Source organism: Streptomyces sp. NPDC051987 (assembly GCF_040680735.1).
GTDB lineage: Bacteria > Actinomycetota > Actinomycetes > Streptomycetales > Streptomycetaceae > Streptomyces.
Genome location: NZ_JBFAXI010000017.1, coordinates 1 through 57,671, shown reverse-complemented (window position 1 = coordinate 57,671; position 57,671 = coordinate 1). Strand labels below are relative to the sequence as shown.

Genomic DNA, 57,671 nt, shown 5'->3' with positions numbered 1-57,671 from the left:
CGCGGTTTCGGTTCGTCCACCGCGGACGTCGTGGCGACCATCGGCGCCGTCTACGAGGCGGCCGGGAGACGCCCCAGCCCCGCGCAGTACGCCGCCCTGGCCGTCGCGGCCGAGACCGCGTCCGACGCGCTCATGTACCCGCACCGGACCGTCCTGTTCGCGCACCGCGAGGGCGAGGTCATCGAGGACATGGGCGGGCCGCTGATGCCGCTGGCCGTGCTGGGCTTCGGCACCAGCGCGGACAGCCTGGGCACCGACACCCTCACCCTGCCGCCCGCCCGCTACTCGGTGTGGGAGATCGAGGCGTTCCGCCCCCTGCTGGGCACGGTCCGGCGCGCCATCCGCACCGGCGACGTCGCCCTGCTCGGCAGGGTGGCCACCGCCAGCGCCAAGATCAACCAGCGCCACCTTCCGGTCCCCCGGTTCACCGACCTGCTGCGGGTCAGCGAGGCGGTGGGCGCGGCCGGGCTCCAGGTCGCGCACAGCGGTGACGTGGCCGGGCTCCTCTTCGACCCCGCCCTGCCCGACCTCGCCGCCCGCACCGACGGCGCCCGCAAGCGCCTGGCCGCCCTGGGCATCGACGACACCTGGCACTTCACGACGACATGATGAGAACGGAGATCATGCGATCATCCACTCTGCCCGCGGCCAGTGCCTCGGTCGTCGAGGCGACCGTCCTGCCGCGGCTCATACGGATCGGCCCCAACCTCTGCGTGGCCGCGTTCACCCTGATGAAACTGCTCCCGGCCCGCTTCATGATCGACCGGGCCGAGCAGCGCGGCGAACTCGCCCCCGGCACCACGGTCCTGGAGACGTCCTCGGGCACCTTCGCGCTGGGGCTCGCGATGGTGTGCCGGCTGCGCGGCTACCCCCTGATCATCGTCGGCGACCCCGCCATCGAACCCGCGCTGCGCCGCAGGCTCGGCGAACTGGGCGCCCAGGTCGAGATCTGCGCCGAGCCCAGCCCCAACGGCGGCTTCCAGCAGGCCCGCCTCGACCGGCTGGAGGAACTGCGGGCCCTGTACCCCGACCACTACGTCCCCGGCCAGTACCACAACCCCGACAACCCCAACGCCTACGCCGCCGTGGCCGAGCAGATCGCGGAGACCGTCGGCCCCGTGGACTGCCTGGTCGGACCGGTCGGTTCCGGCGGGTCGACCGGAGGCACCGCGGCCTTCCTGCGGCTGCTCCAGCCGCAGATGCGCCTGATCGGCGTGGACACCTCGCCCAGCGCCATCTTCGGCCAGGCCGACGGACCGCGGGTGGTGCGCGGCCTCGGCAACAGTCTGGTGCCGCCCAACGTCAGTCACGAAGCCTACGACGAGGTGCACTGGGCGGGCCCCGCGGAGGTCTTCCGGGCCACCCGTGAACTGCACGCCCTGCACGCCCTCTACATGGGCCCCACCAGCGGCGCGTCCTTCCTGGTCGCCCGCTGGTACGCCGAACGCAACCCCGACGCGCAGGTGGTCGCGTTCCTGCCGGACGAGGGGCACCGGTACCAGGAGACGGTCTACCAGGACGCGTGGCTGGCCGAGCGGGGTCTGCTCGACGCGCCGGCCGCCTCCGCTCCCCGCACCGTCACCGACCCGCACGACGCCGTCGGAGGGTGGGCGCGCATGCACTGGCGCCGCCGCTCCCTCGACGACGCCCTGCGCGACGGAGCCGGCCGCTCGGGCCCCGCACCCGTGGAGGACCTGTGACCGATCCCTTCCTGGTCCTGGTGGAGTCCAACACCTCCGGCACCGGCCCCCTGTTCGCCCGGCGCGCCCGGGATCTCGGGGTCCGGCCGGTGCTGCTCGCCGAGGACCCGGCCCGCTACGGCTACGCCCGAGCCGAGGAGGTCGCCGTGGTCGAGGCCGACACGTCGAGCGCCGGCTCGGTCCTCGACGCGATCGCCTCGCTCGACGCGGGTCCCCCGGCCGGGGTGACCACCAGTTCCGACTACTTCGTCCCCGTCGCCGCCGAGGCCGCGCGCGCTCTCGGCCTGCCGGGACCCGACCCGCAGGCGGCGATCCGCTGCCGGCACAAGGGCCGTCAGCGGGCCGCGCTCGCCGCGCGGGGCGTGCCGGTGGCCGCCCAGACCCTGGTGACCGACGCCGACGCCGCCCTGTCCGCCGTACGGGACATCGGACTGCCGGCGGTCCTCAAGCCCGCCGACGGTTCCGGCAGCACCGGGGTGCGGCTGTGCGGCAGCCTCGCGGAGACCGCCGAGCACGCCGCCCTCCTGCTGACCCGCACCCACAACGAGCGCGGCATCCCGACCGTGCCCGGTCTCCTCGTCGAGGAGTACGTGGACGGGCCGGAGTTCTCGGTCGAGGTGTTCGGGCGCACCCCCGTCACCGTCGTGGGCAAGCACCTCGGCGCCGCCCCCTACTTCGTCGAGACCGGGCACGACGTCCCCGCTCCGGTGCCGGACGCCACGGCACGGTCGCTGGCCGACACGGCCGTGGCCGCGGTCGAGGCGCTCGGCCTCGGGCACGGCGCGGCCCACGTCGAACTGCGCCTGACCGCCCGGGGCCCCGTGGTCATCGAGGTCAACCCGCGGCTCGCGGGCGGCATGATCCCCGAGCTGGTGCGGACCGCCCTCGGGATCGACCTGGTCGCCGCCCAGGTCGGGGCGGCCCTCGGCCACCGCCCCGACCTGGCGGCCCGCTCCGCGCACCACTCCAGTCTCCGCTTCCTCGTGGTCGACGAACCCTCCGTGCTCGGCGAGCCGCCCGCTGCCGTCGACGGCCCGCCGCCGCACGTCACCGCCATGGTCCTCACCGGGCCCAGGGAGGTGCCGCTCGCACCCCGGCACGACCACCGCGACCGGGTCGGCCACGCCGTCGCCACCGCCCCCGACGCCTCGACCGCCGCACAGGCCGCCGACGCGGCCCTGACCCTGCTGCGCGCCTCCCTGCGCGCCCGAACCGCCCCGGAGGACAGCGCATGACCGTCTCCGTCACCGGACGTCTGTCCTCCGCCGTGACACCGGCGGCGGCGGACATCCTCTTCGACCGGCACCTCCGGGTCCCTCCGGACCCGGTGGCCGCCGAGCTGAGGCCCACCAGCGAGGTGGACCGCGCCCACGTGGTCATGCTCACCGAGCGGGGGGTCATCGAGCGCGCGACCGCCGCCCGGCTGCTCTCCGGCATCGAGGAACTCCGCGCCGCCGACTTCGCCCCCCTGCGCCGTCTGCCCGCGCCCCGGGGCCGCTACCTCGCCTACGAGGGCTACCTCGTGGACACCCTGGGGGAGGAGACCGGCGGCGTCCTGCACAGCGGCCGGTCCCGCAACGACCTCAACGCCACCGTCGTCAGGCTCCAGTTGCGGCGCCCCTACGACCGGCTCCTGACCGAGACCGACGCGCTGGGCCGGGTCCTGGTGGACCGGGGCCGCCGCTGGAGCACCACCGTCATGCCCGCGTACACCCACCACCAGCCCGCCGTCCCCATCACCTACGGCCACTACCTCGCCGGGGTCGCTGCCGCTCTGGTCCGGGACATGGACCACGTGGAGCACGCCGGACGCGAGCTGGCCGAGAACCCTCTCGGCGCGGGCGCCACCGGGGGGACCACCCTGCCCGTCGACCCGGCACGCACCACCGAACTGCTGGGATTCACCGCGCCGCTGAGCAACTCCCTGCACGCGGTGGCCTCGCGGGACGTGGTGCTGCGGCTGCTCGCCGCCTGCACCGTCCTCGGGGTGCTCCTGACCCGGACCGCGCACGACCTGCAGTCCTGGACCAGCGCCGAGAACCCGCTGCTCCTGCTGCCCGACGACCTGGTCGGCAGCAGCTCGATGATGCCGCAGAAACGCAACCCGTTCCTGCTGGAGAACGTCCAGGGCAAGGCGGCCGCCGCGCTCGGCGCGCTCACCGCGGCGACCGCGGCGATGTCGACGGCCCGCTACACCAACGCCATCGCCGTCGGCACCGAGGCGGTCGGCCACGTGTGGCCGGCTCTGGAGGCCACCACCGACGCCGTGGTGCTGCTGCGGCTCATGTTCGAGGGCGCGGAGCCCGACCCCGGCCTCATGCTGCGGCGCGCCACGGACGGGCACACGGCGGCCACCGCGCTGGCCGAGCGCCTGGTCGTCGCGGGGGTGCCGTTCCGCACGGCGCACCACACGGTGGGCGAGATCAGCACCCTGGCCCTCGCGACCGGCCGCACCTTCGAGGACACCGCCGCCGCACACCTCGGCGACCGGCCCCGGGCCCTGCTCGACGCCCTGGACCCGGCGTCGATCGCCGCCGCGGCGGGCGCCGGAGGCGGCCCCGCCCCGGCGTCCGTGAACGCGGCCCTCGACGACTGCGAGGCCGAGCTCGACCGGCTCGCCGCCGCCGCGGAGGCCCGCCGCACCCACTGGTCGACCGCCGAACACCGCCTCGGCGACGCCGTGTCCGCCCTGATCCGCCGACCGTGAGGGAGCCCGACCCATGAGCCACATCGTCGAACTGCGCAGTGACACCTTCACCCTGCCCACCCCTGAGATGCTCGACGCCGCCAGGTCGGCCCGCCTCGGCGACGACGTCTACGGCGAGGACCCGACCGTGCGGGAACTGGAGGAGCTGTCGGCGAAGCTGCTCGGCAAGGCGGCCGGGGTGCTGATGCCCAGCGGCACGATGGCGAACCTCGCCGCGCTGCTCACCCACAGCCCGCGCGGCGGCAAGGCCGTCGTCGGCGCCGAGTCCGACATCTACGTCTACGAGGCGGGCGGCGCCTCGGTGTTCGGCGGCCTGGTCTACGAACCCGTCCCCGCCGCCGCGGACGGCACCCTGCCGCTGTCCGCGGTGGCGGACGCCCTCGACGTCGACCGGGAGGACCCGCAGTTCGCGCTGCCCGCGGTGCTCTGCCTGGAGACGCCGAACAACCGTCTCGGCGGGATCCCCCTCGACACCGGCTACCTCGCGGCGGCCGGCGCCCTGGCCCGCGCGCACGGCGTCGCCCTGCACCTGGACGGGGCCCGCGTGTTCAACGCGGCCCTCGCCCTCGGTGTGTCGGCCGCCGACATCGCCGCCCCGGCGGACACCGTCCAGTTCTGCCTGTCCAAGGGGCTGTCCGCCCCGGTCGGGTCGATGCTCGTCGGGGACGAGGAGTCCATCGCCGACGCCCGCCGGTACCGCAAGATGCTCGGCGGGGGGATGCGTCAGGCCGGCATGATCGCGGCGTGCGGGATCGTCGCCCTGACCGGGATGATCGACCGGCTCGCCGACGACCACGCCCACGCACGCCTGCTCGCCGACGGCCTCGCCCAGATCCCCGGACTGCGCCTGGACGCCGAACCCCCGCGCACCAACATGGTGTTCTTCACCGTGGACACCGACCGCACCGCCCACACCACCGAATCCCTCATCGAGGGGGCGCACGCCCACGGCGTGCACCTCGCGGAACTGGGGCGGGGCCGCATCCGCGCGGTCACCCACTCCGGCATCACCGCCGCCGACGTCGACCGGGCCGTGACGGTGCTCGCGGACGTCATGGCCACCGCGCCCGGGGCCCGGTGGTGAGCGACCAGGCCACCGCGCCCGCGCCCCCCTCCGCCGCGCTCCGCGACCACCACGCGTTCCGGTTGTTCTGGGCGGCGGAGACGGTCAGCCAGTTCGGCACGTACGTCGGCAACGCGCTGCTGCCGCTGCTGGCCGCCACCACTCTGGCGGCGACCCCGCTGGAGATGGGCCTGCTCAGCGCCGCGGAGACGACCGGCTACCTGCTGATCGGGCTCCCGGCGGGGGTGTGGGTGGCGCGGGCCCGGCAGCGGCTGCTGATGCGGCGCGCCAACACCGGCCGGGCGCTGCTGCTCTGCACCATCCCGGTGGCCTGGTGGGCCGGCCTGCTCACGGTCGGCCAGTTGATCGCCGTGGCTCTGCTGTGCGGTGTCCTCGCCGTCCTGTTCGACGTCGCCTACCAGTCCCACCTCCCCGCCCTGATCGGCCGCGACCGTCTCCTCCAGGGCAACGCCCGTCTCCAGTCCAGCCAGTCCCTCGCCCAGATCACCGGGCCCGGCGTGGGCGGCACGTTCGCCCAGCTCGCCGGGCCCGCCCTGCCGGTGCTGGCCACGGCCCTCGGCTATCTGACGTCGACCCTGCTGCTGCGCCGGGTCCGTGAGCCGGACCCGGCCCACCCCGCCGACGGCACCGGCCGGCGGCTGCTCGCCGAGGTACGCGCCGGACTGCGGTTCCTGGTCCGCAGCCGCACGCTGCTGGCCATCACCGCCTGCACGGCGACCGCGAACTTCTTCGCCGGGGTGCTCAGCGCCGTGCAGGTCCTCTTCCTGACCGGGGCGCTCGGCCTCTCCGGGTCCGCCGTCGGGGCCGTCCTGAGCGTGCTGGGCCTGGGCGGGGTGCTCGGGGCGCTCTCGGCGTACCGCGTCGTGCGCCGCGTCGGCCAGGCCCGCGCGGTGTGGCTGGTACCGCTGGTCACCTTCCCGGCCCTGCTGCTGGTGCCGCTCGCGGGGCGCGGGGTGCTGCTCGTCCCGGCCCTGGCCGGGTTCCTCGTCACCGGGTACGGCGTCGTCGTGTACAACGTCGCCCAGGTCAGCTACCGGCAGGTGGTGTGTCCGGAGGCGATGCTGGCCCGGGTGAACGCCTCGGTGCGCTTCGTCGGTTTCGGCGCGATGACCGTGGGCGCCCTGGCCGGAGGGGTGCTCGGCGGGTCGGCGGCCGGGATCAGGGGCACCCTGTGGATCGCGGCCTGCGGCACCTGCCTGGCCGCGGTGTGGGTGGTGTGCTCACCGCTGCGCGGAATGCGCGACTTCGCCGGCCCGGGGGTGGATGGGGCCGGTGGTGCCGCCGAGCGGGGCGCCTGACCGGCCGCGGGTGCGGGCGAGGATCTCGGCGACGATGGACACCGCCGTCTCCTGCGGGGTCGCGGCACCGAGGTCGAGCCCGATCGGCGCGTTCAGCCGGGCGAGGGCGTCGGGCCCGACCCCTTCGGCACGCAGGAGTTCGAGGCGGCGGGCGTGGGTGCGGCGCGACCCCATGGCCCCGACGTAGCCGAGCGGGCGCCGGAGCGCTTCGCGCAGCAGCGGGACGTCGAACCGGGGGTCATGGGTGAGCACGCACACCACGGTGCGTTCGTCGGTGGCGGTGGCGGCGAGGAACCGGTGCGGCCAGTCGGTGACGACGCGGTGCGCGTGCGGGAACCGCTCAGCGGTGGCGAAGACCGGGCGGGCGTCGCACAACGTGACGTGGTAGCCGAGGAAGCGGCCCGCCTGGGTGAGGGCGCCGGCGAACTCCACCGCTCCGAAGACGAGCATCCGCGGGGCGGGTCTGCGGGTGTGCACCAGCGCCTCGGCAGCGGAGCAGTCGGCGTCCCCGGCGGTGCGCACGAGCCCGGTGACACCGGTGCGGTGGACGCCGGCGGCGAGCGCGGCCAGACGCGGCGGCACCGGCCCGGCGGGAGCGGGGGTCCCGTCGTCGGACAGCGGCAGGACGCGGCCCGCCAGCGTCGGGTCGGCGCTCCGGGTGATCTGCAGCAGGCCCACGGTCCGCCCCTCGGCCGCCGCGCTGAGCGTGGCCGCCAGTGGGTGCCGGTCGGCCGGGTGGACGCGCTGGACGTGGACGCGGATGCCGCCGCCGCACATCAGGCCGGCCGCCCAGGCGTCGGTGTCGGAGGAGTCGAACTGCGCCTCCTCGGGAGTCGCGTCCTCCTCCAGTTGCCGTCGGCACAGTTCGTGGACGGCCGCGTCCACGCACCCCCCGGAGACGCTCCCCGCCGCCCGCCCGTCGGCGTCGACGGCCATGGAGGTGCCCACCGGCAGCGGTGTGCTGCCGGTGGCATCGATCACCGTGGCCACGGCGAAGGGGCGGTCGGCGCGGCACCAGGCGGCGAGGGCGGGGGCGATGTTCAGCACGGGGGGCTCTCTTCTCGTACGCGGTGCTCGTGGGCGGGCGGGCCGGAAAAGCGGGCCGCGGTCACGGCCGGGGCCCCGCGCCCGGCCGGTACCGGCGGTGGACGCGGGGCCCCGGTGGTCACCCGGCGGGCCGCGGGCGCAGCAGACTCAACCGGGGTACGGCGGCAGGGTCCTGGCAGTCGAGGCGGGCCGTGCCGCCGACCGGGAGGGTGAGCATCGGGTCGGCGTGGCCCAGCGGGAGGCCGGCGGCCACGGGCAGCCCGTCCGGCAGGACCCGCAGCAGGGTCTCGTCGTGCCCGGCGAATCCGGAGGACGTCGGCCGCGGACCGCTGATCCGGCTCAGCACCACGCCGGCCGCCCGGTCGAGGACACCGGCCAGGCGGAACTGCTCAAGGCGCGCCCAGAACTCGTCCGGGGCCATGCCGTCGGCCTCCAGGAACAGGATCGAGCCGGGAGCGGGTTCGGGCCACAGGGGGGTGCCGAGGAGCAGACCGAGCACCAGGAGGGAGCCTCCCCACAGGGGTCCTTCGGCCGTACCGGCGCGCAGGGTGCGGGGCGGCTGGGCGCCGCTGTTGCCGTGGCGGCGGCGGTCGTCCTCGCGGTCCCAGAAGAGGTTCTCGTCCGACCAGTCGCCCGCCGTCGGCACCGTCCGCTCGGTCCACGGGTGCCACGCGCCGAGCACCTGGTCGAACTCGGTCTCGGTGGCTTCCCAGGGGCCGTCCGCCTCGCCCCATTCGGAGACGACCATGGGGCCGTGGAAGGCGATCAGTCCGGACCGGCGGGGCACCAGGTTCACCAGGGAGGTCAGGTCGCTGTAGCCGACGAGCGGCTTGCCCGCGCGGCCGATGCGGTCGAAGTCCAGGTGCGGGAGGACGGGGGTGAGCGTCCACCCTCCGACGGCCGCGATCACGCCGTCGGTCTCCTCCAGGAGCGTGTGCAGTTCCTGGGCGAGCGCGGCGGGCGGCAGGGTGCCCGGCCCCTGTGCGGACCGGCAGGAGTCGCCGACGACGACGGCGTGTCCGCGCCGGCGCAGGGCGGCGAGGCCCCGGGCGAAGCGGCGCGGGAAGAGGACCGGGGCCGGGGAACTCGGTGCCCACACGCCCAGCGTGGCGTTGGCCGGCAGCGCGGCGGGCCAGCGCGCCGGCGCGGCGGCGCCGGACGCGGCCGGGGTCGTGTCCGGTCCGGTGGTCGTGATCGGTCCGGTGGTCGTGTTCGGTCCGGTGGTCGTGGTCATGCGCTCGCTCCGATCTCCTCGTCGCGGCGGTCGGGACCGGTGGTCCACTCCTCGTGGCCGCGCAGGGCCAGGTGGTCGAGGAGGCCGTCGACGGTCAGGGTTCGTTCCGGTTCACCCGTGCCGCGCGCGCCGCGCAGGCGGACGGTCCCGCTGCCGGCGGCGTCGCGGCCCACGACCACCCGCCAGGGCACGCCCACCGCGTCGGCGAAGCGCATCCGGCTGCCCATGGACGCGCCGTGCCGGTCGTCGAGGACGACGCTGACCTCGGCGTCGAGGAGGGTCCGGTAGATCCGCTCGGCCGCTTCCGTCGTACCGGGGTCACGGCCCTGGACGGTCACCGTGACGTCGAAGGGCCGCACCGCGGCGGGCAGGGCGATGCCCTCGGCTACGCGGTGCTGTTCCAGCAGGGCCAGTACGCAGCGCTGGACGCCGATGCCGTAGGTGCCCATCACCGGGGCCCGCAGCTGGTTGTCCTCGTCGCGGAAGCGGACGTCGAAGGCAGGGGTGTGCGGGTAGCCGTAGCCCATGGCGACTCCGCCCTGCGGGATGTCGTCCTCGGCGGTCCTGGGGCGCGTGGCGTCGCGGTGGTAGGGGATGGTGCGGCTGCGGGGACGGTCGCCGCGGGCGTAGGGGAAGATGAACTCGAAGCCGCCGGTGGCCTCGTCGCGGACCAGTTCGGCGCGCAGCCGCAGCCGGTCCAGGACCGCGCGGACGGTGCGCTGGGCGTGCGCCGCGCTGGCGAGGTACGCGGTGTGATCGGTGTCCAGGCTGGCGAACAGACAGCACTGGAACTGGCGGGAGTTGTAGATGCCCTGCGGCCGGTCGCGGAACCGGAAGATCTCCCGGAACTCGAACAGCCGCATGGGGAGCTGCCGGTGAGAGGCGAGGCCCGCCGAGCCGATCCAGCTCAGCAGGGGTTCCTCGCTGGTGGCGGCGAGGGTGTACTGCTCGAACGGGGCGCTGAAGCCGATCAGTTCGCCGCCGAACCGTTCCAGCCATCCGGCCGGCGCGAGGGTCTCGACGCGGTGGACGGCGGGTCCGCGGAACTCGGCGTACCCGGCGCGTTCCATCTCTCTGCGGACGACCTGCCGGATGTGGGTGACCAGGCGCTGGCCGATCGGGGCGAACCAGGGGAATCCGGCGTCGGTGAAGCGGGCCAGTCCGAGGTGGTGCGCGAGGTCGGCCTCGGTGTCGTCGGGATCGGGAAGAGGAGCGCCCAGCAGTTCGCTGTGCGGGATCCTGCTCAGTCTCATCGGTACTCCGGTACGGGCGTAGGGATCCGGTGGGCCGCCAGCAGGTCCAGGACGCGCCAGGGCGGCAGATGGCGCTCGGTGAGGCGGACGCCGAGGTGCGCGAGCGCGTCCTCCACGGCGCCCACCACGGCCGAGGGGGCCAGGACCGCGCCGCCCTCGCCGAGGCCGCGGAAGGGCACGTCGCCGGTCCGCCGGGACTCCAGGTGGACGACGTCGATCGCCGGAGCGGTGCGGGTGGTGGGCAGCAGGTACTCGGTGAGGTCGCGGGAGAGCTGTGCGCCGTCGGGTCCGTACCCCGAGCGTTCCTGGAGCACGGTGCCGATGCCCTGCACGGCGCCGCCGCGCAGTTGTCCGTCCGCGATCGCCGGGTTGATGATGCGTCCGCTGTCCGCGACGACGAGGTAGCGGTCGACGGTGACCGTGCCCAGTTCGGGGTCCACCTCGACCCAGCAGCAGTGGGTGGCCTCCGCCCAGCCGGTCTCCTCGCTGTCGAAGATCTCGCTCACGTCGAGCCCCGCCCGTGCCCCTTCCGCGGCGAGGCACGCGGCGGCCAGGTCGGCGACCGTGCCCACGGTGCGGCCCTCGCATCGGTCGACGACCTTCCCGGCGACGATGTCCAGGTCCAGGGGGTTGCGTCCGGTGCGGCGCCCGACGGCCGTCAGAAGGTTGGCCCGCAGGGTGCGGCAGGCGCGCAGCACTCCCCCGCCCGCGAGGGCCGCCGCCCGGCTCGCGCCGGTCCCGGCCAGGCTGTAGGGCACGAGGGCGGTGTCCCCGTGCACGACGTCGACCGCGTCCAGCGGCAGGCCCAGGGTGGTCGCCGCGATCTGCCCGAGCGTGGTGACATGGCCCTGGCCGTGCGGGATCTGTCCGGTCCTGACCTGCGCACGGCCGTCGGGGCCGAAGAGGACCCGGACGGGTTCGGGACCCATGTGGGCGCCCATCGCCTCGTGCAGACTCCACGGGCCGGGCGCGGGTTCCAGCAGCGTCGCGATGCCGAGTCCGAGCAGCCGTCCCCGCGCGCGGGCCGCCGCCTGCCGGGTGCGGAACTCCGCGACGGCGGCTTCCTGCCGGGCCTGTCGCAGGGTCGAGCCGAGTGCGGGGACGTCGGTGAGCCGGGCGCCGGTGATCATGCGCGGTTCGGGGCCGTCCACCGGCGCGAGGTGCCGCAGCCGGTAGTCGGCGGGTTCCTCGCCCACCGCGCGGGCGATCAGGTCCATGGTGCGCTCGGCGGCGAACGTCGCCATCTCCCAGGGGCCGCGGTAGGCGACGTACGGGGTGCGGTTGGTCAGGGTGAGGCGGCCGGTGAACTCGTAGGCGGGCACGCGGTAGGCGTTCGGGATCAGGCAGCCGACGATGGCGACGAAGACGGCGCTGGCGACCGGGGGCACGGGGTAGGCGCCCTGGTCGACGAGGAGATCGGCGCGCAGGGCGAGCAGCTCGCCGTCGGCCCCCAGGGCCGCCTCGACGTCGATCTCCTCGCCCCGGGCCTGTCCGGCGGCGATCAGGTGTTCGCGGCGGTCCTCGATCCAGCGGACCGGGCGGCCCAGGTGGCGGCTCGCCCAGCACACGGCGATGTCCTCGCGGAACACCCCGCCCTTGATGCCGAAGGAACCCCCCATGTTCGCGGGGACGCGGACCCTGACCAGGTCGAGGTCCAGGCCGAGGACGTCGGACAGGTACTGCCGGTGGGAGGTCGGCGACTGGGACGCCACGTCGTAGGTGAGCCGGCCGCTGCCGGGATCGTAGGAGGCGAGGCCGCCGCGGGGTTCGAGGGGCGAGTTCTGCACCCGCTCCTGGCGCAGCCGGTGGCGCACCACGCGGGCGGCCCGCGCGAAGGCACCGGTCACGTCGCCGTGGACGCGGTGCTCGGTGTAGAGGACGTTGCCGTCCAGGTCGGGGAAGAGGGGCGGGTGCGCGCCGTCGGCGCCGGCTCGCGCGTCCAGGACGGGCGGCAGGTCGTCGTAGCCGACGACCACGAGCGAGGCGGCGTGCTCCGCCTCCGCCTGGCCGGTGGCGACGACCAGGGCGACGGGGTCGCCCTCGAAGCGGACGCGGTCCTCGGCGAGCGGAGTGAAGCCGGGGGCGGTGTAGCCCTCCAGGGGGCAGGCGATGGTGATCGGGTTGAGGCTGCCGCGCAGGTCGGCGGCGGTGAGGACGGCGACCGTACCGGGCGCGGTGCGGGCCGCCTCGGTGTCGATGCCGGTGATGCGGGCGTGCGGGCGGGTGCTGCGGACGAAGCGCGCGTGCAGGGTGCCCAGACGGTCGAGGTCGGCGATGAAGCGGGCGCGGCCGTCGAGGACGGCGCGGTCCTCGGCGCGCAGGGCGCTGGTGCCGATGGCGGGGTCGGTGGTCGCGGCCGCAACGGACGGCGTGGGCGCGCCGCCCGCCTCAGCGGGTGTCCAGGTGCGGGCCGCGGTCAAAGTGGCGCGGACGATGCTCTCGTAGCCGGTGCACCGGCACAGGTTGCCCGCGAGCCGGTGCCGGACCTGTTCCTCGGAGGGGTCGGGCTCCTCGGTGAGCAGGGCGTGGATCTCCATGAGGAAGCCGGCGGCGCAGAATCCGCACTGGAAGGCGTGTTCGGCCCAGAGCACCTCGCGCAGGTGCCGCATCAGCGGGTCACCGGGGTCCTCGGCGGTGCGGACGGGCAGCCCCTCTGCCTGCGCGGCGAGGACCGTGCAGGCGCGGGCCGTACGGCCGTCGAGGAGCACCGTGCAGGAGCCGCAGACGCCGTCCTCGCAGCCGAGCCGGACGGACGTGCGTCCGAGGCAGTCGCGCAGGTGGTCGGCGAGGGTCCCGCACCGGTGCGGCTCGCCCGCGGGTGGTTCGGGGGCGGTGCCGGGTGTGCAGGTCATGGTGTCTCCCGCGTCGGTACGGGTGGTGCGTCGGGGCCGGAGCCGCTCGGTGCGGGCGGCGCGCCCGCGCCGGGGCGGCGCGCCCGGGTGATCGCCTCGGTCAGCACGCGGTCCGCGAGAACGCTTGCGGCGTGCCGGCAGTACGCGGCGGGTGGCCCCTGCCGCTGCGGCTGTCCCGGACCGGTGGGCACGGTCTCGCCGGCGGCGGCACCGGCGTCCCGGAGCCGGTGGGTGACGTCCACCGCGGTGGGCGGGGAGACCCGGGTGCCGACGGTGACTTCGGCCCGCAGCACGGTGCCGTCCGGTGCGGTGTCGACGACCGCGGCGACCGAGGCGACCGGCCGGCCGCCGACCGGATGGGCGACCTGGCCGAACGCGTGGCCGCTGCCCGGCCCGCGCAGGGGCAGCTCGACGGCGGTGAGGATCTCGCCGTGCCGCAGCCCCGGGCCGGCGAGGAGGGACCGCAGACCGGCCGTGCGCGCGCCGCCGGGACCGCTGACGAGGAGGCGCGCGTCAAGGGCGTACGCGGCGACGACGAGCTGGGCGGGGTGGGCCGCGTGGGCGAGGGTGCCCCCGAAGGTGCCGCGGTGCCGGACGGACGCGTGGCCCGTGCGGGCCGCCGCCTCGGCGACCAGGGGGGCGGCGGCACCGATGCGGGCGTGGGTGGCGAGGGTGTGCTGGCGGGTCATGGCGCCGATCCGCAGGAAGCCGTCGTGCTCGCCGACCCCGGTCAGCTCCCCCAGGTCGCGGAGGTCCACCAGCAGGCGGGGCGTGCGGTCCCTGGACGCCAGCAGCGGGACGAGGCTCTGGCCGCCGGCCAGCGGCAGGGCTTGGCCCGGCGGGGCGTCGGCCAGGCGGGACACCGCCTCGCCGAGGCGCCGGGGCGCCACGTGGGCGATCGGGGGGAGCTTCACGGACGACGACGCCTTCTCTCGGGACGGGGCCCGCACCGGAACCCGGGGGATCCGGTGCGGGCCGAGGGGTCAGGGCCGCGGGAGGACCGGGCTGGAGTCGAACAGCTCCGGCTCGCCGAGCTCGTCCGCCTCGCAGCGCACCAGGAGCTCCGTGTAGCCCATCTGCGCGAGGTTGTCGCGGAAGAGCCGCATGTAGACGGCGTACTGCTCGGCCAGGACCTCCCGGGCCTCGGCGCTCAGCTCGTCGAGATGCGGCCGGGCGAGGATGTCCCGGACGAAGGAGTCGACGACCTCGTCGGAGATCCAGTCGAAGGTGTACTGCGCGCGGGAGAACGGGATGCGGCCGTCACCGAGGAAGAAGTCCAGCCAGTAGGACTCGTCCAGGGGCTCCACCGTGACCTGGATGGCGGCGGTGACGTCGGCGAGCAGCTGCTCGGAGGGCTGCTTGACGTAGTACATCGGGATGGCGGCGATGAACCCGCCCGGCTTGACCACCCGGGAGTACTCGGCGAGCGCCTTGGCGCGGTCCGGGATGAGGGAGGTGACGTTGCCGCAGAAGACCAGGTCGAAGGTGTCGTCGGGGTAGCCGGTCGCGGTGGCGTCGTTGACCTCGAAGGTGATCAGGTGGTCCACGCCGAGGCTCTCGGCGCGGCGCCTGGCCTCGGCGATGCTGCGCTCGTTGATGTCGATGGCGGTGACCCGGCAGCCCACCAGACGGGCCAGCTCGATGGCCGTGATGCCGGTGCTGGTGCCGATCTCCAGGACGTGGCTGTCCTTGTCGAGGTGGGCTCCGACGGCCAGGTGGGAGATGGTCTTCACGCCGCCGGGCGGGCGGTTGGTCTCGCGCACGACGGAGATCAGCTCGTTGTAGTTCATCGCGCGGATCTGCTGGGCGGTCAGGTCGCCGAGGTTCATGAGGTGCTCCTTGTGAGAGAGGTGGGAGATGTCCGGGCCGAGAGGCGGTGCCGGAGGGGTCAGGGGGTGGCGGGCAGGCCGTTGGCGCGCTCCAGGAGCTGCAGGTCGCGTACGTCGGAATGGCGCAGGACCCACATGAAGAAGCGCTCCACGCCCATGCCGAAGCCGCTGGTGTGCAGGGGCTTCTCCTGCTTCATCCGCAGGTACCAGTCGTAGTCGTCGGGCGAGACGCCGTGTGCGTCGAGCGCGGCGAGGGCGTGGGCGGCGTCGGTGTGCCGTTCGCCGCAGCCGATGACCTCGCCGGGGCCGATGAGCAGGTCGGCGTTGAGGGCCTTGGCGCCGGTGGCGTCGGTGGCCTGGTAGAAGGGGACGGAGAGGTGGTCGAAGTGGGTGAGCCACACCGCGGGACCGTGCAGTTCCATGAGGCGGCGCTCCCCCGCCCTGGTGATGGTGCGCCACTGGTCGTGGAACTCGAAGTACTCCGGGTCGCCGTCGAGGGCGGTCACGGCCTCGTCGAAGGTGATCCGGGCGGTCGGCTTGGCGAGGAAGTCGGTGAGGTGCTCGACGCCGCCGGCGATCCGGGCGACGGGGCCCTCCAGCTCTCGCAGGACCGCCTCCGTGAGGTGGCGCAGGTAGGCGTCGGCCACCGCGATCACGTCGTCGAGGCCGCCGGGGATCTCGGCCTCGCTGTGGAAGAACTGGCTGAGGTGGGTGGCGTCGGTCTCCTCGCCCCGGAAGCTCGGCATGAGGTAGTAGCAGCCCTGGTCGGCCAGGCGGCAGCCGTACTCCAGGAGGAACTGCATGGAGTCGGCGAGGTAGGTGGGGACGCCGAAGAGGTCCACCTGGACCGGCAGCGAGTCGCTGCCCAGTCCCATCGGCGAGGAGATGGAGGAGGTGGTGACGGGGAGGTGGAGCGCCTTGACCTGCCGGGCCCGCCAGAACGCGGCGGTCTCGTAGTTCACCAGGTCCTGGAGGTCGACCAGTGAGGTGTACAGCGGGTCGTCCAGGATCCGCAGGAAGCGCGGCAGGGCCTCGGTGAGCGACCCCTGCGCCGGGCGTGATTCGACTTTCGACATACCGTGGACCTCCAGTTTTTCGCGCACGCCCGTCAGGGACGGGATCGGGGATGGGGACGGCCGGCCACCCGGCGGTTGGTCCTCGCTCCGGCGGCCGTTCGACTGATCGCAGCCTGGCACCTGGCGATTCCCGTTCCGTTGCCGTTCGTTCCGCGGCCACCGCCGGGTGTGCGGGACGCAGGGAAAGCGATGGGTACGGCGTGGGGCGCGGCGCTTTTGCACCAGGCCACCGGGAGCGCCCCACGAGCGCTCCTGATCCCGGCTCAGCCCAGGGCGGCGAGCCAGGTCTCCACGAGGGAACGGTCCAGGAGGCAGGTGCGGAAGACGCCGCTGCACCGGAGTTCGTCGCCGGTGTCCGAGATCCACAGGCTGAGGTCGAACATGGCGTCGGACAGCGTCGGTACGCTCAACTGCCCGCGCACGCCGTCCAGTTCCAGGCGCATGACGGGGTTCCCCGAGATGAAGACCGACCGGCGTTGGTAGGCGAACTGCCCGTTGCCGGCGCCGCCGTTGCCCACCGCGTCCCGGATCACGTCGAAGGGGACGCCCTGGTGGCGCAGGGTCCACAGCACACTCTCGCGGACCGCCTCGGCCATGGCGGTCAGGTCGGCGGACCGCGGTTCCGGCACCGTGACAGGCAGGACGCTGACGAAGTTGCCGAGCACGTCCCGGGCGGCGGGCACGAAGCGTCCGGGCAGCGGGGAGAAGAAGGAGAGGCCGGGACCCAGCACGCTGGGGCGCATCGCGTGCAGCAGTTTGGCGGTGGCCAGCATGAAGCTGGACACCGACAGTTCGGCGGCCTGCCGGACGTGTCGTTCGTAGGCGGCGCCGGTGAGGACGGTGGCGGCCTGCTCGCCCTCCCGGGTGCACTCCGTCCAGGGCAGGGGCCGGCCCAGCACCATGTCGGGGATGCCGTCGGGCAGTCGTCGGCGCCACGCGTCGCAGAGTTCGCCACGGGCGGCGCCGGCCAGGGCACGGCGTTCGGCGGCGGCGACCCGGGCCAGGGAGGCACGGGGCCGGGCGCGGTCGGTGCCGACCGAGTCACCGTCGCGGTACGCGGCGGACAGGTCGTCGAGGAAGCGGGCGTAGGAGATGCCGTCGCAGACCGTGTGATCGGCGGTGACGACCAGGACGCAGCCCTCCCCGCCCGGGTCCCGCACCAGGGTGACCCGCAGCAGGCGCCCGTCACGCAGGTCGAAGGGTCTGGTCATCTCGGCGTCCGCGAGACGGCGGGCGGTCGCCCGGGTGGACTCCCAGTCGGCGGTGACCGGCTCGACCACGTCCACCCGCGGACGCCAGGCCGTCTCGCGGTACTGGGGTCCGTGGTCGGGGTCGACCCGGTAGCGGTGTGCGAGCGCGGGATTGAGGGCCACGGCACGCGCCAGCGCCCCTTCGAGCCGGGGCACGTCGATCTCCGCGCCGGGGAAGGCGAAGAGGAAGCAGGTCAGGTTCTCCGACGGCAGCGAACCGTCGTCACGGAGCTGGTGGCGCAGGCCGATGCTCATCCGGTGCGGGACGCCGCGCCAGAGATCGGCCGAGGCGTCGGCGGAGGCGTCGGCGGAGCCCTCGGTGAGGACATCGGCCGGGACGTCGGCCGAGGCTCCGGGCGAGACGTCGGCAAGCAGTTCGGCCGGGACGTCGGCCGAGGCTCCGGGCGAGACGTCGGCAAGCGGTTCGGCCGGGACGTCGGCCGAGGCTCCGGGCGAGACGTCGGCAAGCGGTTCGGCCGGGACGTCGGCCGAGGCTCCGGGCGGGAATTCGGTGGGGCGGGCGGTCAACGGGACTCCTCAGGAATCGCGGGGCTGCGCGGGCGGTACGCCGTCACGGGCCGCGAGCGCCGTCCGGCCCGGCGCCTGTCCGGGAAGCGACGGCCCGGGATTCGCGGTCGGGTCGGCGCCGTCGTCGTCGCGCACCGGGCCGGGAGCGGGCGTCCGCGGTCCCGCACCGGTGGACCGGCGGTCCGCGGCGAAGCCCGCGAGGTGCAGGAGCGCCGCCGTCACCTGGGCCAGGGCCAGCACGACGAAGAGCGTTCGGGTTCCCTCCGCCCGGATCGTCGTGCCGCTGACGAGCAGTCCGCAGGTGCCCCCGGCCAGGGCGACGGCGGTGGCCACGGTGAGCGCCTCCGGCCGCACCGCGCCCGGCAGGCGCAGCGCGCGCACCGCGGCGACCGGCGCGCTGGAGACGCCGTTGAAGAGTCCGGCGAGGACCAGGCAGCCGAACACCGCGGTGATCCCGAGCGGCAGCGGCAGGACCAGGAAGCAGAGAGCCAGGAGCACCCGGCCGCCGACCGCGAGCACCGGTGCGGACAGGCGCCGCAGCAGGGGGCCGACGAGCAGGGTTCCGGTGAGGGCGGCGGCGCCGAAGGCACCGGACAGCGTTCCGGCGACCGTGGACCCGTGTCCGCCGGACTCCAGGGCGACCACCGGCAGGGCCGCGAACAGACCCTGCCAGGCGAACTCGGAACAGACGAGGGCGAGCGACCAGGTGGCGGTGAGGGGATCGGCGAGCAGCGCGCGTAAGCCCGCCGTGCCCAGTCGTGAGGGAGGGGGCGGCGACGGGACGACCGGAGGGAGGAAGCGGCGGAGCACCAGCAGCGACAGGGCGAAGCTGGCGGCGTCGGCGAGGATCACGGGGGCCGAGCCGAACAGGGCGACGAGGACGCCGGCGAGGGGCGGTCCGAGCGTCATGCTGAGCCGCATGGCGCCCTGGAGGGCGGCGGTGGCCCGGCTCAGCAGTGCCCCGTCCTCGCCGGCGACGTCGGCGAGCGTGGCCTGCTGAGCTGCGGAGTAGGGCGCCATCACGGCGCCGAAGACGAACATCGCCGCGGCGGTCAGCGGCACCGCGAGGGTTCCCGCCGAGGCCAGGAGCGGGACGAGCGCGATCAGCACCCCGCGGCAGGCATCGCCCAGGAGCATCACGCGGCGGGGGCCCGCGCGACCGGTCCAGGAGGCACCCAGGGTGCCGACCAGGGTGGTCCCGGCCATCTGAGCGGCCATCACCACGCCCATGGCACCGGCCGATCCGGTCCGGGTGAGCATCAGCCACGGCACGGCGACGACGGTCAGCGAGCTGCCCAGCATCGACACGCACTCCGCGGCGAGCACGGCCCGCAGCGCCGGGTGGCGCCACAGGCCGGTGCCACGGGCGGCGCTGGTGCCGGGGGCGGTGCCGGTGTGGCTCACGGGCGCGGTCCGACGACGTGTGCGGTGAACTCCGCCAGGCGCGGCAGGCTGAACAGGACGCTCAGGTCCACCTCGCGGCCGAACCGGCGGGAGACCTCGATGATCAGGCTCTCGGCGAGGAGCGAGTGGCCCCCCAGTTCGAAGAAGCTGTCCTGGGGCCGGACGTCGTCGATGCCGAGGACGTCCTGCCACAGTCCGATCATGGTGGCGAGGGCGTCGTCGTCGGTGTGTGCGTGGTCCGCCGGGCCGCTGCCGGACCCGGCACCGGAGGCCGGGTTCGCAAGGATCTCGGCCACCGGGGTGTCGGGGTCGTCGGCGACGGTCCAGAGGATGTCCTGGTAGTCGGTGGCCAGTGCCTTGAGCAGGGGCTCTCCCAGGGCTCCGAAGGGGTCCTTCCACAGCACATGGGTGCCGGCGCTGTCCTCGCGGACCATGACGGCCAGGGTGAAACCGGCGGTGCTCTCGATGTCCTGAAGGCTGAGCACCGCGTGGCTGCCGGGAGCGTCCAGCCTCAGGTCCATGACGTCCAGGCCGTCGCGCAGGCCCGCGTGCCAGTACTGGAAGATGCTGCGGTGGGTCAGTTCGCGGGCCTGCGGGCCCACCAGTCCGGCGCTGCGCATGATCGTCGGCAGCGGCAGGTCGCCGTGGGCGAGGGCGCTCTTGACCCGTTCGCGGAGCCGGCGCATCACGTCGGTGTAGGTGTCGGCCGCGCTCACGCGGGCGCGTACCGGAAGCAGGTTGACGAAATAGCCGACCTGCTGCCGGGTCTCCTCCAGAGTACGGCCGTGGAAGGGCAGGAAGGACAGGACGTCCGAGGCACCGGTGTGGCGGCGCAGCAGGGCGTAGTAGCCCGCCATCAGGGTGGTGACGTAGGAGACGCCGGAGGTCTTGGCGCGGTGGCGCAGTCCGGAGACCAGGTCGTCGGGCAGGACGTCGCTGAGCATGGTGGGGCGGGGCGGGTCGGCGGGGGTGGCCGGAAGGGTGAGGGGGGTGATCCCGGTGCCCAGCTCGGCGGCCCAGTAGGCCCGGTGGCGTTCGCCGTCGGTGTGCTCGGCGAGCCGGACCGAGCGCAGGGCGTGCGCCTGCAGGGCGCGGGGGTCGTCGGGCACGTCGATCGGCTTCCCCGCGTACGCCTGGCGCAGGGCCTCCAGCAGGAGCAGCACGGACGCGCCGTCGGCCACGATGTGGTGGAGCGTCAGCAGCAGGACCTGCCAGTCGGGGCCGGTGAGGAGCTGGACCCGGGCCAGCGGGCCGGTGTGCAGGTCGAACGGGGCCCGCCAGGCCAGGCGTACGGCCTCGTCGCGGGCGAGGTCCGAGGTGATCTCGGTGACGGGGATCGGCGGGGCGTCGCCCCAGTCCAGCCGGTGACTGCCGGGGCCGCCCGTCACATGGCCCCTGAGGTGCGGGAACGCCGTGCCCAGACGGTCGACCGCGTGGCGCAGTCGGCCGGGATCGAGGTCGCCGTCGACGGCGAGCGGGACGGGGATGATGTTGGTCCACTGCCGCGGATCGATCTGCCAGGCCACCTTCATGGCCTCCTGCCCCACGGAAAGGGGCACGCTGTGCGGGGTGTCGGACGGGGGCGTGAGGGGGGTGGTGTGCGGGGTGGTGTTCATCGAAAGTCGTCTCCCGGGTTCCACGCGTGGTGGTGTCGTGACGAGGGGCGCCGGACGCGTGGGGCGTCCTCGCCCGCGGTGGGGGCGGCCGGGTCAGATCCGCAGCCGTACCTGGTGGCGGCGCAGCCAGGCGTCGAGTTGGAGGAGCATCTCCACGTCCGCGCGCCCGAACCACCCGCCCCGGTCCAGGAGCCGGGGGTCGTCGGCCACCCGGGCGGCGGCGTCGAGGTCCGTGACGGCGTGCACGGGTGCCGACGGGTCGTCGAGCAGGTCGCGCAGGCGGCGGGTGACGAAGGCCTTGTACCGGTCGTCGTAGAGGGCCGGGAAGGTGGACTTCCGGCGTTCCAGGACGGAGGGCGGCACGAGGTCGCGGGCCAGGTCGCGCAGAATGCTCTTGGTGCGTCCGCCGGTGAACTTCATCGCGACCGGGACGTTGTACATGAACGTGTAGAGCGCGTGGTCGGCGAACGGGAACCGCATCTGGACCCCGGCGGCGGCGCCGAGGCGTTCGGTGTGCAGCATCGTCTGTTCCAGCAGCCGGGTGACGGTCAGATGGTCGATCTGCCGCACGGTGCGGCGGCCCGGTGAGTCGCCGGGGAGGACGGGGACGCGGTCGAGCGCGGTGCGGAACACACGGTCCAGGTATCCGTCCACGTCGAGGACGCGCAGCAGCTCGGGGTGGAACAGGCCGGTGCCGATGCCGTGGGTGACGCCGAACCGACGGGCCTGTTCCAGCCAGGGGAAGGTGGTCAGTTCGGGCACGCCGTCGAGGTCGCCGTAGAGACCGCCGAACATGGTGTCGGCGGCCTCGCCGGAGAGCCCGACGGCGCAGTGCGCGGCGAGGGACCGGCTGAGCAGGTACGGGGTGACGTTCTTGTCGCCCCAGGGGGTGGGGTAGTCCTTCGCGGCGAGCACCTCTGCGCGGGTCGCGGGGTCGAGGACCTGGTCGACGTCGACGACGACGTCCTCGTGGTCGCAGTCCCAGAAGCGGACGACGTCCTCGATGAAGGGGCGGTCGGGGATGCGGGAGGTGGTGCGGGCGAAGGACACGGTGCCCGTGACCGGCCGGCGCCCGGTCCCGGTGGCGACCAGGCCGGCGAGGACGCTGGAGTCCAGCCCGCCGGAGAGGAGCACGGCCGTGTCGTCGTCCTCGATGTCCGCGGCGACCGAGGCCCGTAGCAGCCGGTCGGCCTCCTTGGCGGTGGCGTCCGCGTCGAGGACGTGTTCGTGGGCCTCCAGGGCCCAGTAGGCGCGGGCGCGGACCACGCCGTCCGGGGTGAAGCGGAGCACGGTGGCGGGCGGGACCTCGTGGACGCCGCTGAGGGCGCCGCGGCCGTCCTCCCGCATCAGGGTGAGCAGGGCGCACAGGGCGTCGGCGTCGGCCTCGGGGGTGACCAGGGGGTGCGCGGCCACGACGGCGACGTCGGAGGCGAAGACCACGCCGCCGGGCGTGCGGGTCCAGCTCAGGGGACGGACGCCGAACCGGTCCCGGCCCAGCACGAGGTCACCGGACCGGGCGTCCCAGACGGCGAACGAGCAGAGTCCTTCGAGCCGTTCGGCCAGCCCCGTGCCCCAGCGCAGGTAGGCCCACGCGATCACCTCCGCGGCGGAGGGCGGGTGCGGACCGGGGCGGCGGCCGGCACCGAGCGCGTTCCACAGGGCCGCGGCGTTGCGCAGATGGCCGTCGCACACGGCGACGACGACGGTCCGGCCGTCCTCGCTGACGGTGGCCGGGGCGGCGGGTCCGCGCCGGACGGGGTCGCCGCGCTGGACGAGCGCGGCACGCGGCTCGCTCCAGCTGCCGCCGTCGTGCGGGGCCCGGACCCGCAGGCCGGTGAGCATCCCGCGCACCTCAGCGTCCGCGCGTGTCAGATCACGCTGTCCGTCGGTCCATCCCGCGATGCCCGCCACCCGGTCCCACCTCGCCCACGGCCGTCTGCTGCGTGCCACGCGATGCCTCCGGACCCGCTGGCCCGGACCGGCTGGTCCGCGTCGCCTTGACGCCGTCACGCTAGGTGGGGGCGGTACCGGGCGACCCTCCGTCGGGATTCCACCGGAGGGCTCCGCCGAGCCGGCTCCGGAACGCGGCGGGCACGGTACGGGAACGCTGCCGCTCGACACCGGCCCCGGTCCCCCGTCCCCACGCTCGGCGGTCGCCACGGCACCGGTCACCTGGCGGCGTCGCCGCCCCGCGCAGGCGGGCATGGCCGGGAACGGCCGGACACCGGGCCGGAACCCGCTCGGCCCGGAACCCGGAACAGCGCTCTGGTGCACTGCTGGCGCAGCGGGGGTCCTGGCCCCGCCGGGCTCCGGCAGCGGCCCGAGGTGTCCTGTCCTGGAGGAGACGCAGGTGAGATCACGCGTTCTTGAGCTGGTGGAGGAGCGGGCCCGGTCCCGTCCCGAGGCCCCCGCGGTGGAGTCGGCGGACGGCGTCCTGACCCGCGGTGCGCTGTGGGAGCGGGCGGGACGGTTGGCCGCCCGCATGACGTCGCAGGGGCTGCGGCCCGGCGAGGTCGTGGTCGTCGGCACGGGCCGCACCGCGGAGCTGCTCGTCGCCGTCCTGGCGACGCTGCGGGCGGGCGGCGCGTTCTGTGTCGTGGACCCCGGCTACCCCCCGTCCCGGATCCGGCAGATCCACCGCGACAGCGGGGCCCGGTTCGTGGTGGCCCCGGGTCTCGAACTGCGTCCCGGACGCCCCGGCCCGCCCCTGGAGGGGCTGGCGTACGTGGTGTTCACCTCCGGCTCCACGGGACGGCCGAAGGCGGTGGGGATGCCCCACCGGGCCGTCGACGCGTTGATCGACTGGACCCTGGCGAGCACCTCGCGCAGGCCGCTGCGCACCCTTCAGTTCGCCCCGCTGGGCTTCGACGTGTTCGTGCAGGAGGTGTTCACGGCGCTGTGCAGCGGCGGGGTGCTGCGGCTGCCCACCGAGGAGGAACGCCGGGACCTGGTGCGGCTGGCGGAACTGCTGGAGGCGTGGCGGATCGAGCGGCTGTTCGTGCCGCCGGTCGTGCTGGACCGGCTCGCCGCGCTCGTGCAGTACACCGGTACGGTCCCAAGTTCGCTGCGGCAGGTGGCGGTGGCGGGCGAGGCACTGCGGATCACGCCGGGGCTCAGGCGCTTCTTCGAGGAGCTGCCCGGATGCCGGCTGCACCACCACTACGGTCCGTCGGAGACCCATGTGGCCGTCGCGCACACCTTGACGGGCCCGCCCGCGTCCTGGCCGGACCTGCCGCCGATCGGCACCCCGCTGCCGGGCTTCGGGGCGCGGATCGTCGACGGGGAGCTGTGGCTGACGGGGCCGGGTGTGGGCTACGGCTACCTCAACGACCCCGCGGAGACGGCACGCCGCTTCGTCCCCGCCGACGACTCCGCGCGGGCCGCCGACGGTGGCGGACCCGCCACCGCCTACCGCACCGGCGACCTCGTCGCACGGGATCCGGACGGACTGCTGCGGTTCCTCGGGCGGGTCGACCACCAGGTCAAGATCCGCGGCCATCTGGTCGACCCGGCGGAGGTGGAGGCGGTCCTCGGCGGCCTGCCCGGAGTGCGCGAGTGCGCGGTGACGGCCGAACAGGTCGCCGGGGAGACGCAGTTGGCGGCTCATGTCGCCGGGGACGTCACGGGACTGCGGGCCCGGCTCGCCGCGAGGCTTCCCGCCCATCTGGTGCCCGCGCGGATCCAGGCCGTGGACCGGCTCCCGCTCACCGCGCACGGCAAGGTCGACCGCGCCCGGCTGCCCGCCCCGGCCGGCCCCGGCGCGGCGGGCGAGCCGCCGGCCGGCCCCGTGGAGCGGGACGTCGCGTCGGTGTGGTCGGCGGTCCTGGGCCACACCGACATCGGACGGGACCAGCCGTTCCCGTCGCTGGGCGGCACCTCCCTGTCGGCCGCGCTGGTCCTGGCCAGGCTGCGCACCCGCTACCCGGCCCGGGTCGACCTGCACAGCTTCCTGGCCGCGCCCACCGTGCGCGAGCTGGCCCGACGACTGACCGAGACGGACGACCCGGTGGGGGACGCATGAGCGCGAGGACGCTGGACCTGTATCTGGACCTCATGAAGGAGGTGCTGTCCAACACCATCTACGAGGATCCGCCGATCCCCGCGGACTGGGCGCCCTCCGCCGTCTACGACCCGCTCAACCGCAGACTGGGCGTCGACTGGCCCAGCCAGGCCCACACGATGATCGGCCGACGGCGGCTGGACAACCTCCAGTTCTGCGTGGAGCGGGTGCTGGCGGACGGCGTGCCGGGCGACCTGATCGAGACGGGCGTCTGGCGAGGCGGCGCGTGCATCCTCATGCGGGCCGTGCTGCGCGCCCACGGCGTGACGGACCGCCGGGTGTGGGTCGCCGACTCCTTCCAGGGCATGCCGCTGCCCGACGCGGACACCCACCCGGCCGACCGCGCGCTGGCCGCGCACACCCACAACGACGTCATCGCCGTGGACCTGGACACCGTGCGGGGGAACTTCGAACGGTACGGCCTGCTCGACGACCAGGTCGTCTTCCTGCCGGGCTGGTTCCACGAGACGCTCCCCGCCGCGCCGATCGGGCAGCTGGCGGTGCTCCGGCTCGACAGCGACCTGTACACCTCCACGATCGAGACCCTCGACCTCCTCCACCCGAAGGTGTCCCCGGGGGGATTCGTGATCGTCGACGACTACCACATCCCGGCCTGCCGTGACGCCGTGCACGACTGGCGCGAGCGTCACGGGGTGACCGAGGAGATCGAGGACATCGACGGACTGGGTGCCTTCTGGCGCCTGACGCCCCCGGAAGGAACCACCCCGTGAACGCAACGCTCCCCGCCGTGCGCGCCCTCGTCGCCGAGGTGTTCGGGGTGCCGGCGGACTCCGTCGACCCGGACCGGCCGCTGATCGCCCTGGGAGCGGACTCGCTGGTGCTGCTCGCCCTGACCCGGAAGGTGCACGACCGGTTCGGGGTGCGGCTGCCGGTGCGCGCGCTCTTCGAGGACGAGCTGTCCGTTCGCTCGGTGACCGCCCGGCTCGCACCGGACACGGACGTCTCCGGCGGCTCGCCGGCGGCCGGGTCCGTCGACTTCAGCCTGTACTTCTTCGGCGACTACCCGCACGGGGACGGACCCGCGCGGTACGAGGCGCTGCTGGCCGCCGCCGAGTTCGGCGACCGCAACGGCTTCCACTCCCTGTGGGTGCCCGAGCGTCACTTCCACTCCTTCGGCGGGTTGTTCCCCAACCCGGCGGTGCTGGCCGCCGCGCTCGCGGTGCGCACCCGCTCCATCCGGCTGCACGCGGGCTCGGTGGTGCTGCCCCTGCACCATCCCGTCCGGGTGGCCGAGGAGTGGGCGATGGTCGACAACCTCTCCGGCGGCCGGGCCGGGCTGTGCGTGGCGTCCGGCTGGCACTCCGGCGACTTCGTCCTGGCGCCCGAGCACTTCGAGGACCGGCGCGAGCTGATGTACGAGCGCCTGGACACCGTGCGCCGGCTGTGGTCGGGCACGCCGCACACCGGTGTCTCAGGCGACGGCGACACCGTGGAGGTGACCCTCTTCCCGGCGCCCGTGCAGTCACGGCCGCCGCTGTCCGTGGCCGTCCTGTCCAGCCCCGCGAGCTGGGAACGGGCGGCGCGCGAGGACGTGGGCGTGGTGACCAACCTGATGCAGCAGGACGTCGACGACCTGGCGCGCAACATCGCGCTGTACCGGAGCACGCGTGCCCGGTGCGGACTGGACCCGCGGGAAGGCCGGGTCACCGTCCTCGTCCACACCTATCTGCGCGGTGACGCCGAGCGGGCACGGCAGGAGGCGTACGGGCCGTTCCGCGCCTATCTGATGTCCTCGCTCTCCCTGTTCGACAACGCGGTGCGCAGCCTCGGTGTCGAGGTGGACCTCGCCCGGACCCCGGCCGACGACGTCGAGTTCCTGCTGGAACGCGCCTACGACCGCTACTGCGCGACCCGCGCCCTCATCGGCTCCCCGGACGGTGTGCGGCCGGTGCTGGACGCGCTGGTGCGGGCGGGCGTGGACGAGGTGGGCGCGTTCGTCGACTTCGGCCTGCCGGCCGCGGACATGCTGGCGGGTCTCCCCCACCTGGCCGCGCTCAAGGACGCACCGTCCCCGGCCGTGGCACCTGACGAGGCGTCCCCGGCCGTCGCCGCGGACGAACCGTCCCCGGCCGTGGCCGCGCCCGCCTCTCCGCAGCAGCGGCGGATGTGGCTGATGGACCGGATGGACCCGGGACGCGCCGTCCACAACGAGCCCAAGGCCGTGGAGCTGGAGGGTCCGCTGGACCGGGACGCGCTGCTCGACGCGCTCCGGGCGGTGGTGGACCGCCAGGAGGCGCTGCGCACCGCCTTCCGGGAGGAGGACGGTGTCCTGCAGCAGATCGTCGGGCCGTCGTTCACCCCGGAGTGTCCCGTCACCGATCTCACCGGGCGCACCCGCGAGGAGGCGGTGGCCGCGCTGCACGCGGCGCACGGTTCGGCACCCTTCGATCTGACGACCGGTCCGCTGTGGCGGGTGGCGCTGGGCGTGCTCGGTCCCGACCGCCATCTGCTGTATCTGGTGGCGCACCACAGCGTCTTCGACGCGCAGTCGACCATGGTCTTCCTGCGCGATCTCGCGGCGTGCCACCGGGGCGAGGCCGCTCTGCTGCCCCCGCTCTCCCCGGCACCGGTCCCTAAGACGCCCCCGGCCGGCGACGGTCTGGAGTTCTGGAAGAGGCTGCTGGACGGTGCCCCGGTGCTGCGGCTGCCCCTCGACCGGCCGCGCGACGTCTCGCGCCCCGCGCTCGGCGCGACCCTCACGCACGAGTTCGACGGCGCGCTCGCCCGGCGGGTGCGCGCCTTCGGCCGCTCGGTCGGCGCCACGACGTTCACCACGCTGCTGAGCGCGGTCGCCTCGGTGCTCGGCCGGTTCGGCGACACCGACGACGTCGTGCTGGGCACCGCGGTCTCCCACCGCCCGGCGGGCCACGAGGACCGCATCGGGATGTACGTGGAGACCCTGGCCCTGCGGCTGGACCTGTCGGGCGACCCGTCCTTCTCCGGTCTCGTACGGCGGGTGCGCGGCGCGGTCATGGACGCGCTGGAGCACCGGGACGTGCCCCTCGACGCCGTGGTGGAGGCGGTCAACCCGGAGCGGGTCCCGGGTGCCAACCCGCTGTTCGACGTACTGGTGGAGTACGAGGAGGCCGCCGACGCGGATCTGGGCGGCGGGGGTCTGTCCGCCCGGCTTCTGCACGTGCCGCGCGCGCAGGCGCCGTTCGCCCTGACCTTCTACTTCACGGCGCGCCCGGACGGCCTGGGGTGCACGGTGGAGTACGACGAGCGCCTCTTCGACGCGGAGACCGTCACCCAGCTGCTGCGCTACGTCGAGGACCTGCTCGGACGGGGACTCGCCGACTCGGCGGGCGCCCTGTCCGCGCTGACCGGACTGACCGAGGCGGACGCCCGGTTCGTGGCGTCCCACGACGGGTCCGCGGACGCGGAGCCCGAGCGGGCCGAGGGCTGTCCTCCGGTCCTGCCCGTCGGGGCCGGCGAACCAGCCTGTCTGCACGAACTGTTCGAGGGGGCGGCGGCCGCCACGCCCGACGCGATCGCGCTGTCGGGCCCGCACGGCACGACCCGGTACGGCGAGCTTGACGCCGCCGCCAACCGCCTCGCCCACCGCCTGATCGGCGAAGGGGTGACCCCCGGCAGCACGGTGGCCGTCCTCCTGCCCCGGGGAGCCGGACTGATCACCGCCCTCCTGGCGGTTCTCAAGTGCGGGGCGGCGTACGTGCCCGTCGATCCCGCGCTGCCCGAGGCGCGACGCGCCGCGATGGCGCGCGACAGCGGGGCCGTGCTCGTCCTGACCGACCCGCAGGCGGATCCCGGCCTCCCGGCGACCCCGCCGGGCGTGCGCACCGACCCGGACTCGACGGCCTACCTGATCTTCACCTCGGGGACCACGGGCGGTGCGCGGGCGGTCGCGGTGCCGCACCGGGGTCCGGTCGCGCTGGTGCGCTGGCAGTCGCGGGCGCACCCCGCGCTGCGCACGCTCCAGTGGACCTCCCCCGGCTTCGACGTGAGCGTGCAGGAGATCTTCGGGACGCTCGCCGTCGGGGCCGAACTGGTCCTCCTGGACGACGCCGACCGCCTCGACCCGGCGACCGTGGGCGAGATCGTGCGGCGTCACGAGGTGGAACGCCTCTGCCTGCCCTGCACACCGCTGGCGGCGCTGCTGGGAGGCGCCGGGCCGATGCCCTCGCTGCGGGAGATCTTCTGCGCGGGTGAACCCCTGCGCATGCTGCCCCCGCTCACCGAGTTCCTGGCGGCCCAGCCGCAGACACGGCTGTTCAACCAGTACGGTCCGACCGAGACCTCGATCATCGTCACCGAGCACCCGGTGACCCCGGACGACGGGCCGAGTCCGCCGATCGGGCGCCCCGTCACCGGCGTGCTGCTGCGCGTCGAGGACCGCGCCGGCCGTCCGGTCCCGCCCGGGGTGCCCGGAGAGCTGCTGGTCGGCGGGGAACAGGTGACCGACGGCTACCCGGCCGACGAGGCCCTCACCGCGCGCCGCTTCGTGGACGACGGGACCCGGCGCTGGTTCCGTACCGGGGATGTCGTCCGCTGGAACCGCGACGGCACCCTCGGACATCTCGGCCGTACCGACGACCAGGTCAAGATCCGCGGGTTCCGGGTCGAGCCGGGCGAGGTGGAGGCGGCGCTGGGCGCGCTGCCCCAGGTGGCCGGCGCGGCGGTGCTGGCGGAGCACGAGCCGGAACCGCGGCTCGTCGCGCACGTGGTGCTGCGGGAGCCGCTGGAGGACTGGGTGTCCGTCCTGCAGGCGGGGCTGGCGGAATCGCTGCCGGGTCATCTCGTCCCGGCGGCCTGGTTCGCGGTGGACCGGCTCCCGGTGGGCGCCAACGGGAAGCTGGACCGGGACCTGCTGCGGAGTTCGGGCGTCGCCGAGACGTTGCCGGCCGGCGGTCCGCCCGCCACGTCCGAGGAGGAACGGGTGCACCGGCTGTGGTGCCTGGAACTGGGCGCGGAGAGCCTTCCCGTGGAGGTGTCCTTCTTCCAGGTGGGCGGCAACTCCCTGAACGCCGTGCGGATGCTGGAGCGGATCCGCACCGAGACGGGCGACCGGGTGCCGATGGCCGAGTTCCTGAGAGCGCCGACGATCCGCGCCCTCGCCCGGCGTTTCGAGGGTGTGCGATGACCGGCACCGAGGAGCGCGTCGCCGCCGCGCTCTCCGCTCTGCTCGGCGGCGACCCGGTCGACCGGAACGTCCCCTTCCGCGCACTGGGCCTGACCTCTCTCCTCGGCACCCGGCTGCGGGTCCGGCTGGAGAGGGAGTTCGGCCGGCCCGTGTCCGCCGCCGCGCTGACCGAGCACTACACGGTGACCGCGCTGGCCCGGCATCTCGACGGCACCGACCGGACCGAACCGCGGCCCCCGGCCCGGACCGGCGCGCCGGCGGCCGTGGATCGGCGGGTGGCCGTCATCGGCATGGCCGCCCGCTTCCCCGGCGCGCCGGACATCGACGCGTTCTGGCGGAACCTGCGGGCCGGGGTCTGCTCGGTCGGTGAACCGCTGTCCGACGTGGACTCCTTCGACGCCGCGTTCTTCGGGATGAGTCCGCGCGAGGCGGAACGGACGGATCCGGCGCACCGGTTGCTCCTGGAGACCTGCTATCACGCGTTGGAGGACGGGGGCGTCCCGGACCCGGACGACCGCACGCGGATCGGCGTCTTCGCGGGGTCCGGCATGAACCTCTACGGTCCGCAGCCTCCGTACTTCCTGCGGGCCGACGCCACCGGCGACCCCCTCGACGCGGTAGCGGAACTCATCGGCGGCCAGGGGGACTTCCTGGCCACCCGGGTCGCCTACCACCTCGGTCTCACCGGCCCGGCGGTGACCGTGCAGAGCGCCTGTTCCACCTCGCTGGTCGCGGTGCACCTGGCGGTCCAGGCCCTGTTGACGGGCGACGCGGACCTGGCGCTCGCGGGTGCCGCGGCCGTCCGCCGCGCGCCCGCGCCCGACGGGCCGCCGGACCCGGAGTACATCCTGTCCCCCAGCGGGGTCGTGCGCGCCTTCGACGCCGCCGCGGACGGCACCGTGGGCGGGGACGGAGTCGCCGCGGTCCTCCTCAAGCCGCTGGAGCGGGCGCTGGCCGACGGCGACACCGTGCACGCGGTGATCCTGGGATCCGCGGTCACCAACGACGGACGGGTCAAAGCGGGTTTCACGGCCCCGTCCGTCCGGGGGCACGCGGCGGCGGCCCGGCACGCCCTGGAGCGTGCCGGCGCCGAGCCGCACACGATCGGCTATCTGGAGGCCCACGGCACCGGCACCGCCGTCGGCGACCCGATCGAGTTCCGGGCCCTCACCGAGGCGCTGACCGCCGGGCCGGGTCCCCTCGGACGTACCGGCCTCGGCTCGGTCAAGCCGTCGGTCGGGCACCTCGACACGTGCGCGGGCATGGCCGGTCTGATCAAGACCGTCCTGATGCTGCGCCACGGCGAACTCGTGCCCACGGTGAACACGACCGTCCCCGATCCCCGGCTCGGGTGGTCCGAGAGCCCGTTCTTCCCCGTCACCGCACAGGCACCGTGGCCGGCCGGGCCGGGACCGCGCCGGGCGGGCGTCAGCTCCCTGGGGTTCGGCGGCACCAACGCGCACGTCGTCCTGGAGGAACCGCCCGCCCCCGCCGTGTCGGGCGCCTCGGGGCGGGAGGTGCTCGTGCCGCTCGCCGCACCGGACCAGGCGTCGCTGCGGCGCCGGGCCGAGCAGCTCCGCGACTGGCTGCGCGGGCACGACGACGTCCCGGCGGGCGACGTGGCCAGGCGGCTGCACGCCGGGCCGCCCCGCTCGGCCGCGCGTCTGGCGGTGTCGGGGCGGACGGCCCGCGAGCTGGCCGACGCCCTGGACGCCACGCTCGCCGCACCTCGGTGGGACGAGGCGCAGGACGGCGAAGGCCCGGTCGCGTTCGGTCCGGTGGCGTTCGCGTTCCGCGGCCAGGGCGCCGGTGCGGTGGACTTCGAAGCCCTCCGGGACGAGCCGGTCTTCCGGTCCGTCGTGGAACCGTTCGGCGAGGTCCTGGACCGGCCGCAGGCGGCTCAGGTCGTGTTCCAGGTGGCGCTCGCCCGGTTGTGGGAGTCCGCCGGGGTCCGGCCCCATGCCGTCGTCGGGCACAGCCTCGGCGAGCTGGCGGCACTGTGCACGGCGGGTGCCCTCCCGCTCGCCGAGGCGGTCCGGTTCGCACTGGTGCGCGAGGAGCTGACCCGGTCCACCGGACCCGGGCGGATGCTGGCGATCAGTGCCCCCGCGGACGTGGCGCTCGACGCGGCGGCGGCGACAGGGGCGGACCTCGCTGCCCACAACGCGCCCACCTCGCACACCCTGTCAGGCCCGGACGCCCTGATGGACCGGGCGGAGTCCTGGCTCGACCGGCACCGGGTGCCCCACCGGCGGCTGCCGATGACGACCGCGTACCACTCCCACCTCATGGAACCGGTCCTGGACGGGCTGGCCGGGCACGCCCGGGACCTCGACTGGCGTCCGTTGCGCATGCCGTGGGCCTGCGCGGCCGACGGAGAGCGCCTGCCGGCGGGGACGGTCCCCGAGGCGGACTGTCTGGTGCGCCAGGTCCGGTACCCGGTGCTCTTCGACCCCGCGCTGCGGACCCTGCGCGCCGCCGGCACCCGGGACTTCGTGGAGATCGCGCCGAAGCCCGTGCTGCGGGACTTCGGCCGCCGGGTGCTGCCCGACAGCGCCTGGTACCTCTGGGGGCCCGCCGGGCTCGCCGCGCTGTACCGGCGCGGCGCACCGCTCGACTGGGCCGCGCTGAACGGCCCCGGCCCACGGGCCCCGCTGCCCGGCCACCCCTTCGCCCGCCGGAGGTTCCCGTGGTGAGCCCGACGGTCTCCGAGCAGGACGGCCCCCTGCTGGTGCTCGACTACCCGGGGGAGCGTCCGGAGGCGCGGGTGTCCGAGCTGGGCCTGCCCGGAGCGCGCGACCTGCTCGCCGCACCGCCGCCGCCCCTCCCGCCCGGCCGGTACCTCGCCGCGCTGGCCGCCGGGAGGCCACCGGGTCCGGCGGCAGCGGTGCTGGCCTACTGCGCTTCGGCCCCGCTGGCCGCCGTACTCGCCGCCGGAGCCGGGCGCGGAGGCGGTGCGGCGCCGTTGGTGCTCTTCGACGCCGAACCCGTGACCGCCGCGACCGTCCTGGCCGCCTACGGCGACACCCTGGCCCAGCTCGGTGTCCGGCCGGACCCCCCGGAGGTGCGGCACCTGGCCGCGCGGGTCCCGGATCCCGGGGCCTTCCTCACCTCGGCGCGGGCCCGGCTGTCGGACCACGTCGGCATGGCCCTGCGCGCCGACGGGGCCGCCACCGGGGAGGTCGACGACCTCACCTCGGCCGTCACGGATTCCGCACTGCGGTGGCTCGCCCATCTGCTGGCCGCCCACCACGCGCCGCCGCCGGACTCCACGGGCCCGACCCTGCGGATCCTGTCGGCACACACGCCCGGCGACGGTCTGCGGCTCAAGTGCGACCGCACGGACCTGCTGCGCGATCCGCGCACGGCCGAAGCCGTCGTCTCCTTCCTGACCGCGCACGGCGCCCTCACCGGCCACGAGGGGGCCCCGGCGTAGTCCCGCGCCCGCACAGGCACCGCACCCGACCTTCCCGCCCGACTTCCCCAGCGGAGACCACCATGGAACTTCCGGCGTCCAGCGCCCAGCAACGGATGTACTACCTGGAGGCCGCGGCCGGTCCCTCGGCCGTCCACCACCTGCCGGTGGCCCGCCTGATCAGCGGTGACCTGCGGCCGGACGAACTGGCCGCGGCCGCACAGCGTCTGGTGGACCGTCACGAGGCGCTGCGGACCCGGTTCGCCCTCCGGGACGGTCGGCTCACCCAGGTCGTGGACGAGGGCGCGGCCGTCGACTGGCGGTACGACGAACCGCCGGGAACCGCGTGGGAGTCCCTCCCGGACGACGCGGTGCGCCGGTGGACGGACACCGAGCGCGACCGCCCGTTCGACCTGGCCACCGGTCCGCTGTTCCGGGTCCGGCTGCTGCGCACGGGCCCCCGGCGGTGGCGGCTCCTGCTGTGCATGCACCACATCATCAGCGACGGCTGGTCGGTGGGTCTGCTGCTGGAGGAACTGTTCGCCGCACAGGCCCCGCCCACGGTGCCGTACCGCGTGTTCACCGCCGATCAGGACGTGTTCCTGACGGGAGCGGAGGCCGACCGGGAACGGGCGTACTGGCGGGAGAGACTGGGCGACGGGCCGCCGCCGCTCGCCTTCCCGCCGCCCCTGACGCGGGGCGCGCCGAGCGGCAGTCACGTGTTCGCTCCGGCCGCCGAGGTGATCGAGCGGCTGCGCGTGCTCGCCGCCGCGTCGGACACCACCCTGTTCGGGGTGCTGCTGACCGCCTACGCGATCCTGCTCGGCCGGTACACCGGGGTCGACGACGTGGTGATCGGCACGGTCGTGGCCGGGCGGACCGACGCGCGCTTCGACCGGACGGTGGGTCTGCTGGCCAACACCGTCGCGCTACGGGCCGACGTCGGCACGGACCGCGATTTCCGCGCCTTGAGCGTCGCGGTGCGCGACGAGCTGTTCGCCGCGCTGGAGCACCAGCGGCTGCCGTTCGACGAGGTCGTGGCGGCCGTCCGCCCGGAGCGGGGCGTGGACGGTTCCCCGCTGGTGCGGGCCGCGTTCACCCTGCGCTACCACGAGCCGCCCCGGACCCCGCGGCCCGGACTGCGCGTCGAGGAGGTCGACGTACCCGTCACGGAGGCCAAGTTCCCGCTGCTCCTGGACGTCCTGGACGAGGGACGAGGGGTGCGCTGCACCCTGGAGTACCGGGGCGACACCCTGGACGAGGCGACGGCACGGCAGTTCGCCGAGCACTACGCGCACGTGCTGCGGGAGGTCGCGGAGCACCCCGACGTCCCCCTGTCCCAGGTGGAGGTCGTGCCGGCGCCCGCCGCGCCCGCCCGGGAAGAGCCCGTGGTGACGCGGTGCGCCCACGAGGTGTTCGCCGAGCAGGCCGCCCGGCGTCCGGAGGCGGTCGCGGTCGTCGCGGGCGACCGCGCGCTGACCTACGGCGAGCTGGAGAGGCGGGCGAACCGGCTGGCCCATCGGCTGCGCGCGCACGGGGTGGGTCCGGGGACACCGGTGGGTCTGCACGTGTCGCGCTCCGTCGAACTGGTCGTGGGACTGCTGGGGGTGCTCAAGGCGGGCGGTGCCTACCTGCCGCTGGACCCGGCCCACCCGCCGGCCCGGCTGCGGCACCTGGCGGCCGACGCGGGCCTTGGCGTCCTCGTCTCCGACAGCGCGCTGCCCGGATTCGCCGGACAGAGCGTCGACGTGACCGACCCCTCGCTCGCCCGGCACCCGGACACCGCGCCGGACACCGGGGTGACCCCGGACGATCTCGCCTACGTCATCCACACGTCCGGGTCGACGGGCACCCCCAAGGGCACCCTGGTGCCGCACCGCAACATCGTGCGGCTGTTCTCCGCGACCCGTCGGTGGTTCGGCTTCGGCGAGGACGACGTGTGGTCGCTGTTCCACAGCCACGCCTTCGACTACTCGGTGTGGGAGCTGTGGGGTGCGCTGCTGCACGGCGGCCGGCTGGTCGTCGTGGACACGGACACCACCCGGTCGCCCGAGCGCCTGCACGCGCTGCTGCGCCGCGAGCGGGTCACCGTGTTCAGCCAGACGCCCTCCGCGTTCGCGCAGTTCATCCGGTACGACGCGGAGGCGCCGCACGGACTGGCGCTGCGCCGTGTGGTTCTGGGCGGGGAGGCGCTCGACCCGGCCGTGCTGCGCGACTGGTTCGCCCGGCACGGCGACGACAGCCCCCAGGTGATGAACATGTACGGCATCACGGAGACCACCGTGCACGCCACGTGCCGCCGGATGACCGCGGCGGACCTGACCCGTCCCGGCAGCCCCATCGGGGTCACCCTGCCGGACCTGAGCGCCCATGTCCTGGACCACCGGGGCCGCCCGGTGCCGCGCGGCGTCGTGGGCGAACTGTGGCTGGAGGGCGCCGGACTGGCCGACGGCTACCTCGGGCTGCCGGGGCCGACCGCGGAGCGGTTCGTGGCGGGGCCGGGGGGCCGCAGGTACCGGACCGGCGACCTGGTGCGGACGCTGCCCGACGGGGAGCTGGAGTACCACGGGCGGATCGACGACCAGGTCAAGATCCGCGGGTTCCGGGTCGAACCGGGCGAGGTGCGGGCGGCGCTCGCGGCACTGGACGGCGTACGGGAGGCGTACGTCGCGCATCGCGACGGCCGGCTCGTCGGGTACGTCGTGCCCGGCTCCTCCGCCGACGCCCGCGCCCAGGTCCGCGCCGACGTCCTGCGGCACCGACTGCGCGAGCGGCTCCCGGACCATCTCGTCCCGGCCCATCTGATGGTGCTCGACCGGTTGCCGCTGAACGCCAACGGGAAGGTCGACCGGTCCGCGCTGCCCAGTCCCGTGGAGCAGGCCGTGGGCCCCCACGTGGAGCCCGCGACCGAGGCCGAGGCGACGCTCGCCGCGATCTGGCGCGACGTGCTGGAGCGGCCCGTGGTCGGCGTGGACGACAACTATTTCGCGCTGGGCGGGGATTCCCTGCGCACCGTCCGGATCGTCTCCCGCGCCCGGGAGGCGGGGCTGTACGTCGACGTGGCCGACCTGCTGCGCCATCAGACGGTCCGCGAGCTGGCGGCCGTCGCCGTCTGCGCGCCACCGCCCGGACCGGACCCGCACGAGCCGTTCGCCCTGCTCCCCGCCGAGGACCGGGCCCGGATCGGCGCCGGGATCACGGACGCCTACCCGATGACCCGGCTCCAGGCCGGGATGCTCTTCCACAGCGAGCGCTCGGGGCTCTACCACAACGTCAAGGCGTACACCCTGCGCGGCGCGTTCGACGCCGACGCCTGGCGGGAGGCCGTCGCGGGCCTGGCGGAGAGCCACGAACTGCTGCGGACCTCGTTCGAGCCGACCGGGTTCACCGAGCCCGTCCAACTCGTCCACACGCGCGTGGACGTGCCGTTGACCATGGAGGACCTGCGCGGCCTGCCCGACCGGCAGCAGCGCTCGGCGCATCGGTTCGAGGCCGAACGCACCACCCCCTTCGACCCGTCGAGGCCGCCCCTGATCCGCTTCCACCTCCAGCGGCTCACCGACGACCTGACCCGGCTGTTCGTCACCGAGCACCACGCCGTCATGGACGGCTGGAGCGAACGCTCCCTCCTGGTGGAACTCCTCGCCCGGTACGCCCGGACCGGCGTGCGCCGGCCGCCCACCGCCCGCTTCCGCTCCTACGTCGCCCTGGAGCGGGCCGCGCTCGACGACCCGGCGCCGCGGGACTTCTGGAGCCGGGAGCTGGCGGGCATGACGCTGACGGAACTGCCCGGCCGGCGTTCCGCCCGCGGCGGCACCACGATGCGCTACCTGGAGCGGCCCGTGCCCGCGGACCTCTCCCAGGGGGTCACCCGCCTCGCGCGCGGCCTCGGCGTGCCGGTGCGCACCGTGCTCCTGGCGGCCCACCTGCGGGTCATGGCCCTGCTGTCGGGCACGGACGACGTGGTCAGCGGCGCGGTCTGTCCGGGGCGGATTCCGGAGCCCGACGGCGACCGGGCCATCGGCCTGTTCGTCAACACCCTCCCGCTGCGCCTGGCCATGACCGGCGGGAGCTGGGCGGATCTCGTCCGGGCCACCGCCGAGGCCGATCTGCGGGTCCAGCGGCACGTCCACTACCCGATGGCGGAGATCATGCGCGTGACCGGACGGCCGACCCTGTTCACCACGTTCTTCAACTTCACCCACTTCCACGTCGAGCGTGAACTACCGCCCGGCGCGCCCGAGATCGTGGCGGAGGAGGGGTCCGCCGACGCCGACATACCGTTCGGCGCGGAGTTCTCGCTGGACAGCGCCGACGACGCGCTGCGCCTGGGGCTCCGCTGGGACGCGGACCGCTTCACCGAGGACCGGATCGCCCTCGCCCACGGCTACTACACGGCGGCCCTGCGCGCCATGACCGAGCGGCCGGACTCCCCCTACGCCGAGGCCGTCCTGCTGTCGCAGCCGGAACGCTCCCCCGGTCGGCGCCGGGGCGAGGCGGACACGCGGCGGAGCGGGCCCGCCCTGCTGCACGCGCTCTTCACGGACCAGGCCCGGCGCACCCCCGACCTGGCCGCGTTGCGGCACGACGGACACGTCCTGACCTACCGGGAGCTCGCGGCCCGCTCGGACCGGCTGGCCGCCGCGCTGGTGCGCCGGGGCTGCGGTCCGGGGCGGTTCGTGGGGCTGGTGCTCCAGCGCTCCGCGCTCCAGGCGGTCGCCTTCCTCGCCGTGCTGAAGGCGGGCGCCGCCCCTGTCCCGCTGGATCCGCGCGACCCGCCCCTGCGACAGGCCGCACTGGCCGAACGGGCGGGTCTGCACCTGACGTTGACGGAGGCGGACGTGCGCGCCCTGGAGGCGGAGACCGAGGTGCACGGGGAGGCGGGGCCCGGCGGTACCCCGATGACGCTGTCGGCGGTGTCACCGGACGATCCCGCCTACCTGATCCACACCTCCGGCTCGACCGGCGAGCCGAAGGGGGTCGTCGTGCCCCACCGAGCCGTGTGCAACCTGATGCTCTGGCTGCGGAAGACCTTTGCGCTGACGCCCGGGGAACGGGTGTTGCACCAGGCGTCGTGCACGTTCGACGCCTCGGTGATGGAGCTGTTCTGGCCGCTGACCTCGGGCGGCACAGTGGTCGTGGCCGGACCGGAGGCGCCCCGCACCCCCGGCGCCCTGTCCCGGCTCGTGCGCGCGGAGCGGGTCTCCGCCGCGGTCTTCGTGCCGTCCGCGCTCGACGCGTTCCTCGACGACCCCGACGCGGCCGTCCGCACGAGCCTCACCCGCGTGCTGTGCACCGGGGAAGCCCTCCCGCGCCCGCTCCAGGACCGCTTCCTGGCCGCCCTGCCGGACACCGCGCTGTTCAACCTCTACGGTCCCACCGAGGCCGCGGTGGAGGTCACCTGGTGGCGCTGTGTCCCCGGAGACGGGGACGGCGTGCCCATCGGCCACCCGGTCGACGGCGTCGATCTGCACGTCCTGGACCGGCACGGCCGGGAGGTGCCCTTCGGGGTACCGGGCGAACTCCACATCGCGGGCATCCAGCTCGCGCTCGGCTATCACCGCGACGCCGAGGCGACCGCGCGTTCCTTCCCCCGGATCGAACTGCCCGACGGCACCACGCGCCGGGTCTACCGGACCGGGGACCTGGTACGCCGACTGCCCGGCGGCGAGCTGGAGTTCGTGGGCCGCGCGGACCGGCAGGTCAAGATCCGAGGCTTCCGGGTGGAGCCGGGCGAGACGGAGGCGGCGCTGACCCGGCACCCCGCGGTGCGCCAGTGCGCGGTCACGGCCGACGGCGACCGCCTGGTCGCGTACGTGACCTGGTCGTCCGGCGACGGGACACGGGCCGGGGACGCCATGGCCGGAGGGGCGCCCGTGTCCGAAGGAGCGCCGGTCGATCCCGGCGAGCTGGTCCGCTTCGCCCGGACCCTGCTCCCCGAGCACCAGGTTCCCTCGGTGGTCGTCCCGCTGGACCGGATGCCCCTGACCCGGCACGGCAAGCTGGACCATGCCGCCCTGCCCCGGCCCGACGCGGACCGCGCCCCGTGGACGGCGCCCAGGACTCCCACGGAGGCACGGGTGACCGCCGTCTGGGAGCGCGCCCTGCGCCGCCGCCCGATCGGGGTGCACGACGACTTCCTCATGGCCGGCGGCCACTCGCTGGCGGCCCTGCGGCTCATCGGCCTGCTCCAGGAGGAGTTCGGTGAGCGCCTGCCGGTCGGCGCGGTCCTGAACCACTCGACCCCGGCTCTCCAGGCCGCGCTGCTGGACGGCCGGACCGGTGCGCGCGATCCCCTGTTCATGGTGCATCCGGTCGGTGGGACCATCCTGTGCTACCGCGAACTGGCCGCCTCGGGAGTCCCGGTGCACGCGCTCGGCATGTCCCGCGCGCTGGGGTCCGTGGAGGAGGTGGCGCAGGTCCACCTGGCGGAGATCCTGCGGGTCCGTCCCCATGGCCCGTACCGGCTGGGCGGTTGGTCCTTCGGGGGTGTGGTCGCCTTCGAACTGGCGGCCCGCCTGCGCGCCAGGGGCGAGAAGGTGTCGCTGCTGGCGGTCCTCGACAGCTCCTACCCGGGCGGGCGCCCGCCCTCGGAGGACGAGCTGCGCGCACGCCATCAGCGCGAGGCGCCCGACGCCGACCTCGCGGTCTTCCGGGCACACCTGCGGGCGCTGAGCCGGTACCGGCCGCCCCGGTACGACGGCGCGCTGCTCTTCCACCGCAGCCGGGACGTCTCCGACGCGGACGTACGGCGCTGGCGGGAGCGTGTGGCGGGCGACTTCGACCTGCGGGAGGTCGACACCGACCACCAGAGCCTGGTCCGGCATCCGCAAGTGCTCGCGGACCTGGGTGAGGAGACGAGCCGCTCATGAACCCGCCCCTGCGCCGTTCCGCCTTCGGACACCTGTGGGTCGCGCAGACCGCCTCTCAGTTCGGCGCGAACGTCACCGTCGTGGCGCTCCCCCTCGTCGGGGCCGTGACCCTGCGCGCCGACGCGCTGGAGCTGGGGCTGCTGAGCGCGGCCGGGACCCTGCCGCACCTTCTGGTCAGTCCGTTCGCGGGGGTCTGGGTGGACCGCCACTCCCGGCGACGCCTGCTCATCGGCGCCGATCTCGTCCGTGCCGCGCTGCTGCTCGCGGTGCCCGTCGCGGCGGTGTGCCGGCTGCTCTCGCTGCCCCTGCTGGCGGTGCTGGCCCTGCTGATCGGCGCTCAGGGGGCGGTGTCCGACGTCGGGTACAGCGCCTGCCTGCCCACCCTGGTCGCCCCCGAGGACCTGGCCCGCGCCAACGCCCGGTTCGAGCTGACGGCGTCGGGGGCGACGATCGTGGGAAGTTCGGTCGGTGGCGTGGCGGTCCAGATGCTCACCGGCCCGTGGGCGCTGTTGTGCAACGCGGCGGCCTACGTGGTGTCCGCGCTGTTCACGCGCCGGCTTCCCGAAACGGAGCGCGCGCGGCGGCCGGAGGCACCACGCCGGGGCGACGGTGCGGCACGGGAACCGGACGGGGCTCGGACGGCCCTGCGGGAGGAGATGCGGATCGGCGCGGCCTTCGTCCTGCGCAGCCGCCCGCTGCGAGCCGTGACCTTCGCGACCACCGTCTTCAACCTGTTCCTCTTCGTGAGCGAACCGCCGCTGCTCGTGTTCCTCACCCACGGTCTGGCTCTCCCGGCGTCCTGGATCGGCACGGTGTACGCGGCCTCCGGTGCCGGCGCCTGCGCGGGCGCGCTGGTCGCGGGCGGGGTGTCGCGACGGCTGGGCACGACGAGGACGCTGTGCGCGACGCTGGCCCTCGCCGGGGCCGCCGGCCTCGCGGTACCGGCCGCGGTCCTCGCGCCCGCCCCTGCGGTGCCCGTTCTGGTGGCGGGCTCCCACTTCGTGACGAGCGCCCTCGTCATCGTCTTCAACGTCACGCAGCGCACCCTGCGCGCCACGTTGACCCCCAAGGAGCTGTACGGCCGGGTCAACGCCTCGATCCGCACGGTCGTCCTGGGCGTGGCACCGCTGGGCGGACTGGCCGGCGGCTGGCTCGGCCACCGCGCCGGGGCCCCGACGGCCCTGCTCGTCGGGGCCGTCGGGATGGCGGGGTCCTGTCTCCTGCTGCTGCCGCTGCGCACCGCGCTGCCAGGGCACACCGCAGTCCAGCCGGCCGGGACCGCCAGTCCGTGAACCAGGCGTCGTGCCACGGGCCCGGGTCCGGCGGCGTCCACGGCGTCCGTCTCCGTTCCCCGGTCCGCGGCACCCCCTCACCGTCAGCGAGGGGTCAGGCTGCGGACCGCCGGGCGGCGGTGCCGCGGCGTCGGGCGCCGTCGGGCCTGGACCGGTTGCCGGCCGGGGTCGCGCGGCCCTCCGCCGGCCGGGGCCCGGTCCGGGGCGCGAACTGCGTCTGCGCGGGGGTCGGCCCTGGGCGGGAGGTGGCGGACTCCTGGACGGCGAAGCTGCGGACCAGTTCGGGCAGGGCGTAGCCGCCGGGGTACGGAAGGGACTGCAACAGGCAGGCGTCGACGAGTCCTTCGAGGGCGTCCTCCGCCTCCGCGGCGCTGACGCCCGCCAGCCGGGCGGCGGTCCGTTCGTCGATGCTGCCGGACGGTGCCGCGCGCAGGGCGAGCAGCATGCGTTGCTGGGCGGGGCTCAGCCCGCGGTAGCACTGGCCGATCCCGGTGGCCACACTGCGGTCGGCGAGGGTGAGTTCGCGCAGCCTCAGGTCGTGGCGGCGCAGCCGTCGGACGGCCTGGGCGAGGCTCCAGGCGCGGCGGCTGTTCAGCCGGGCTCCCATGATCCGCAGCGCGAGCGGGAGCCGCCCGCAGACGGCCACCAGGTCGCGGGCCTCGCCGGCGTCGCCGATCCGGTGCGTGCCGATGATGCTGCCGAGGAGGGCGACGGCTTCCTCCTCGGACAGCGGGCCCAGATGGATCGGGACGGCGCCGTCGAGATTGCCGATGAGGGTACGGCTGGTCACCACGACGAGACAGCCGCCGGTGCCGGGCAGCAGCGGGCGCACGGTCGCGGTGTCCACCACTCCGTCGAGGATCATCAGCACCCGCCGTCCGGCCACGGCCCGCCGCCAGGCGATCAACCGTCCGTCGAGGTCGTCGGGAATCTCCCCGGCGGGTGTGCCCAGGGTGAGCAGCAGATGCCGCAGTGCCTCCGCCAGGGTCGGGGGGGCGCTGTGCGGGGTGAGGCCCTGGAGGTCCAGGTGGAGCTGTCCGTCGGGAAAGGCGGCGGACAGGCGGTGGGCGGCGTGCACGGCGAGGGCGGTCTTGCCGACACCGGGCATCCCGGTGAGGGTCACGATGGTGGGGGCCCGGTCGGTGACGGCGGTGCCGAGGGCGAGGAGGGCGTCCAGTTCCCGGCGGCGGCCGGTGAAGTCCTTGAGGTCGTAGGGCAGGCTGCCGTGATCCTGTCCCCGGTCGGCGGCTGTCGCCACGGTCGCCTCCGCGACCGGTGAGACATTTCCGGTGGTGCCGTCCACGGTCCGCGCGGAGGCGGGGTCAGAGGCGGGATCGCCGTCGGGCTCGTCCTCGGACCGGGGCGCGGTTACGGGGACGGGGCCAGGGCCGGCTTCGGGCTGGGGTCCAGAGCCGGCGTGAGGCTCGGGTTCGGCCTCCGCCTCCGCCTCGGCCTCGGGTTCGGGTTCGGGTTCGGGTTCGGGGAGCATGAGGCCCGGATCGTCCCTGAGGATGCGTTCCTGGAGGCGGCTGAGCCCGGTGCCGGGCTCGATGCCCAGCTCCACCAGTTCCGCCCGGCCCTGGGCCATCACCTGCAGAGCATCCGCGCGTCGGCCGATCCGGTAGAGGGCCAGCATGAGCCGCTCCCGCAGCCCCTCATGCAGAGGATGGGCGCTCACCAGGGAATACAGGTCGGGCACCAGCGCCCGCGCCTCACCCTTCAGCAGCCGCAGGTCGACCAGCCGCTCGGTGGCGATGAGCCGTCGTTCGTCGAGGTCCCGGCCGCCGGAGCCGACGACCGCCCCGCTCAGTCCGCTCAGCGCACGGCCCCGCCACAGGTTCAGGGCGCGGGAGAGATGCTCGACGGCCTCTTCGGCGCGGCCCTCGGCGACGGCGGTACCGGCGCGCCCCAGCAGGGCCTCGAAGGCACGGGCGTCGAGCTGGCCCTCGCTCAGCACGAGCCGGTAGCCGGGCGCCTCGGTGAGGATGCGCACCGAGTCGGGCAGCCTGCGGCGCAGGTTCCAGATCATCTTGCGCACCTGGTTGCCCGCCGTGTCCGGCGCTTCCTCGTCCCAGACCGCGCGGATCAGGCGGTTGACGGGAACGACCCGGTCCGCGTAGATCAGCAGCGTCGCGAGGACGTGCCGCTGTCTCACCCCGCCCGGGTTGACCCGCCGGTCCCCGTCCCACACCTCCAAGGGGCCGAGCACCTTGAACACCGGTCCGTGCGCGGCCTCGTGGTCCGGCTTCGGGAGTTCCTGCTGGGGCATGGGCGTCTCCGGCTTCTCATACGTCCCCGGCGTGCGTTGCCGTCGTGGGTACGGCTGGGCTGGTCCTCCACGATCACCGGGGCGGACGGCGCGGGCCATGCCGCACCCGCCTCACCGACCTGCACGGCAGCAAGGTAACGGGGGCACGAAAAGCCGCGTACCGCCACAAGTTCCGCTTCACGGACGGGATTACGGCGCACGGAACCCTCTTCGCACCCCCTCCGTCCGGGGTGTGGTGACCGGGCGCCGGGACGCACCCGGGGTTCTCTTCCGGTTCCGGCGGCTCTTCCGTCCCGGGCTGCCCGCGCGGCCCGCCACCGACCCCGCCACCTCCTTCCCGGCCGCTCCCCCAGTTCCCGGCGCCGGCACGCCTCCTCTTCGCCGCCCGCCCACGCCGGGCACCGATCCGGAACGGTCACGGAACGTGTTGACCTGCATCCGTGCAGTGGCTAGCGTCTCGCCGACGGTGCCTGGCGCACCACGAAGGTCACACAACGGAAGGGTGGTTCGGCGCGATGGGCGACCGGGTCGACGTCTGGGTCGAGAAGAGCATCGCCGACCATCCCGAGAGGATCGCCGTCACCGACTCCTCCCGGGACATCACGTACGGCGAACTGGGAGCGGCTGCCGAAACGGTACGGCGGATGCTGGCGGCCGCGGGCGTCCGGCCCGGCGAGCTCGTGGGCATGCGCATGCCGCGCGGCTGGCGGATCTACGCCGCGGTACTGGGCATCTGGCGGCACGGCTGCGGCTATGTGCCGGTGGACCCCTCCTATCCGCGACCACGCCAGGACTTCGTACTCGCCGACGCCGGGGCCCGCACGGTGGTCGGACCCGGTCCCGACGAGGGATTCGCCTTGAGCACCCCTCCGGCGGCGGACCCACCGGCATCGCCCGCGCCGGACGATACCGCCTACGTCATCCACACCTCGGGCTCCACGGGCCGCCCGAAGGGTGTCGTGATGTCCCACAGGAGTCTGGCGGCCTTCCTCCTCGGCTTCGTGTCGTCCCTCGGTCTCGGCGCGGACGAGGTGTGGGCCCAGTCCACGTCCCCCTGTTTCGACGTGAGCCTGGCCGAGTCATGGGCTCCGCTGGTGACCGGCGCCCGGCTGCTGGCGGTGCCGGAGCAGGCGCTGCGGGACCCGCGTCGCCTCGCCTCCCTGCTGGCCGAGACGGGCGCGACGGTCCTGAGCCAGGTGCCGACCGTCTTCCGCTATCTGCTCGACGCCGCCGAGCGGACCGGCACCTCCTTCCCCGCACTGCGCCGCGTTCTGCTCGCGGGCGAGCCGGTGGAACTGGCGGTGGTCTCCCGCTGGGCCGATCTGGGACTCTCCCCCGGGGCGACCTACCACAATCTGTACGGCCCGACGGAGGGCACGGTGTACGCGACCTGGCAGGAGCTGACCCCGCGCACGCTGGCCCGCCGGGACGCCCCGGGCACCCCGATCGGCAGCGCCCTCCCGCACGTCGACGTCGAACTGCGGGCCGACGGGCGGCCGGTGGCCGACGGGGAGACCGGGGAGATCCTTCTCGCCGGGGGGATCGCGGACGGTTATCTGGGGCGCCCCGAGCTGACCGAGCAGGCGTTCGTCCGCGACGCCGACGGCCGGACCTGGTACCGGACCGGTGATCTCGCCGTCCGGGACGACGACGGCACCCTGCGCTGCCTCGGCCGGGCCGACGGCCAGGTCAAGGTGCGCGGCATGCGGGTCGAGCTGGGAGAGATAGAGAGCCGTCTCCTCGCATGCCCCGGGGTGGCCTCCGGCGCGGTGGTCGTGGTGCCCAGTCCGCGCGGGGAACCCATGCTGGTCGCGTGCTTCGTCCCCCGCGACGAGGCCGACGACACGCTCGCGGAGCGGTTGCCCGCCGAGCTGGCGGCGTTCCTGCCGACCCACATGGTGCCCGCCAGGTTCCTGCCGCTGCCCACGCTGCCTCTCACCCTCAGCGGCAAGCTGGACCGCGGCGCGCTGGAGAAGACCGCCGGCGCGCGCCGCCCCCGCACCCGGTGACGCCGGTTCGCCGGGCGCCGATCAGGACTGCTGCGACCGTCCGGGTCCACGTCTCCTGGCGCGGACCCTTTCGAACCCGTCTCCGCGCAGAGTGTTCGCAACTTTTTCGCCATTTCGCCCTTTTCGTGACCCGTTCGTCTTTGCTGCCGGGCACTTTGGTGAGCACCTTTCCCCATGGTCAGCGCGTCGTGCTCCGGAGAACCTTGAAGCAGCAGGGAGCACAACCGGCAAACTCAGCACACAACGCTAGAAAACAGGAGCAACTGTGATAGTCAGCCGTCCCGTCACCACAGTGATCGCAGTCGCGCTGCTCGTCCTCGGCGCCCTAGCCGGCGCGCAGAGCTCAGCCGTTCAGTCCGTGGCCGCCGTAGTAGTCGCCGGCGACAGCGGCTGGGGCAGTGTGAAACCCCCCGTCGCGCTGGACCAGTTGTCGACGGAGCACACGACGGACGACAGCGGCTGGGGCTGAGCCGGGACCCCAAGGCGCTCCACGCGTCTGGCAGAACCTTCCGCGCGGAGGTTCCCCCCACCACCCGAATACGGACCAGTCCGCCCTTCCGCCGGGGGCGGACCGGCCCGCGTCAGGGTTCTCCTGCGACGAGGAAAACGGAATGGACACACGTCGACCGCCGACAGCCGCCGAAGCTCTGGCCTCTCTGAGCGTCCGCGAGCGTGAGGTCCTGCGACATCTCGCCGACGGCCTCACCTACACGTCCATCGCACGCCGAATGGACCTGAGCCCGCACACCGTCGACACTTATCTGCGCAGGATCCGGGAGAAGTCGGGGGCCCGGAGCCGGGTCGGTCTGCTCCGTCTCGCCATCGCCGCGGCCGAGGACCCGGACCAGACGCAATACCCGTGAGCTCACGACCCACCGACCCACAGACTTCGGTCAGGGCTACGGGAGGTGGGCCGGTTAAGGCCGCCGAGCTGTTCGCCCGCTCAGCGCCCTGACCGCCAAGCAGCCGCTCCGCCCCGACCGGTAACTGATCGTCAGAGAGTCGGCGCGCCATGCCACTCGGCCAGGTGCTCCAGGACGTACCAATGGGTGCGGTCGGTGACGGAAGCGGTGCGCTGAATCACGTTGTCGGCTCGGGCGAGCGCTTCGCGCAGGGCGTCCTCGGTGATGCCGAGCAGCGCAGCGCCCTCCTGGACCGTGACGATCGGAGGCCGCCCGTCGTCCCGGGCGGCGAACCGCGCGAAGGCCTCGGCTTCGTCGGTGTACATCCACATACGTCTGTCCCGCTGCACGGCCCCCCTGTCGGTGGGGGTGGGCCCGTCGACACTGCGGAACGGAGCGTACGCCGCCGTGGCGACGCTTTCGCGCAGCACCCACACGCGTTCGTCCGGCCGGTCGACGAAGCGCAGTCGGTAGCACCACAGCTCGATGATGCGGGACGCGTAGTGATCCGACTCGATGACACGCTCGTTCGAGGCGGACCGGACCACCTCCTGGCTGCAGTCGGTCGCGTCGAGCCACCGCATCCACAGGCGCGGGTCGAGCTCCTGCTGTCGGAAGGACGCTTCCATGAAGAAGTGGATCAGTCTTTCGTAGACAGCGGCGAGGCGGGTCGGCCACTCGGAGACGGGCAGCATGCATCCGACCAGGATCTTGCCGTCGGACCAGGCACTAAGGCCCACAACCAGGTTCCCGCCGACGTGCAGGAGTTCCGGACCGCATTCGGCCTCCACCCCCTTCTCGCGCAGCGAGGGCAGGCGCGCGAGCACCGACTGGGCCCCGGCGGCGTCCACGCAGATGATTCCGGAGCCCAGTCGGATGCGGGTCGCGTCCGACGGTACGACAGGAACGTGCTCGGGATGCATGGACTGTCCCCTCCCAGGAAAAGCCGTCCCTCGCATGGTGACGTCCTCTGCGGGGCGGGAACCAGCGGCCCCGCGCGTACGTCTCCGCCCGCGACCGGGCCGAAGGAGTACCCGTGCAGCCGGGCGACGAGACCGAACCCGGCCAACCGGCCTTGCATGCTGGTGGCGACGACCGACGGGGCGCGCGTCACTGTTCCTCCGCTCCGCGCCCGTCCGACCGCTCGATGCGGTCGTCACCTGGCAGATCGGGCAGCGGGCGGGCGTCTTCGCGCTCGACGGCCTCCTGGTGGAGGCGCAGCACGCCGTAGCCGCCGACCTGTTCGGGCTCCCGACCGGTGAAGTGGGCGAGCACGGTGCCGTCGGGTGCTCGTAGGGTGCGGCGAGTGCCCGACTCGCGGTCGTCTCCCGACCCCGACTCCCACCTCTCGGCGGTGACGGTGATGTGCGACCAGCGGACCGCGCGCATCGAGTCGCGGCCGGCGATCACGAAGCCGTCCTCGAAGCAGTAGAGGTGCGTCATCGGGCCGCCCTCGCGTCGCTCGAACCGGGGCCAGCAGGTGAGGCCGGCCAGGCCCAGGCCCATGACCAGCCACAGGGTCGTGATCAGACCGTCCGGCCAGCCGTGAACTCCGCGGACCAGGTCGTAGCCCGCCCCCCCTACGAAGAACACGCCCAGCATCATGAAGAACCCGTCGCCGGCCGCGGATCCCGGGACCGCGAGTCTCCGGTACGCGCCCAGCCCGTCGGCCGCCCCCATCGCCAGCGCCGCCTCGCGTTCGCTCACGCAGCCCTCCCCGCACCGGTGCCCACACCCACGACCCCGCCGTGGGGCCCGCCTCCTCCAGGGAGACGCTGCGGAGCCCGTCTGGGTTCCTCGGCGAAGCAGCGCACAAGCTCCCCGCGTAAGCCGCTCAACTGCCCACCCGACAACGCCATCTGACTGACACGCGGCACACACCGCCGACGACCCACCGACCCCGAAGTCACCGGTATGGGGACCAGACGGCATCCTCTCAGGCGTGGGGCGCCCTCTTCTCCCGCTCAGCCCCCCTGTGTCGCGGGAACACGTGACTACATGTTTCGCGACACGAGCGCCACAATGCCTCTGATACCGCCGTCGGACGGCAGCGGGACATCTGCGTCCCGGAGGAAGCGAACGAAGACGAAGCCGACTCGACGGCGCCCACAAGCCCCTCGCCAGGGATCGGGCCGACGCGAGATCGGAGAGTCAGAGCTGTGCCTGAGCCCAGACGGCTGGTGAAGCCGCTCGAGTCCTTTGTCCAGGAGTTGGCGCTGTGCGTCGCGACGAACGGGGACAGGGGACCGGCACTGCTGTGGCCGGAGGACTCCGAGACGCTGCCGGAGCTGCTGCGCATCGCGCGGCTCGCCTATCACCGGGAGCGCTGGCCGTACGCCTCCGACGCGGCGCCGCCTCGGACCGACGAGTGTCCGCCGGAGCCCGGGGCCCCGGAAGAGGAGGCGGAGCCGCTGCTGCTGGCCTCGGCGCTCGGCGCGCTGCTGGAGCTGCCGGTCCGCCCGTCCTTCCGGTTCATGCACTCCATGTCGGTCGGCGAGCAACAGGCGTCGAGCACGGTCGAGTACATCGTGACCGTGCTCGAAGGCGCGTGCCGATGCAGGCTCACCCGCACGGACGGCGTCCCGGGGGGCACCGTGGATCTGCGCCTTCGCGCGGGCGGGACACTCTTCGTGCCCCGCGACCACGCCTACGCTCTGCTGGACGTTCACACGCCGACGGTCCTGATGGAACTCCGCCTGGGCGAAACGGACTGACGGGCCGACGGGCTGACGGACCATCAGGCAGCGCCGGTCGTCAGCCCGTCCGCGGGTCCGGACTACTCGTTCTGCGGGTCGGCGCTCTCGTCGTCCGGGTCGTCGCACAGCAGCCCCCTGCTGGCCACCGCGAAACCGGCCTGGAAGCGGCTCTCCGCCCCGAGGGTCTGCATGATGTCCGCGATGTGTTTCCGTGTGGTGCGCAGCGACATGCCGAGACGGCGGGCGATCGTCTCGTCCTTCCGCCCGGTCGCGAGAAGCCTCAGGATGGTGCGGTCGAGGTCCTTGGCGACGGCTTCCAGTCCATCGGTGGCCGCGTCGGAGAACGGCTGGGCCTCCGTCCACGCCTGCTCGAACAGCTCGCACAGGAAGTGCACGACCGACGGTTCACGGATGACGACCGCGCCCCACGTCCCCTTGTGGTCGGGCAGGAAGGCCAGTTCACGGTCGAACACGATCAGCCGGCCGAAGAGCTGGTGCGCGGTGCGGTACTCGGCTCCGAGGGCGCTGGCCATGGCGACGTACGCCTGGCTGGGGCTGTTGAACCGCGCGGTGTGGTGGTAGAGCGTACGGATCCGCACCCCGCGGGCGAGCATCTCGCCATCCCTGGCCAGCGCGTCCTTGAGCACTTCGGGTGCCCGCGTGCCCCCCGGCTGGACGGTGATCATCTCCTCGCGGCACAGCTCGGCCGCCCGGTCCAGCGCCGCCCGTACCTCGGTCAGAGCGGGGATGGTGTCGAGGGGTGCGGGGGTGGCACGCTGCGCCTCCTCGTAGTGCAAGGAGAGCTGGGCGAACTGGTCGCGGAAGGCGCGCAGCGAGATCTGCTGCTCGCGTATCGCCCTCTCCAGCGGGGCGGTGGCCACGGCGGCGGCCAGATGCGGGTCGACCGCCCGCATCACCTGGTCGTCCTCCGCGTGCCGCTGGAGCAGGCCCATGTGAAGGAGAGCGTCGACGGCGCGCGACACCGTGGCTTCGTCGAGCGCGAGTTCCGCGGCCATCCGGGAGAGGTCGAACTGCCGGCGCAGGGCGAGCCACCGGTAGACGGCCACCTCCTCGGCGCCGAGTCGGTCGCCCACACCGAAGGGCTGGCTCTTGGCCTCCTGTTTCAAAGTCATCCCCTCTCCGTGAGAAGTAACGCGAGAACGCCGGACACGCCGCCGAACGTACCCCGAGCCGGGACGTGGCGAGGCGACGACGTGATGAAGGGAAGATGACTCGGGCAGCCCACGGGGAATCGATTCGCCCGGGGCCGACCTGCGCGTTCCGGTACCGCGTGACCTCCGCGGACGCTGCATGAGCAGGAGGCTTGTCGCGCCGTGCCGAACCGGCCGGCGACGGTCGTGGGTGGCGAGGCGTCCCCTCCACCGGGGTCGAGAAGGTGTCGTGTGTTCATCGCATCCGTTCCCCAGGTCGGCCCGCGTGCACCATGCGGGCCGATAATCCGATGGGTGTTCACTACGACGTCGGCGAGGACCGTCGGGCCCGACACCGCGCGAAACGGCCGGCCGCAGAGGAGACGAATGGCACGCTCCCCAACGCAGCCCGGTCCAGTCTCACAAGGCGCCAAACCACCCCCGGTCGACACACCACCACCGGTCCTCACCGGCGGCCCACGTGCCGCAACCAGTCCCCCTGGGCAGAGACAACCATAGCGTTATGGTAGGCAACAGGACATGACAATCGGAGCCGCTCGGCGCGCCGCGAGCGCGCGCCACCGCTCCCCGCCCTTCACGCCCCGCTGATCGCGGATCGCCGGCAGATCGATGGCATCCGGCACTCGCCTGGGTCGTCAGCGCCGAAGTACGATCCGGCCAACGTGCGGGGCAAGCTGGGAGGACGGACCGTGGCGGGATTGACCGGCGGTGATCCGTCTCTGCTGCGCAGGATCAATTCCGCGGTGGTGCTGCACGCGCTGCGGGCCACGGACTGTGCGACGCTCACCGAGGTCACCCGGGTGACCGGGCTGTCCCGGCCGACCGTCGAAGGGGTCGTGGAAGGGCTGATCGGGGCCGGGCTGGTCGTCGAGACGGCAGCCGAGGAGGGCGCCGCCCGGCGGCAGGGCCGGCCGGCGCGGCGATTCCGGTTCCGGGCCGAGGCCGGACACCTGCTGGGCCTGGAGATCGGCCCGCACCGCGTCGCCGCGCTCCTGGCCGACCTGGACGGCCGGGTGCTGGGGGCGCAGGCCAAGGACGTCGAGGAGACGGCCGACGCGGACGAGCGGTTGGAGCGGCTGCGCACCGCCGTCGCCGAGCTGCTGCGCCGGGCCGGGGTGGCACGCGGTTCACTGCGGGCCGTCGGGGTCGGCACGCCCGGCATCGTCGAGGCGGACGGCCGGATACGGCTGGGCACCGCACTGCCGCAGTGGACGGGGCTGCGCCTCGGCGAGCGGCTGAGCCGGTCATTCAAGTGTCCGGTGCTGGTGGAGAACGACGCCAACGCGGCGGCGGTGGCCGAGCACTGGAAGGGCGCCGCCACCGAGTCCGACGACGTGGTGATGGTGCTGGCCGGGCTGAGTCCGGGCGCCGGTTCCCTGATCGGCGGGCGGCTGCACCGCGGGTACGGCGGGGCGGCCGGGGAGATCGGCGCGCTGCATCTGCTGGGCCGGGAGGCGACTCCGGAGACCCTGCTGTCGACCACCGACGAGCCGCTGCACCCGCTCGACGAGCAGGCGGTGGCCGAGGTGTTCGCGCTGGCCCGCAAGGGGGACGCCCGGGCTCGGGCCGCCGTCGACCGGTTCATCCAGCGGCTGGTCCACGACGTGGCCGCGCTGGTGCTCGCGCTCGACCCGGAGCTGGTGGTGATCGGCGGCTGGGCGGCGGGCCTGGACGGCGTCCTGGAGCCGCTGCGCCGGGAACTCGCCCGGTACTGTCTGCGGCCGCCCCGGGTGGCGCTCTCCCTGCTCGGTGAGGCGGCGGTGGCGACGGGTGCGCTGCGGCTCGCCCTCGACCACGTGGAGGAGCAGTTGTTCGCGGTGGACGGAACGGTCACCGCGCGCCGCTGAGCCGAGCAGCCGCCCCGCACAACGCGTCGCGCCCCGGCGAAGATGCGGGGTGCGAGCGAGCAGCCGGGCAGCCGGGCAGCCGGGCAGCCGGGCAGCCGGGCAGCCGGGCAGCCGGGCAGCCGGGCGACGCTACGTGGCGTGGTGCGGTGCGACAAGGCGCTGCGCCGTGCGGTGCGACACGGCGCGGCGCCACGCGGCGCGGTGGCTGCTAGGACGCCTGTCGCTCGGGGCCGTGGTGGATCTCCACCCCGCCGGTGTCGCCGAAGGTCAGCCGGCAGGTGTCCGCGCGGTAGGTGGCGACGGAGAGCGCGGCGGTGCGGCCGGCCGCGAGGAAACGGGTGGTGACGACGAGCACCGGGGCGCCGGGGAGACGGTCGAGTTCCTTGGCGTCGTCCGCGCGGGCCGAGCCGAGCTCCACGGCGCGGTCCTGCCGCTCCAGCTCCAGGTGCTGCAGCTCGCGCAGGACCGCACGCGAGCGGGGCGCTCCGGACGGCGCGTCGATCGCCGTCAGCTCCGGGACCGAGGCCGCCGGGACGTAGAGCAGCTCGGCGGCGACGGGCTGGCCGTGCGAGACGCGCGAGCGGCGCACGATGTGCACGGGTTCCTCGGCGCCGGTCTCCAGGGCGGCCGCGACCGCGGCGGGCGGCACCGCGAGGGTGCAGTCGGTGGGCTGCCAGGCGTCCTGGGGGGCGCCCGGCCAGGCGTCCTGGTCGGTGCCGACCGCCACGCCCATGCGCGGGGGCGCGACCGTCGTACCGACGCCGCGGCGGCGCTGCAGCCTGCCCTCCAGTTCGAGCTGTTCGAGGGCCTGGCGAAGGGTGGCGCGGGCCACGCCGAAGCGGGCGGCGAGGTCGCGTTCGTTGGGCAGGATCTCGCCGACCGAGAACTCCGAGTCCAGTGCCTCGCTGAGCACGGTCTTGAGATGCCAGTACTTCGGTTCCGGCACCGATTCCAGCTGCGTGGTCCCCACCCTGTCCTCCGCGATCGCCGTGGTCCGGCGGCGTTTTTAGCGCCCTTGTTTATTAAAGGTTGTTGTACTTATCTGCGACCATAGGGCGGCGCACACCCTTGGTCAAGACCAATCCTCGATCCCTTGGCCCCCACATAGAAAGCGGTACCACACGCCGCTCACGAGGCGTTCGCACGGCGGCGCTCCCGGCGGCCGGAGCAAGGCGCGCTCCGCGGCTGCGACGGGCCGCTGCAGAGGCATCACTCACTTTCGACACATTCTTACTCTTTGGGGCAAATCACCCCATCCGCCGCTCGTCCGACCCAGAATGAGCCGGCGACCTCGCGGCGCGCCGACGCCAACCCTGAGCCGCCCCCGACGGGTTGACGGAGCACGCCGGCGCCCGACACGCCCCCACGGGGACTACCCGTGAGTAGCAATTGCTGACAAGCTGTCTCACCGCGTTCGCCGAAGTCCAGACGAGGAGCCCCCATGTCCGCCACCGTCTCGTTCAAAGTGCAGACCGCGCACGGTCGGCAGGATGTGACCGTCTCGTACGCGCGCGTGGGTCGCGGCGAGCCGCTGGTCCTCCTCCACGGGATAGGGCATCACCGGCAGGCCTGGGACCCGGTGGTGGACATCCTCGCCACCGAGCGGGACGTGATCGCGGTGGACCTGCCCGGTTTCGGCGCCTCCCCGGCCCTCCCCGACGGCCTCGCCTACGATCTGCCGACCACCAACACGGTGCTCGGCACCCTGTTCGAGGCGCTGGAGCTGGACCGGCCGCACGTGGCGGGCAACTCGCTCGGCGGCCTGCTGGCGCTGGAGCTGGGCCGCGAGCGGCTCGTACGGTCCGTCACCGCCCTCTCCCCCGCCGGCTTCTGGTCGCAGGCCGAACGCCGCTACGCCTTCGGTGTGCTCATCACCATGCGGCGGATCGCGGAGCGGCTGCCGCTCCCGCTGGTCGAGCGGCTGTCCCGGTCGGCCGCCGGACGGACGGCCCTGACCAGCACCATCTACGCCCGCCCGGCCCGCCGTTCCCCCGAGGCCGTGGTAGCGGAGACACTGGCCCTCGCACACGCCAGCGGGTTCGCCGAGACCCTGCGGGCGGGTGCCGCCGTCCAGTTCACCGACGACGTCCCCGGCATCCCGGTCACCGTGGGCTGGGGCACCCGGGACCTGCTGCTGGTGCGCCGACAGGGGGTGCGGGCCAAGCAGATCATCCCCAAGGCCCGGCTGGTACGGCTGCCCGGCTGCGGACACTGCCCGATGAACGACGACCCGGCGCTGGTCGCGCGCGTGATCCTCGACGGCAGCCGCTGACGGACGGCCGGGTGCCGGCGCCCTGGCCTCGGGTGCCGCGGCAACCGGCCGCCGCCACCCCGAACGGGCCGGCGCCCCGGGTCGCCGCTCCCCCGACCAGGCGGACCGGCAGTTGTTCACGCGCGGTTTGCGTGTGCGCTGCGGCGTACCAGTAGGTGTGGCGGTGCACATCTGGCCCGACCCCGTCCTGGAGGCCCTTTCATGTCCCCTTCGTTCCCCGGTCGCCGCAGCGTGCTGCGCGGCTCGCTGGCCGCGTCGGCGGCCCTGACCCTGCCCGCTGCGCTCGGTTCGGCGCCGGCGTTCGCCCTGTCCGGGCGTCCGCGCGCGGACTGGGGCGTGCAGGCGGGTGACGTGACCGCCGACTCGGGCCTGGTGTGGGTCCGTTCGGACCGGCCGGCCCGGATGATCGTGGAGACCTCGGCCACCGAGTCGTTCCGCAACCCCCGCAGGTGGCACGGCCCGCTGCTCGGCGCGGACAGCGACTTCACCGGCACCACGCGGCTGCACGGCCTGCCGTCCGGCGAGCAGATCCACTACCGGGTGCTGCTCGCCGACCCCGACGACCCACGCCGTACCGGAGAGCCGGTCATCGGCACCTTCCGTACCGCGTCCGCGCGGCGCCGGCAGGGTGTGCGGTTCGTGTGGTCCGGCGACCTGGCCGGGCAGGGCTGGGGCATCAACGACTCGATCGGCGGCTACCGCATCTTCGACGCGATGGCGAAGCTGGACCCGGACTTCTTCCTGTGCAGCGGTGACAACATCTACGCCGACGGGGTGATCCCGGCCACCCAGGCGCTGCCCGACGGCAGCCTGTACCGCAACGTGACCTCCGAGGCGAAGTCGCATGTCGCCGTCACGCTGGACGACTTCCGCGGCAACTTCCGCTACAACCTGCTGGACCAGGCGCTGCGCCGGTTCAACGCCCAGGTGCCGAACGTCATCCAGTGGGACGACCACGAGGTCCGCAACAACTGGTACCCGGGCGAGGTCATCGGCACCGGCACCCCCTACCCGGCCGGCACCAGGCTGGACGACATGGCGCTGCGCTCCCGGCAGGCGTTCTCCGAGTACTTCCCGATCTCCACGATCAGCGGCCGCCCGGACGGGCGGATCTACCGCGTCCACCACCACGGCCCGCTCCTCGACGTGTTCGTGCTCGACATGCGGACCTACCGCGACGCCAACTCGCCCGACGACCAGACGACCGACCCGCAGGGCATCCTCGGCGCCGAGCAGCTGAAGTGGCTCAAGCGCGAGCTGTCCCGGTCGCGCGCGGTGTGGAAGGTGATCGCCGCGGACATGCCGCTCGGACTGGTCGTACCCGACCCGGTCGAGGGCAAGGCGAACTTCGAGGCCGTCGCCCAGGGCGACCCGGGCGCGCCGCTCGGCCGTGAGCTGCAGATCGCGGAGCTGCTGCGGTACATCAAGCACCGGAAGATCACCGGCACGGTGTGGCTGACGGCCGACGTCCACCACACCTCGGCCCAGCACTACGACCCGTCGCGGGCCGCGTTCAAGGACTTCGCCCCGTTCTGGGAGTTCGTCTCCGGACCCCTGAACGCCGGCGCGTTCCCGGCCAACGCGCTGGACGGCACGTTCGGCCCAGACCGGGTGTTCGTCAAGGCACCGACCGCCTCCAACGTGTCGCCGGCGGAGGGCTACCAGTTCTTCGGCGAGGTCGACATCGACGGTGACAGCGGTGAGCTGACGGTGCGTCTGCGCGAGTACGACGGCACCGTGCTGTTCACGCAGAGGCTGAGGCCCGGCCGGGTAGGCCAGTGACTCCCGTACGCTTTTCACCGGGCCGTGCACCGGCGTCATCCCCCGGTGCACGGCCTCGGCCGCAGCGGGAAGCGGTAGAAAACGCAACAAAAACGGCGTAAGCATGCTTTACCCATCGGTCACAGAGCGTTCGTGATCACGCAACACCGTTGCTTCACAGTGGCTGCATGACTCGAGACATGTCTGATGTGACACGCAGGCGGCACGGACGCCCCGTGCACCACTGGCGGCGCGACGTCGTGGAACTCGCCGCCCTGTTCACGGCCGTCGCGGTGGCGGACGCGGTGGCCAACCTGATCGGACACGGCCCCGACGGCCCGGCGCTGCTGGTGATCTCGGCGCTCCTGCTGGCGGCGACCGCCGGCTTCCACGTCTGGTGGGCGAGGCGGCCAGGCCACGCACCGCCGGTGACGGACAGCGATACCGGCGCCCGGCAGGCCGTCACCGAGACACGGCAGGCCGGGCCCGGTGCGGACACCCCGCAGACCGGCGAGGCGGCGAGCACGCTGTGGCGGCTGCGGACGACGGTGCGGGACGAGCCCGGTTCGCTGGCCACGCTGTGCGCCGCGCTCGCCGGGCACCGGGTGGACATCCTGAGCCTGCAGACGCATCCGCTGGCCGACGGCACGGTGGACGAGTTCCTGCTGCGGGCCCCGGGCGAGCTGACCGCCGGCGAGATCACCCGGGCGGTCGCACGGGCCGGGGGCACGGACACCTGGATCGAGCGGGCCGACACCCACGATCTGGTGGACGCGCCGACCCGGGTCCTCGGCCTGGCCACCCGTACCGCGTTGGACGCGGCGGAACTTCCGCTGGCCCTTCGGCAGTTGTTGGGACGGTGCACGATCCGCTCGCTCCCCGCCCACCCGGTCGGCGGGGCCCGGAGCCCCGAGACGGTTCCCGTCGAGGGGGCGCTGGAGGACACCGTGATGCGGCTGCGCGCGCCGGAGGGGGGAGTGATCACCGTGGAGCGGCCGTATCTCCCGTTCACGCCGACCGAGTTCGCGCGGGCGCGGGCGCTGGTGGAGCTGGACGCCCGGCTCGGGCCGCGCATCCCGCGCGGCCACGACGTGATACCGGTTC

Annotated in this window: 36 protein-coding genes and 1 pseudogene (1 of these 37 running past the window's edge); 21 read left to right on the top strand and 16 right to left on the bottom strand. The window is 74.1% G+C overall.

The annotated features are described in order from the left end of the window. The 6 genes in view from AB0M11_RS12390 to AB0M11_RS12365 are tightly spaced (at most 14 nt apart) and all read left to right on the top strand, a layout consistent with a single transcriptional unit that may run on beyond the window. A protein-coding gene (locus AB0M11_RS12390; RefSeq protein WP_365704256.1) for a GHMP kinase crosses the window boundary here: on the top strand, window positions 1-609 show its 3' portion. Its footprint begins 306 nt before the window's first position; the window shows 609 of its 915 coding nt (coding positions 307-915); its start codon lies off the left edge, out of view; its stop codon occupies window positions 607-609. A gap of 14 nt (window positions 610-623) precedes the next feature. Then, window positions 624-1,700 carry a pyridoxal-phosphate dependent enzyme gene (locus AB0M11_RS12385; RefSeq protein WP_365704254.1) on the top strand — a complete coding sequence of 359 codons (1,077 nt, stop codon included), beginning with the start codon at window positions 624-626 and terminating at the stop codon, window positions 1,698-1,700. Further along, a complete protein-coding gene (locus AB0M11_RS12380) occupies window positions 1,697-2,935 on the top strand; it encodes an ATP-grasp domain-containing protein (RefSeq protein ID WP_365704252.1) in 1,239 nt (412 codons plus the stop codon). The genes AB0M11_RS12385 and AB0M11_RS12380 overlap by 4 nt, the downstream gene beginning before the upstream one ends. Further along, window positions 2,932-4,407, top strand: a complete 1,476-nt coding sequence (locus AB0M11_RS12375; RefSeq protein WP_365704249.1) for a lyase family protein — start codon at window positions 2,932-2,934, stop codon at window positions 4,405-4,407. The genes AB0M11_RS12380 and AB0M11_RS12375 overlap by 4 nt, the downstream gene beginning before the upstream one ends. A 13-nt stretch (window positions 4,408-4,420) precedes the next feature. Further along, window positions 4,421-5,491 carry a GntG family PLP-dependent aldolase gene (locus AB0M11_RS12370; protein WP_365704247.1) on the top strand — a complete coding sequence of 357 codons (1,071 nt, stop codon included), beginning with the start codon at window positions 4,421-4,423 and terminating at the stop codon, window positions 5,489-5,491. Further along, window positions 5,488-6,789 carry an MFS transporter gene (locus AB0M11_RS12365; protein ID WP_365704245.1) on the top strand — a complete coding sequence of 434 codons (1,302 nt, stop codon included), beginning with the start codon at window positions 5,488-5,490 and terminating at the stop codon, window positions 6,787-6,789. Before AB0M11_RS12370 ends, AB0M11_RS12365 begins: the two co-directional genes overlap by 4 nt. Here AB0M11_RS12365 and AB0M11_RS12360 read toward each other — a convergent pair. From AB0M11_RS12360 to AB0M11_RS12310, 11 genes are all read right to left on the bottom strand, one after another. Beyond that, entirely contained in the window at window positions 6,712-7,836 is a 1,125-nt protein-coding gene (locus AB0M11_RS12360; RefSeq protein WP_365704243.1) for an XdhC/CoxI family protein, read from the bottom strand. The genes AB0M11_RS12365 and AB0M11_RS12360 overlap by 78 nt on opposite strands. 118 nt (window positions 7,837-7,954) lie before the next feature. Next, window positions 7,955-9,070, bottom strand: coding sequence for an LD-carboxypeptidase (locus AB0M11_RS12355; RefSeq protein WP_365704241.1), 1,116 nt, complete (start codon window positions 9,068-9,070; stop codon window positions 7,955-7,957). After that, entirely contained in the window at window positions 9,067-10,323 is a 1,257-nt protein-coding gene (locus AB0M11_RS12350; protein ID WP_365704239.1) for a His/Gly/Thr/Pro-type tRNA ligase C-terminal domain-containing protein, read from the bottom strand. The genes AB0M11_RS12355 and AB0M11_RS12350 overlap by 4 nt, the downstream gene beginning before the upstream one ends. After that, window positions 10,320-13,175 (bottom strand): molybdopterin-dependent oxidoreductase, encoded by a 2,856-nt coding sequence (locus AB0M11_RS12345; protein ID WP_365704237.1) that lies wholly within the window; start codon window positions 13,173-13,175, stop codon window positions 10,320-10,322. Before AB0M11_RS12345 ends, AB0M11_RS12350 begins: the two co-directional genes overlap by 4 nt. Further along, window positions 13,172-14,089, bottom strand: a complete 918-nt coding sequence (locus AB0M11_RS12340) for an FAD binding domain-containing protein (protein WP_365704235.1) — start codon at window positions 14,087-14,089, stop codon at window positions 13,172-13,174. Before AB0M11_RS12340 ends, AB0M11_RS12345 begins: the two co-directional genes overlap by 4 nt. A gap of 69 nt (window positions 14,090-14,158) precedes the next feature. Then, window positions 14,159-15,004 (bottom strand): class I SAM-dependent methyltransferase, encoded by an 846-nt coding sequence (locus tag AB0M11_RS12335; protein ID WP_365704233.1) that lies wholly within the window; start codon window positions 15,002-15,004, stop codon window positions 14,159-14,161. Window positions 15,005-15,063: 59 nt separating this feature from the next. Continuing rightward, window positions 15,064-16,080 carry an amino acid--tRNA ligase-related protein gene (locus AB0M11_RS12330; RefSeq protein ID WP_365704231.1) on the bottom strand — a complete coding sequence of 339 codons (1,017 nt, stop codon included), beginning with the start codon at window positions 16,078-16,080 and terminating at the stop codon, window positions 15,064-15,066. Window positions 16,081-16,343: 263 nt separating this feature from the next. Next, on the bottom strand, window positions 16,344-17,858 hold the full coding sequence (locus AB0M11_RS12325; protein WP_365704229.1) for a condensation domain-containing protein: 1,515 nt from the start codon (window positions 17,856-17,858) through the stop codon (window positions 16,344-16,346). Window positions 17,859-17,867: 9 nt separating this feature from the next. Next, a complete protein-coding gene (locus tag AB0M11_RS12320) occupies window positions 17,868-19,262 on the bottom strand; it encodes an MFS transporter (protein WP_365704227.1) in 1,395 nt (464 codons plus the stop codon). Beyond that, on the bottom strand, window positions 19,259-20,878 hold the full coding sequence (locus AB0M11_RS12315; RefSeq protein ID WP_365704225.1) for a condensation domain-containing protein: 1,620 nt from the start codon (window positions 20,876-20,878) through the stop codon (window positions 19,259-19,261). Before AB0M11_RS12315 ends, AB0M11_RS12320 begins: the two co-directional genes overlap by 4 nt. Window positions 20,879-20,971: 93 nt before the next feature. Next, a complete protein-coding gene (locus AB0M11_RS12310) occupies window positions 20,972-22,828 on the bottom strand; it encodes an asparagine synthase-related protein (protein ID WP_365704223.1) in 1,857 nt (618 codons plus the stop codon). 400 nt (window positions 22,829-23,228) lie between these two features. On the opposite strand from AB0M11_RS12310, the gene AB0M11_RS12305 reads away from it, so the two are divergent. The 7 genes from AB0M11_RS12305 (at window position 23,229) to AB0M11_RS12275 (ending at window position 41,639) form a co-directional block, all read left to right on the top strand. Beyond that, window positions 23,229-24,899, top strand: a complete 1,671-nt coding sequence (locus tag AB0M11_RS12305) for a non-ribosomal peptide synthetase (protein WP_365704221.1) — start codon at window positions 23,229-23,231, stop codon at window positions 24,897-24,899. Then, the gene (locus AB0M11_RS12300; RefSeq protein WP_365704219.1) at window positions 24,896-25,669 is read left to right on the top strand and encodes a TylF/MycF family methyltransferase; all 774 of its coding nucleotides are present in this window, start codon (window positions 24,896-24,898) and stop codon (window positions 25,667-25,669) included. The genes AB0M11_RS12305 and AB0M11_RS12300 overlap by 4 nt, the downstream gene beginning before the upstream one ends. Next, window positions 25,666-30,060, top strand: coding sequence for a MupA/Atu3671 family FMN-dependent luciferase-like monooxygenase (locus AB0M11_RS12295; protein WP_365704217.1), 4,395 nt, complete (start codon window positions 25,666-25,668; stop codon window positions 30,058-30,060). Before AB0M11_RS12300 ends, AB0M11_RS12295 begins: the two co-directional genes overlap by 4 nt. Continuing rightward, window positions 30,057-32,756: a beta-ketoacyl synthase N-terminal-like domain-containing protein gene (locus AB0M11_RS12290; protein ID WP_365704215.1), complete on the top strand. Its 2,700-nt coding sequence runs from the start codon at window positions 30,057-30,059 to the stop codon at window positions 32,754-32,756. Before AB0M11_RS12295 ends, AB0M11_RS12290 begins: the two co-directional genes overlap by 4 nt. Next, complete coding sequence (locus AB0M11_RS12285; protein WP_365704213.1) at window positions 32,750-33,496, top strand: hypothetical protein; 747 nt, start codon at window positions 32,750-32,752, stop codon at window positions 33,494-33,496. Before AB0M11_RS12290 ends, AB0M11_RS12285 begins: the two co-directional genes overlap by 7 nt. Before the next feature lie 62 nt (window positions 33,497-33,558). Further along, entirely contained in the window at window positions 33,559-40,347 is a 6,789-nt protein-coding gene (locus AB0M11_RS12280) for an amino acid adenylation domain-containing protein (RefSeq protein WP_365704211.1), read from the top strand. Then, the gene (locus AB0M11_RS12275) at window positions 40,344-41,639 is read left to right on the top strand and encodes an MFS transporter (protein WP_365704209.1); all 1,296 of its coding nucleotides are present in this window, start codon (window positions 40,344-40,346) and stop codon (window positions 41,637-41,639) included. The genes AB0M11_RS12280 and AB0M11_RS12275 overlap by 4 nt, the downstream gene beginning before the upstream one ends. Before the next feature lie 94 nt (window positions 41,640-41,733). Here AB0M11_RS12275 and AB0M11_RS12270 read toward each other — a convergent pair whose 3' ends face one another. Further along, window positions 41,734-43,908: a BTAD domain-containing putative transcriptional regulator gene (locus AB0M11_RS12270; protein ID WP_365704207.1), complete on the bottom strand. Its 2,175-nt coding sequence runs from the start codon at window positions 43,906-43,908 to the stop codon at window positions 41,734-41,736. Between the two features lie 515 nt (window positions 43,909-44,423). Here AB0M11_RS12270 and AB0M11_RS12265 point away from each other — a divergent pair. The 3 genes from AB0M11_RS12265 (at window position 44,424) to AB0M11_RS12255 (ending at window position 46,780) form a co-directional block, all read left to right on the top strand. After that, complete coding sequence (locus AB0M11_RS12265) at window positions 44,424-45,917, top strand: amino acid adenylation domain-containing protein (protein WP_365704205.1); 1,494 nt, start codon at window positions 44,424-44,426, stop codon at window positions 45,915-45,917. A 292-nt stretch (window positions 45,918-46,209) separates the two neighbouring features. Further along, complete coding sequence (locus tag AB0M11_RS12260; protein ID WP_365704203.1) at window positions 46,210-46,386, top strand: hypothetical protein; 177 nt, start codon at window positions 46,210-46,212, stop codon at window positions 46,384-46,386. A gap of 142 nt (window positions 46,387-46,528) precedes the next feature. After that, a complete protein-coding gene (locus tag AB0M11_RS12255) occupies window positions 46,529-46,780 on the top strand; it encodes a helix-turn-helix transcriptional regulator (protein WP_365704201.1) in 252 nt (83 codons plus the stop codon). Window positions 46,781-46,911: 131 nt separating this feature from the next. On the opposite strand, the gene AB0M11_RS12250 is transcribed toward AB0M11_RS12255, so the two are convergent. Together AB0M11_RS12250 and AB0M11_RS12245 are read right to left on the bottom strand one after the other, a co-directional pair. Next, window positions 46,912-47,742, bottom strand: a complete 831-nt coding sequence (locus tag AB0M11_RS12250) for a hypothetical protein (RefSeq protein WP_365704199.1) — start codon at window positions 47,740-47,742, stop codon at window positions 46,912-46,914. 187 nt (window positions 47,743-47,929) lie between these two features. Beyond that, a complete protein-coding gene (locus tag AB0M11_RS12245; protein WP_365704197.1) occupies window positions 47,930-48,526 on the bottom strand; it encodes a hypothetical protein in 597 nt (198 codons plus the stop codon). Between the two features lie 452 nt (window positions 48,527-48,978). Here AB0M11_RS12245 and AB0M11_RS12240 point away from each other — a divergent pair, with 452 nt between their 5' ends. Continuing rightward, window positions 48,979-49,533: a hypothetical protein gene (locus tag AB0M11_RS12240; RefSeq protein WP_365704195.1), complete on the top strand. Its 555-nt coding sequence runs from the start codon at window positions 48,979-48,981 to the stop codon at window positions 49,531-49,533. 62 nt (window positions 49,534-49,595) lie between these two features. Here AB0M11_RS12240 and AB0M11_RS12235 read toward each other — a convergent pair whose 3' ends face one another. Then, a complete protein-coding gene (locus AB0M11_RS12235) occupies window positions 49,596-50,648 on the bottom strand; it encodes a helix-turn-helix transcriptional regulator (RefSeq protein WP_365704193.1) in 1,053 nt (350 codons plus the stop codon). A 728-nt stretch (window positions 50,649-51,376) separates the two neighbouring features. Here AB0M11_RS12235 and AB0M11_RS12230 point away from each other — a divergent pair. After that, complete coding sequence (locus tag AB0M11_RS12230) at window positions 51,377-52,534, top strand: ROK family protein (RefSeq protein ID WP_365704191.1); 1,158 nt, start codon at window positions 51,377-51,379, stop codon at window positions 52,532-52,534. Window positions 52,535-52,742: 208 nt separating this feature from the next. Here the strand turns inward: AB0M11_RS12230 and AB0M11_RS12225 are convergent, their stop codons facing one another. After that, the gene (locus AB0M11_RS12225; RefSeq protein ID WP_365704189.1) at window positions 52,743-53,504 is read right to left on the bottom strand and encodes a GntR family transcriptional regulator; all 762 of its coding nucleotides are present in this window, start codon (window positions 53,502-53,504) and stop codon (window positions 52,743-52,745) included. A 471-nt stretch (window positions 53,505-53,975) separates the two neighbouring features. On the opposite strand from AB0M11_RS12225, the gene AB0M11_RS12220 reads away from it, so the two are divergent. The 3 genes and pseudogenes from AB0M11_RS12220 to AB0M11_RS12210 all read left to right on the top strand — a co-directional run. Next, window positions 53,976-54,806 (top strand): alpha/beta fold hydrolase, encoded by an 831-nt coding sequence (locus AB0M11_RS12220; protein WP_365704187.1) that lies wholly within the window; start codon window positions 53,976-53,978, stop codon window positions 54,804-54,806. A gap of 201 nt (window positions 54,807-55,007) precedes the next feature. Then, a complete protein-coding gene (locus AB0M11_RS12215; protein ID WP_365704185.1) occupies window positions 55,008-56,588 on the top strand; it encodes an alkaline phosphatase D family protein in 1,581 nt (526 codons plus the stop codon). 179 nt (window positions 56,589-56,767) lie between these two features. Further along, window positions 56,768-57,671, top strand: a pseudogene (locus AB0M11_RS12210) (GNAT family N-acetyltransferase); the annotation flags it as partial.

What these genes read in the sequence shown, in the direction of transcription:
- AB0M11_RS12300 (WP_365704219.1), top strand. Translation starts at nt 24,896, where the DNA reads ATGAGCGCGAGGACGCTGGACCTGTATCTGGACCTCATGAAGGAGGTG.
- AB0M11_RS12275 (WP_365704209.1), top strand. Translation starts at nt 40,344, where the DNA reads ATGAACCCGCCCCTGCGCCGTTCCGCCTTCGGACACCTGTGGGTCGCG.
- AB0M11_RS12270 (WP_365704207.1), bottom strand. Translation starts at nt 43,908, where the DNA reads ATGCCCCAGCAGGAACTCCCGAAGCCGGACCACGAGGCCGCGCACGGA.
- AB0M11_RS12370 (WP_365704247.1), top strand. Translation starts at nt 4,421, where the DNA reads ATGAGCCACATCGTCGAACTGCGCAGTGACACCTTCACCCTGCCCACC.
- AB0M11_RS12220 (WP_365704187.1), top strand. Translation starts at nt 53,976, where the DNA reads ATGTCCGCCACCGTCTCGTTCAAAGTGCAGACCGCGCACGGTCGGCAG.
- AB0M11_RS12355 (WP_365704241.1), bottom strand. Translation starts at nt 9,070, where the DNA reads ATGACCACGACCACCGGACCGAACACGACCACCGGACCGATCACGACC.
- AB0M11_RS12250 (WP_365704199.1), bottom strand. Translation starts at nt 47,742, where the DNA reads ATGCATCCCGAGCACGTTCCTGTCGTACCGTCGGACGCGACCCGCATC.
- AB0M11_RS12375 (WP_365704249.1), top strand. Translation starts at nt 2,932, where the DNA reads ATGACCGTCTCCGTCACCGGACGTCTGTCCTCCGCCGTGACACCGGCG.
- AB0M11_RS12255 (WP_365704201.1), top strand. Translation starts at nt 46,529, where the DNA reads ATGGACACACGTCGACCGCCGACAGCCGCCGAAGCTCTGGCCTCTCTG.
- AB0M11_RS12315 (WP_365704225.1), bottom strand. Translation starts at nt 20,878, where the DNA reads ATGAACACCACCCCGCACACCACCCCCCTCACGCCCCCGTCCGACACC.
- AB0M11_RS12265 (WP_365704205.1), top strand. Translation starts at nt 44,424, where the DNA reads ATGGGCGACCGGGTCGACGTCTGGGTCGAGAAGAGCATCGCCGACCAT.
- AB0M11_RS12335 (WP_365704233.1), bottom strand. Translation starts at nt 15,004, where the DNA reads ATGAACCTCGGCGACCTGACCGCCCAGCAGATCCGCGCGATGAACTAC.
- AB0M11_RS12235 (WP_365704193.1), bottom strand. Translation starts at nt 50,648, where the DNA reads ATGACTTTGAAACAGGAGGCCAAGAGCCAGCCCTTCGGTGTGGGCGAC.
- AB0M11_RS12385 (WP_365704254.1), top strand. Translation starts at nt 624, where the DNA reads ATGCGATCATCCACTCTGCCCGCGGCCAGTGCCTCGGTCGTCGAGGCG.
- AB0M11_RS12215 (WP_365704185.1), top strand. Translation starts at nt 55,008, where the DNA reads ATGTCCCCTTCGTTCCCCGGTCGCCGCAGCGTGCTGCGCGGCTCGCTG.
- AB0M11_RS12290 (WP_365704215.1), top strand. Translation starts at nt 30,057, where the DNA reads ATGACCGGCACCGAGGAGCGCGTCGCCGCCGCGCTCTCCGCTCTGCTC.
- AB0M11_RS12330 (WP_365704231.1), bottom strand. Translation starts at nt 16,080, where the DNA reads ATGTCGAAAGTCGAATCACGCCCGGCGCAGGGGTCGCTCACCGAGGCC.
- AB0M11_RS12280 (WP_365704211.1), top strand. Translation starts at nt 33,559, where the DNA reads ATGGAACTTCCGGCGTCCAGCGCCCAGCAACGGATGTACTACCTGGAG.
- AB0M11_RS12350 (WP_365704239.1), bottom strand. Translation starts at nt 10,323, where the DNA reads ATGAGACTGAGCAGGATCCCGCACAGCGAACTGCTGGGCGCTCCTCTT.
- AB0M11_RS12345 (WP_365704237.1), bottom strand. Translation starts at nt 13,175, where the DNA reads ATGACCTGCACACCCGGCACCGCCCCCGAACCACCCGCGGGCGAGCCG.